Origin of the sequence: Rummeliibacillus sp. NPDC094406 (assembly GCF_044763875.1) — a bacterium.
Taxonomy (GTDB): Bacteria; Bacillota; Bacilli; order Bacillales_A; family Planococcaceae; genus Rummeliibacillus.
In genome coordinates, this window is record NZ_JBIWGZ010000003.1 from 329,205 (window position 1) to 386,875 (window position 57,671).

Annotated in this window: 55 protein-coding genes, 1 pseudogene and 3 other annotated features (2 of these 59 cut by a window edge); of the genes and pseudogenes, 6 read left to right on the forward strand and 50 right to left on the reverse strand. The window is 36.8% G+C overall.

From position 1 onward, the window contains the following. Positions 1-1,138, reverse strand: the 5' portion of a protein-coding gene (gene aspS, locus ACIQ4I_RS10010; protein WP_403095833.1) for an aspartate--tRNA ligase. It extends 641 nt beyond the left edge of the window; only the first 1,138 of its 1,779 coding nucleotides appear in the window; the start codon lies at positions 1,136-1,138; its stop codon lies beyond the left edge, outside the window. A 15-nt stretch (positions 1,139-1,153) separates the two neighbouring features. After that, positions 1,154-2,428, reverse strand: a complete 1,275-nt coding sequence (hisS, locus tag ACIQ4I_RS10015; RefSeq protein WP_403095835.1) for a histidine--tRNA ligase — start codon at positions 2,426-2,428, stop codon at positions 1,154-1,156. A gap of 84 nt (positions 2,429-2,512) precedes the next feature. Beyond that, positions 2,513-2,751: a binding site (T-box leader), on the reverse strand. A gap of 115 nt (positions 2,752-2,866) precedes the next feature. On the opposite strand from hisS, the gene ACIQ4I_RS10020 reads away from it, so the two are divergent. Further along, a complete protein-coding gene (locus ACIQ4I_RS10020; RefSeq protein ID WP_403095837.1) occupies positions 2,867-4,696 on the forward strand; it encodes an SH3 domain-containing protein in 1,830 nt (609 codons plus the stop codon). A 223-nt stretch (positions 4,697-4,919) separates the two neighbouring features. Here the strand turns inward: ACIQ4I_RS10020 and dtd are convergent, their stop codons facing one another. From dtd to ACIQ4I_RS10055, 7 genes are all read right to left on the reverse strand, one after another. Further along, positions 4,920-5,360, reverse strand: a complete 441-nt coding sequence (gene dtd, locus ACIQ4I_RS10025; protein WP_403095839.1) for a D-aminoacyl-tRNA deacylase — start codon at positions 5,358-5,360, stop codon at positions 4,920-4,922. A gap of 15 nt (positions 5,361-5,375) precedes the next feature. Further along, a complete protein-coding gene (locus ACIQ4I_RS10030) occupies positions 5,376-7,571 on the reverse strand; it encodes a RelA/SpoT family protein (protein WP_403095841.1) in 2,196 nt (731 codons plus the stop codon). 294 nt (positions 7,572-7,865) lie between these two features. After that, entirely contained in the window at positions 7,866-8,378 is a 513-nt protein-coding gene (locus ACIQ4I_RS10035) for an adenine phosphoribosyltransferase (protein WP_403095843.1), read from the reverse strand. 2 nt (positions 8,379-8,380) lie between these two features. Continuing rightward, the gene (gene recJ, locus ACIQ4I_RS10040; protein WP_403095845.1) at positions 8,381-10,726 is read right to left on the reverse strand and encodes a single-stranded-DNA-specific exonuclease RecJ; all 2,346 of its coding nucleotides are present in this window, start codon (positions 10,724-10,726) and stop codon (positions 8,381-8,383) included. Between the two features lie 179 nt (positions 10,727-10,905). After that, entirely contained in the window at positions 10,906-12,831 is a 1,926-nt protein-coding gene (locus ACIQ4I_RS10045; protein ID WP_403095847.1) for a S8 family peptidase, read from the reverse strand. Between the two features lie 302 nt (positions 12,832-13,133). Then, complete coding sequence (secDF, locus tag ACIQ4I_RS10050) at positions 13,134-15,404, reverse strand: protein translocase subunit SecDF (RefSeq protein ID WP_403095849.1); 2,271 nt, start codon at positions 15,402-15,404, stop codon at positions 13,134-13,136. Positions 15,405-15,696: 292 nt separating this feature from the next. Further along, positions 15,697-16,020, reverse strand: coding sequence for a post-transcriptional regulator (locus tag ACIQ4I_RS10055; RefSeq protein ID WP_403095850.1), 324 nt, complete (start codon positions 16,018-16,020; stop codon positions 15,697-15,699). Between the two features lie 84 nt (positions 16,021-16,104). Here ACIQ4I_RS10055 and ACIQ4I_RS10060 point away from each other — a divergent pair, with 84 nt between their 5' ends. Beyond that, positions 16,105-17,622: a putative polysaccharide biosynthesis protein gene (locus ACIQ4I_RS10060; protein WP_403095851.1), complete on the forward strand. Its 1,518-nt coding sequence runs from the start codon at positions 16,105-16,107 to the stop codon at positions 17,620-17,622. Here the strand turns inward: ACIQ4I_RS10060 and ACIQ4I_RS10065 are convergent. The 9 genes from ACIQ4I_RS10065 to ACIQ4I_RS10105 all read right to left on the reverse strand — a co-directional run bounded on the left by ACIQ4I_RS10065 (position 17,617) and on the right by ACIQ4I_RS10105 (position 25,706). Beyond that, positions 17,617-18,249, reverse strand: a complete 633-nt coding sequence (locus ACIQ4I_RS10065) for a DUF421 domain-containing protein (protein WP_403095852.1) — start codon at positions 18,247-18,249, stop codon at positions 17,617-17,619. The genes ACIQ4I_RS10060 and ACIQ4I_RS10065 overlap by 6 nt on opposite strands. A 53-nt stretch (positions 18,250-18,302) precedes the next feature. Next, on the reverse strand, positions 18,303-18,536 hold the full coding sequence (locus ACIQ4I_RS10070; protein ID WP_403095853.1) for a hypothetical protein: 234 nt from the start codon (positions 18,534-18,536) through the stop codon (positions 18,303-18,305). Positions 18,537-18,822: 286 nt separating this feature from the next. Continuing rightward, positions 18,823-19,101, reverse strand: coding sequence for a preprotein translocase subunit YajC (gene yajC, locus ACIQ4I_RS10075; protein WP_403095854.1), 279 nt, complete (start codon positions 19,099-19,101; stop codon positions 18,823-18,825). Positions 19,102-19,146: 45 nt separating this feature from the next. Further along, the gene (gene tgt / locus ACIQ4I_RS10080) at positions 19,147-20,289 is read right to left on the reverse strand and encodes a tRNA guanosine(34) transglycosylase Tgt (RefSeq protein WP_397539445.1); all 1,143 of its coding nucleotides are present in this window, start codon (positions 20,287-20,289) and stop codon (positions 19,147-19,149) included. A 3-nt stretch (positions 20,290-20,292) separates the two neighbouring features. Then, positions 20,293-21,342 carry a tRNA preQ1(34) S-adenosylmethionine ribosyltransferase-isomerase QueA gene (gene queA / locus ACIQ4I_RS10085; RefSeq protein WP_403095855.1) on the reverse strand — a complete coding sequence of 350 codons (1,050 nt, stop codon included), beginning with the start codon at positions 21,340-21,342 and terminating at the stop codon, positions 20,293-20,295. Between the two features lie 76 nt (positions 21,343-21,418). Then, positions 21,419-22,423 (reverse strand): Holliday junction branch migration DNA helicase RuvB, encoded by a 1,005-nt coding sequence (gene ruvB / locus ACIQ4I_RS10090; protein WP_397539447.1) that lies wholly within the window; start codon positions 22,421-22,423, stop codon positions 21,419-21,421. 19 nt (positions 22,424-22,442) lie between these two features. After that, a complete protein-coding gene (gene ruvA, locus ACIQ4I_RS10095) occupies positions 22,443-23,063 on the reverse strand; it encodes a Holliday junction branch migration protein RuvA (protein WP_403095856.1) in 621 nt (206 codons plus the stop codon). 132 nt (positions 23,064-23,195) lie between these two features. After that, entirely contained in the window at positions 23,196-24,065 is an 870-nt protein-coding gene (locus tag ACIQ4I_RS10100) for a phosphotransferase (protein ID WP_403095857.1), read from the reverse strand. After that, positions 24,066-25,706 carry a LysM peptidoglycan-binding domain-containing protein gene (locus tag ACIQ4I_RS10105; protein ID WP_403095858.1) on the reverse strand — a complete coding sequence of 547 codons (1,641 nt, stop codon included), beginning with the start codon at positions 25,704-25,706 and terminating at the stop codon, positions 24,066-24,068. A gap of 135 nt (positions 25,707-25,841) precedes the next feature. On the opposite strand from ACIQ4I_RS10105, the gene ACIQ4I_RS10110 reads away from it, so the two are divergent. Then, positions 25,842-26,375, forward strand: a complete 534-nt coding sequence (locus ACIQ4I_RS10110) for a transcription repressor NadR (protein WP_403095859.1) — start codon at positions 25,842-25,844, stop codon at positions 26,373-26,375. 26 nt (positions 26,376-26,401) lie between these two features. Here the strand turns inward: ACIQ4I_RS10110 and pheA are convergent, their stop codons facing one another. The 21 genes and pseudogenes from pheA to ACIQ4I_RS10215 form a co-directional block, all read right to left on the reverse strand. Then, positions 26,402-27,301 (reverse strand): prephenate dehydratase, encoded by a 900-nt coding sequence (gene pheA / locus ACIQ4I_RS10115; protein ID WP_403095860.1) that lies wholly within the window; start codon positions 27,299-27,301, stop codon positions 26,402-26,404. Positions 27,302-27,316: 15 nt separating this feature from the next. Further along, positions 27,317-27,772 (reverse strand): ACT domain-containing protein, encoded by a 456-nt coding sequence (locus ACIQ4I_RS10120; protein WP_397539453.1) that lies wholly within the window; start codon positions 27,770-27,772, stop codon positions 27,317-27,319. Positions 27,773-27,790: 18 nt separating this feature from the next. Beyond that, complete coding sequence (obgE, locus tag ACIQ4I_RS10125; RefSeq protein WP_403095861.1) at positions 27,791-29,080, reverse strand: GTPase ObgE; 1,290 nt, start codon at positions 29,078-29,080, stop codon at positions 27,791-27,793. Continuing rightward, the gene (locus tag ACIQ4I_RS10130; protein ID WP_403095862.1) at positions 29,080-29,622 is read right to left on the reverse strand and encodes a Spo0B domain-containing protein; all 543 of its coding nucleotides are present in this window, start codon (positions 29,620-29,622) and stop codon (positions 29,080-29,082) included. The genes obgE and ACIQ4I_RS10130 overlap by 1 nt, the downstream gene beginning before the upstream one ends. 191 nt (positions 29,623-29,813) lie before the next feature. Further along, positions 29,814-30,110 (reverse strand): 50S ribosomal protein L27, encoded by a 297-nt coding sequence (gene rpmA / locus ACIQ4I_RS10135; RefSeq protein ID WP_397539456.1) that lies wholly within the window; start codon positions 30,108-30,110, stop codon positions 29,814-29,816. Between the two features lie 12 nt (positions 30,111-30,122). Then, positions 30,123-30,464: a ribosomal-processing cysteine protease Prp gene (locus ACIQ4I_RS10140; RefSeq protein ID WP_397539457.1), complete on the reverse strand. Its 342-nt coding sequence runs from the start codon at positions 30,462-30,464 to the stop codon at positions 30,123-30,125. A 15-nt stretch (positions 30,465-30,479) separates the two neighbouring features. Further along, positions 30,480-30,788 carry a 50S ribosomal protein L21 gene (gene rplU / locus ACIQ4I_RS10145; RefSeq protein WP_397539458.1) on the reverse strand — a complete coding sequence of 103 codons (309 nt, stop codon included), beginning with the start codon at positions 30,786-30,788 and terminating at the stop codon, positions 30,480-30,482. Between the two features lie 14 nt (positions 30,789-30,802). Continuing rightward, positions 30,803-30,878 (reverse strand) — a sequence feature (ribosomal protein L21 leader region). Positions 30,879-30,913: 35 nt separating this feature from the next. Continuing rightward, positions 30,914-31,531, reverse strand: a complete 618-nt coding sequence (locus tag ACIQ4I_RS10150) for a site-2 protease family protein (RefSeq protein WP_403095863.1) — start codon at positions 31,529-31,531, stop codon at positions 30,914-30,916. After that, a complete protein-coding gene (locus tag ACIQ4I_RS10155) occupies positions 31,531-32,052 on the reverse strand; it encodes a peptidoglycan DD-metalloendopeptidase family protein (RefSeq protein WP_403095864.1) in 522 nt (173 codons plus the stop codon). The genes ACIQ4I_RS10150 and ACIQ4I_RS10155 overlap by 1 nt, the downstream gene beginning before the upstream one ends. Before the next feature lie 236 nt (positions 32,053-32,288). Continuing rightward, positions 32,289-33,086, reverse strand: a complete 798-nt coding sequence (gene minD, locus ACIQ4I_RS10160; RefSeq protein WP_403095865.1) for a septum site-determining protein MinD — start codon at positions 33,084-33,086, stop codon at positions 32,289-32,291. Between the two features lies 1 nt (position 33,087). Further along, a complete protein-coding gene (minC, locus tag ACIQ4I_RS10165; RefSeq protein ID WP_403095866.1) occupies positions 33,088-33,759 on the reverse strand; it encodes a septum site-determining protein MinC in 672 nt (223 codons plus the stop codon). A gap of 23 nt (positions 33,760-33,782) precedes the next feature. Next, positions 33,783-34,310: a rod shape-determining protein MreD gene (mreD, locus tag ACIQ4I_RS10170; protein WP_403095867.1), complete on the reverse strand. Its 528-nt coding sequence runs from the start codon at positions 34,308-34,310 to the stop codon at positions 33,783-33,785. Further along, positions 34,310-35,215, reverse strand: a complete 906-nt coding sequence (gene mreC, locus ACIQ4I_RS10175; protein WP_403095868.1) for a rod shape-determining protein MreC — start codon at positions 35,213-35,215, stop codon at positions 34,310-34,312. Before mreC ends, mreD begins: the two co-directional genes overlap by 1 nt. A gap of 13 nt (positions 35,216-35,228) precedes the next feature. Continuing rightward, a complete protein-coding gene (locus ACIQ4I_RS10180) occupies positions 35,229-36,245 on the reverse strand; it encodes a rod shape-determining protein (RefSeq protein WP_403095869.1) in 1,017 nt (338 codons plus the stop codon). Positions 36,246-36,340: 95 nt separating this feature from the next. Then, positions 36,341-37,039, reverse strand: coding sequence for a RadC family protein (gene radC, locus ACIQ4I_RS10185; RefSeq protein WP_403095870.1), 699 nt, complete (start codon positions 37,037-37,039; stop codon positions 36,341-36,343). Further along, positions 37,029-37,640 carry a Maf family protein gene (locus tag ACIQ4I_RS10190; RefSeq protein ID WP_403095871.1) on the reverse strand — a complete coding sequence of 204 codons (612 nt, stop codon included), beginning with the start codon at positions 37,638-37,640 and terminating at the stop codon, positions 37,029-37,031. Before ACIQ4I_RS10190 ends, radC begins: the two co-directional genes overlap by 11 nt. Before the next feature lie 97 nt (positions 37,641-37,737). Beyond that, positions 37,738-38,367: a hypothetical protein gene (locus ACIQ4I_RS10195; protein ID WP_403095872.1), complete on the reverse strand. Its 630-nt coding sequence runs from the start codon at positions 38,365-38,367 to the stop codon at positions 37,738-37,740. Between the two features lie 84 nt (positions 38,368-38,451). After that, a pseudogene (locus ACIQ4I_RS10200) lies at positions 38,452-39,193 on the reverse strand (prepilin peptidase). A gap of 134 nt (positions 39,194-39,327) precedes the next feature. Beyond that, positions 39,328-39,474 (reverse strand): hypothetical protein, encoded by a 147-nt coding sequence (locus tag ACIQ4I_RS10205; protein WP_403095873.1) that lies wholly within the window; start codon positions 39,472-39,474, stop codon positions 39,328-39,330. A gap of 656 nt (positions 39,475-40,130) precedes the next feature. Beyond that, positions 40,131-41,837, reverse strand: coding sequence for a sensor domain-containing diguanylate cyclase (locus tag ACIQ4I_RS10210; RefSeq protein ID WP_403095874.1), 1,707 nt, complete (start codon positions 41,835-41,837; stop codon positions 40,131-40,133). Between the two features lie 79 nt (positions 41,838-41,916). Then, positions 41,917-43,173, reverse strand: coding sequence for a bifunctional folylpolyglutamate synthase/dihydrofolate synthase (locus ACIQ4I_RS10215; protein WP_403095875.1), 1,257 nt, complete (start codon positions 43,171-43,173; stop codon positions 41,917-41,919). 85 nt (positions 43,174-43,258) lie between these two features. On the opposite strand from ACIQ4I_RS10215, the gene ACIQ4I_RS10220 reads away from it, so the two are divergent. After that, on the forward strand, positions 43,259-44,125 hold the full coding sequence (locus ACIQ4I_RS10220; RefSeq protein WP_403095876.1) for an ATP-grasp domain-containing protein: 867 nt from the start codon (positions 43,259-43,261) through the stop codon (positions 44,123-44,125). Position 44,126: 1 nt separating this feature from the next. Then, a complete protein-coding gene (locus ACIQ4I_RS10225) occupies positions 44,127-44,942 on the forward strand; it encodes an ATP-grasp domain-containing protein (protein ID WP_403095877.1) in 816 nt (271 codons plus the stop codon). Between the two features lie 21 nt (positions 44,943-44,963). On the opposite strand, the gene ACIQ4I_RS10230 is transcribed toward ACIQ4I_RS10225, so the two are convergent. Together ACIQ4I_RS10230 and ACIQ4I_RS10235 are read right to left on the reverse strand one after the other, a co-directional pair. After that, positions 44,964-45,275, reverse strand: a complete 312-nt coding sequence (locus ACIQ4I_RS10230; RefSeq protein WP_403095878.1) for an excalibur calcium-binding domain-containing protein — start codon at positions 45,273-45,275, stop codon at positions 44,964-44,966. A gap of 213 nt (positions 45,276-45,488) precedes the next feature. Further along, positions 45,489-48,116 carry a valine--tRNA ligase gene (locus ACIQ4I_RS10235; protein ID WP_403096131.1) on the reverse strand — a complete coding sequence of 876 codons (2,628 nt, stop codon included), beginning with the start codon at positions 48,114-48,116 and terminating at the stop codon, positions 45,489-45,491. A 116-nt stretch (positions 48,117-48,232) separates the two neighbouring features. After that, positions 48,233-48,446, reverse strand: a binding site (T-box leader). Between the two features lie 406 nt (positions 48,447-48,852). On the opposite strand from ACIQ4I_RS10235, the gene ACIQ4I_RS10240 reads away from it, so the two are divergent. Beyond that, positions 48,853-49,008, forward strand: coding sequence for a hypothetical protein (locus ACIQ4I_RS10240; RefSeq protein WP_403095879.1), 156 nt, complete (start codon positions 48,853-48,855; stop codon positions 49,006-49,008). 247 nt (positions 49,009-49,255) lie between these two features. Here the strand turns inward: ACIQ4I_RS10240 and ACIQ4I_RS10245 are convergent, their stop codons facing one another. From ACIQ4I_RS10245 to lon, 9 genes are all read right to left on the reverse strand, one after another. Continuing rightward, positions 49,256-49,843 carry a hypothetical protein gene (locus ACIQ4I_RS10245; RefSeq protein ID WP_403095880.1) on the reverse strand — a complete coding sequence of 196 codons (588 nt, stop codon included), beginning with the start codon at positions 49,841-49,843 and terminating at the stop codon, positions 49,256-49,258. 190 nt (positions 49,844-50,033) lie between these two features. Beyond that, entirely contained in the window at positions 50,034-51,326 is a 1,293-nt protein-coding gene (gene hemL / locus ACIQ4I_RS10250; protein WP_403095881.1) for a glutamate-1-semialdehyde 2,1-aminomutase, read from the reverse strand. Between the two features lie 3 nt (positions 51,327-51,329). Continuing rightward, a complete protein-coding gene (hemB, locus tag ACIQ4I_RS10255) occupies positions 51,330-52,313 on the reverse strand; it encodes a porphobilinogen synthase (RefSeq protein WP_403095882.1) in 984 nt (327 codons plus the stop codon). Positions 52,314-52,315: 2 nt separating this feature from the next. Then, positions 52,316-53,074, reverse strand: coding sequence for a uroporphyrinogen-III synthase (locus tag ACIQ4I_RS10260; protein ID WP_403095883.1), 759 nt, complete (start codon positions 53,072-53,074; stop codon positions 52,316-52,318). After that, positions 53,064-53,996 carry a hydroxymethylbilane synthase gene (gene hemC, locus ACIQ4I_RS10265; protein ID WP_403095884.1) on the reverse strand — a complete coding sequence of 311 codons (933 nt, stop codon included), beginning with the start codon at positions 53,994-53,996 and terminating at the stop codon, positions 53,064-53,066. Before hemC ends, ACIQ4I_RS10260 begins: the two co-directional genes overlap by 11 nt. A 19-nt stretch (positions 53,997-54,015) precedes the next feature. After that, complete coding sequence (locus ACIQ4I_RS10270; RefSeq protein ID WP_403095885.1) at positions 54,016-54,846, reverse strand: cytochrome C assembly family protein; 831 nt, start codon at positions 54,844-54,846, stop codon at positions 54,016-54,018. A gap of 99 nt (positions 54,847-54,945) precedes the next feature. Then, positions 54,946-56,310 (reverse strand): glutamyl-tRNA reductase, encoded by a 1,365-nt coding sequence (hemA, locus tag ACIQ4I_RS10275; protein WP_403095886.1) that lies wholly within the window; start codon positions 56,308-56,310, stop codon positions 54,946-54,948. A gap of 283 nt (positions 56,311-56,593) precedes the next feature. Beyond that, positions 56,594-57,175: a ribosome biogenesis GTP-binding protein YihA/YsxC gene (gene yihA / locus ACIQ4I_RS10280; protein WP_403095887.1), complete on the reverse strand. Its 582-nt coding sequence runs from the start codon at positions 57,173-57,175 to the stop codon at positions 56,594-56,596. Further along, positions 57,172-57,671 carry the final stretch of an endopeptidase La gene (gene lon / locus ACIQ4I_RS10285; protein ID WP_403095888.1) on the reverse strand. 1,828 nt of this gene lie beyond the right edge of the window, so the window shows 500 of its 2,328 coding nt (coding positions 1,829-2,328); its start codon lies beyond the right edge, outside the window; it ends in the stop codon at positions 57,172-57,174. Before lon ends, yihA begins: the two co-directional genes overlap by 4 nt.

Here is a 57,671-nt window from a genome sequence, read left to right on the forward strand (position 1 = left end):
TTTGACCGAATTCATCTTGGAAGAATTTACCGATTGGTCCAGTAAGACCTTCTTCAGTAACTTTAATCCATGCAAGACCTTTTGCACCATAACGACCAACGAATTTAGTTAATTCATCTAAGTCTTTACGAGAGTATTTATCGTTTGAACCTTTGATGTTAATACCTTTTACTTGTTTACCATCTTCAACAGTTTGAGCGAAGACTTTGAAGTTACATCCAGCAACTACATCAGAAAGCTCGATTAATTCTAAACCGAAGCGAACATCTGGTTTATCTGAGCCGTAACGTGACATTGCTTCGTCATATTTCATACGTTGGAATGGACGTGGAACATCGATTCCTTTGATTTCTTTCATTACTTTTTGGATTAAACGTTCGTTAATATCAAGAATTTCCTCTTGCGTTAAGAAGCTCATTTCCATATCAATTTGAGTGAATTCTGGTTGACGGTCAGCACGTAAGTCTTCGTCACGGAAGCAACGAGCTATTTGGAAATATTTTTCAAATCCAGATACCATCAATAATTGTTTAAACAATTGTGGTGATTGTGGTAGTGCGTAGAATTCGCCTTCGTGTACACGTGATGGTACAAGATAGTCACGTGCGCCTTCTGGAGTTGATTTTGTTAAGATTGGTGTTTCAACTTCTAGGAAACCTTCATCTTGTAAAAAGTTACGAATAATTTTTGTTACGTCAGAACGTAATTTGAATGTGTTGTACATTACAGGACGACGTAAGTCTAGGTAACGGTATTTTAAACGTAAATCTTCGTTTACTTGGATACGATCCTCAATTTGGAATGGTGGTGTTTTTGCTTTGTTGATTAAAGTAACTTTATCAACGTAAACTTCGATTTCACCAGTATCTAAGTTCGGGTTGATCATTTCTGGTGTACGAGGACGTACTTCACCTTCTATTTCGATAACATATTCGCTTCGGAATGTATCTGCAAGATCTAACGCTTCTTGAGAGTTTTCTGGTGTGAACACAACTTGTGTTAAACCAGTTCTGTCACGTAAATCGATGAAGATTAATCCACCGAAGTCACGACGGTATTGTACCCAACCTTTTAATACAACGCGCTCGCCAACGTTTTCCGCGCGCAATACTCCACATTCATGTGTACGTGTTGCCATGTATAATTCCTCCAATTATTGTTCTTTCTGTTTCGTTAAATAGTTTACTAAATCATGGAATGGAACCATTTCTTGATTGCCTGTTGCCATGTGTTTAACATTTGCTTGTTGTTCAGCTAATTCTGATTCGCCAAGTACAATAACCCATGTAGCTTTTTGACGGTCAGCTGATTTCATTTGTGCTTTCATTTTACGATTTGAATAATCTATTTCAGTAGAAATGCCTTTTGCACGGAAAGAACTTGCTAATTCTACAGCTTTTAGTTTAGCTTCATCATCCATAGCAACAATGTACATATCTAATTGATTTTCGGTATCCAACTCTTTTCCTTCAGCTTCTAAAGCTAATAGTAAACGTTCGATACTCATTGCAAATCCAATACCAGGTGATTCAGGGCCACCTATTTCTTCTACAAGACCGTTATAACGACCTCCACCACATAATGTTGTGATGGCACCTAATCCCTCAGCGGTACTCATGATTTCAAAAGTAGTATGGTTATAGTAATCTAAACCACGAACAAGATTTGGATCTACTTCATAAGAAATACCAAGTACATCTAAATATTTTTTCACTTGTTCGAAATAGTTTGCAGATTCTTCATTTAAGTAATCTGTTAAGGCTGGTGCTGTCGCCATTAACGGATGATCGTGATCCACTTTACAATCTAAAATACGAAGTGGATTTTTTTCAAGGCGTGATTGACAGTCTGAGCAAAATTCGTGAATATGTGGTTCAAAATGTTTCACTAAAGCTTCACGGTGTTTTGCACGAACATCATGGTCTCCAAGTGAATTAATCACTAATTTTATATCTTTAAGACCAGCTGCCTCATAAACATTCATCGCAAGGGCAATAGTTTCTGCGTCAATTGCTGGATCTTTACTACCAATTGCTTCTACGCCAAATTGTACGAATTGACGATAGCGCCCCGCTTGTTGTCGTTCATAGCGGAACATTGGTCCAATATAAGATAATTTAACTGGTTGATCTGGTTGACCGAACATTTTATGTTCAACGTATGAACGCACAACTGCTGCTGTACCTTCTGGACGAAGAGTAAGTGAACGATCGCCACGGTCTTTAAATGTGTACATTTCCTTTTGCACGATATCTGTCGTATCGCCTACACCACGTTGAAATAGCTCAGTGGATTCAAAAATAGGTGTGCGAATTTCTTGGTAACGGTAAACTTGGCAAAGATGGCGGATGATTTCCTCAACCTTTTGCCATTTTTCTGTTTGGCCCGGTAAAATATCTTGTGTGCCTCTAGGTACTTTAAAACTCATACACAGTTCTCCTTTCTATTCATGAACAGCTTCAACGTAAGATTTTCCGCATTTAATAAAAAAAGCTCCCGCCCCTTGCTTAACGCAAGGGACGAGAGCTATATATGCTTCCGCGGTTCCACCCTAGTTGATTTAGCTTTTACTTACTAAATCCTCTCAAATCGGATAACGGCCGATTCCGTTTTCCCCTACTGGATTACTCGTTCGAAGAAAAACCTCACAAGTGTTTTTCACTAATCGGTACAATAGAAAAGATTTCAGCCACGTCTTTTCCTCTCTTAAAAGTACTGCTTGATTGTTACTTTCTTGGTCATAGGCATTTAATAATCATACAGATTACTTCATATCATATCATTTCCAAGAAATATGTCAACTATTTAAAAAAACCTATAGTTTTTTATGTCTTTTCAATTTACAATGGAAGAAAGGAGGGAAATCATGAATACAAAAAGACTATATATAGCGACTATTGTCTCAATTTGTCTAATATTAGTCGTTTCTATGTTCGCAGTAATTCCAAAAGCAGATGCAGCTACGACAAATTTGAAGGTAACAGCAAATGCACTAAATATTAGAAGTATGCCCAACACTAGTTCAAAAGTTCTGTTATCCGTTAAGAAGAATACAACTGTAACAAAGCTCTCAAAAAGTGGTAACTGGTATCAAGTGAAGTATAAGAATGTAAAAGGCTGGGCATCAGCCAAATATTTAAAAACGGTTACACCTACCGTTTCAACCGCTTCTCTAACTTCGAAAATCGTTACTTCTAAAACGGACAACTTGAATATTCGTCAAACTAACTCCGCTGCTTCTAAGTCTCTTGGAAAATTAAACAAAGGAAAGACAGCTACATATATTCAACAAAAGAATGGCTGGGTGAAAATTAAAACAGCAAGCATTACTGGTTGGGTAAATGCCACTTATGTGACGATTTCAAACAAAAATTCAACAGCATCAAAACCTAAAATTACGAATGCCAAAGAGAATTTATACTTTGTCGTCAATGCAAACTCATTATCTGTACGTTCAGAACCTTCATCAAGTTCTAAAAAATTAGATTACGTATATAAAAATGAATCTTTGCAAATCTCACGTATAGCAAGTAATGGTTGGGTAGAAGTTACATATCAAACAGGAAAAAAAGGCTGGGTATCTGGTAAATACGGTACACAAAAAGTTAAAGAGCCCACAACTAGTTCCATCACCGTAGTAGTGCCAGAAGAAACAACTTACTATTATGTAACAGAACGTACCGGTTTAACAATGCGTGACAATTATAGCGCTAGTGCTGAATCGCTTGGACAAGACGTACCGTTTGAAACAAAAGTCCAAATTTTAAAACAAGCAAGTAATGGTTGGATTTATGTAAGTTATAATGATGTTGAGGGTTGGATTAATGGTAGTACATACTATGGGTTTGCTTCAACAGCGGACATCTCATTTACAGCAAGTGTCCCTTCCAAAACACAATATTTTGTTATGAAATCTAGTACTTTAAATGTTCGATCATTACCAACAACTGCTGCGCCATCACTTGGCAAAGTATCAAAAGGTAATTTCTTTAAAGTATTACGCGTTTCAAATAACAATTGGGTAGAAGTTCAGTATAACTCAAAACAAAAAGGTTGGATTTCAGCTAATACAACTAGCAGTAAAATTACTACCAAAAAACCTACAACAACTGTATCTGACAGTGTTAAAGGCTCCTTAGCTGGCATTAAAATTGTCATTGACCCTGGTCACGGTAGACAAGATAGTGGTGCATCAGGTAATGGCGTAGTTGAAAAAACATTGAACTTAAAAGCTGCAAAAGCAATTCAAACTGCAATTGAAAATGTTGACGGCACTGTGTACATGACACGTACAACTGATAATCAATTTTTAACACTTGATGAGCGTGCTGGATATGCGAAGCAAAAAGGTGCGAACGCCTTTATCAGCGTGCATCATAATTCAGGTCCTTCTTCCGCTACTGGCTATGAAAGTTATTATTCAACTTCTGCTAGAGTAAGTAGCGCAAAGTTCGCAGAAGCAATTCATGAAGGAATAAAGGATGCTATTAAAGAAGAATATCCAAGCTATAGTGACCGTAAATTAAAGAAAGTGGATTACTATGTTGTAAGATATAATTCTGTAGTATCTGTACTATTAGAACTTGGATTCGTTTCCAATTCTTCTGATGCTAAATTAGTAAATAGTGATCATTATCGTGAAACTGTTGCTGAAGGCGTTGTAAACGGTCTTCTTGCATACTATGGTCGTGACTAATTAAAATACTCAAAATTGAGCAATCATATCATTTGATATGATTGCTTTTTTTGTGAATAAAGGAGAAGTGAATACCCCGAAGCTCCTGTACCTGACGCTATCACTTTTGGTACAAATAAGATTAGCCGGATTAATTGGGTTGGAGCCAAAACTCGTGTTTGTTTTTATATACAGCAAAAAACCCCTAATCATTCTTCAATAATGATCAGGGATTTCTTCATACTTATTTAGATTCAATTAACATAGTAACTGGTCCGTCATTGATTAATTTTACATCCATCATAGCACCGAATACTCCTGTTTCAACATGTAAGCCGAGTGCGCAGAGTGTACTGTTGAAGTATTCCCATAATGGTAAGGCGTCTTCTGGACGAGCCGCATCGGTAAAGCTTGGACGATTACCTTTTCTAGTATCAGCATACAAAGTAAATTGAGATACTGATAAAATGTCCCCTCCATGCTCTTTAATAGAGTGATTCATCTTACCCTCTTCATCTTCCCAAATACGCATTTTTGCAATCTTTTTTGCAATATAGTCTGCATCATCTTTTGTATCACCATGTGTAATTCCGACTAGTAACACATAGCCTTTGGCAATCTTCCCAGTCACCTTACCATCTACAGTGACAGATGCTTCTTTACTTCGTTGTAAGACTACTCTCATGCTAAATCTCCTATCTTAGTGCATAACACGTTGTACTGAATAGATATCAGGAATTTGTTTAACCCGATCTACCACTTTATATAAATGATGAATATGACGTATTTTTAATGTCAGATTGATCGTAGCGAATTTATCTCGATCTGTGCGAGCACTTATTCCACTAATCGATGTTTTTGTTTCCGTTACAACTTGTATTACTTCGTTTAACATACCTACACGGTCAAAGCCTGAGATTTCGATATCGACATCAAATAATTTTTGTTCCTGTTCTAAATTTTGTTCCCAATCAACATCGATCAATCGTTCATGCTCTTCTGATGTTTGGATATTTGGACAATCTGCACGATGAACAGATACACCTCGACCTTTCGTAATAAAGCCAACGATTTCATCGCCTGGTACAGGATTACAGCAACGAGATAAACGGATTAATAGATTTTCTAACCCTTTAACAACAACACCTGTTTCAGTTACTTTTTGTTTTGCAGGTGATTTCATCTCTTTCGTAATTTTTTCTATCACTTCTTCTTGAGAACGTTGTTTTCTGACACGTTCTGCAAGACGATTCACGACTTGCAATGCTGTCATACCGTTAAATCCAACAGCTGCTACTAAGTCATCCTCATTCGCATAATTTAATTTTTCACATACTCGTTTAAAGTTTTCAGGCGTTAAAATTTCTTTTGGATCATAGCCTTGTTCAATGATTTCTTTTTCAATCATTTCACGGCCTTTGTTCACATTGTCTTCACGTAATTGCTTTTTAAAGAATTGCTTAATCTTATGCTTTGCTTGTGAAGATTGTGCGATATTCAACCAATCTCGACTCGGACCAAATGATTGTTTGGATGTCATGATTTCTATAATATCGCCAGTTTTTAAAGGGGTGTCTAACGGTACCATTTTGCCATTTACTTTTGCACCTATTGTTTTGTTCCCGATTTCTGAGTGAACTCGATAAGCAAAGTCAATTGGTACAGAACCAGCTGGTAACTCGATAACATCACCTTTAGGAGAAAATACATAAACCATGTCAGAGAATAAATCGAATTTCAATGATTCCATGAATTCTTCCGCATTGGATGATTCGTTTTGGAATTCTAATATTTCGCGGAACCATGTTAATTTATTGTCAATATTTGATTTGTTATTTTCAATATTCTTGCCCTCTTTATATGCCCAGTGAGCAGCAACCCCGAACTCTGCAATTTTATGCATTTCTTTGGTACGGATCTGCACTTCTAGCGGATCCCCATAAGGTCCGATTACAGTTGTATGAAGGGATTGATAAAGATTTTGCTTTGGCATTGCAATATAGTCTTTGAAGCGACCTGGCATTGGTTTCCAAAGTGTATGCACAATACCAAGTACTGCGTAGCAATCTTTAATACTATCTACTATAACGCGAACAGCTAGCAAGTCGTAGATTTCATTAAATTGCTTGTTTTGTAAAACCATTTTGCGATAAATACTATAAATATGCTTTGGACGACCAGATAAATCCGCATTAATATGGATATCATCCAGTTGAAGGTGAACCTCTTCCATTACAGATTTTAAATAATCTTCACGTTCTACACGTTTTCGTTTCATTAAGTTCACGATACGATAATATTGCTGTGGATTTAGATATCGTAACGCAGTATCTTCTAGCTCCCATTTAATAGCTGACATTCCTAGTCGGTGTGCCAACGGAGCAAAGATTTCAAGTGTTTCTTTTGAGATACGACGTTGTTTTTCAACAGGCAAATGTTTAAGCGTTCTCATATTATGTAATCTGTCTGCTAATTTGATGAGAATGACGCGGATATCCTGTGCCATTGCTACGAACATTTTACGATGATTTTCAGCCTGTTGTTCAGCTTTCGATTTATATTTAATCTTACCAAGCTTTGTTACACCATCTACAAGCATTGCAACTTCTTCACTAAATTGTTCTACAAGGTCCTCACGTGTGACAGAAGTATCCTCTACTACATCATGTAAGAAACCTGCTGCTACTGTTTCTGGATCCATTTGTAGATCAGCTAAAATACCAGCTACTTGTACAGGATGTAAGATATATGGCTCTCCTGAACTTCTGAACTGTTCTTTATGCGATTCTTTTGCTAGCTCATATGCTTTTTTTACAAATGCGACGTGTTCGTCATTCATATATGATGTAAGAATTGCGAAAACTTCTTCTGCTGTCATCACTTGATCTTTCGCCATGTTAGCCCACCCTATTTCATAATTTTTCCGATTAGGTATAACTTTAATTGTATAAAAAAAATAGCCTATTTGTAAAGGCTATTTCATCGAAAAAATCGACAATTCGACAAATTACGTCTAACTTCGCGTGCCAGTGCCTCGATGTACAATAACCTCTACCATATGAGGGAAAAAGCACCTCTTCGTTTACATTAATTTTCTTGTCGGGGCTAAACGGACACGGTCCGATTTTAAATGAAGGAAGCCCTCAAGCTGATGCTATGAGGGCTTCCTTCATTAGTCCAATAATAATGACTAGTATTGCATTAAAGTGAAGACATCATAGCCTTCTATTTTATCACGGCCATGTAATTCTTCAAGCTCGATTAAGAAGGCACAGCCTACTACTTCTCCACCCAGTTGTTCAATTAAACGAATTGCAGCATCAACAGTTCCACCAGTAGCTAGTAAGTCATCTACGATTAAAACTTTTTGTCCTGGTTTCACTGCATCTTTGTGCATTGTTAATGTATCTTTACCATATTCAAGACCGTAGTCAGCAGAAACTACTTCACGTGGTAACTTACCTGGTTTACGTACTGGAGCAAAACCAATTTCAAGCGCATAAGCTACTGGGCATCCTGTGATGAAACCACGAGCTTCTGGTCCTACGATTAATTCAGCACCAACTTTTTTAGCGTATTCAACGATTTGGTCTGTTGCATATTTATAGGCTTTACCGTTATCCATAATTGTTGTGATATCTTTAAAAGAAATGCCTTCTTTAGGCCAATCTTCAACGATTGTCACATATTGTTTTAAATCCATTATTATTGTTCCTCCTCAGAAACTGCTTGACCATTTAAACGGAGGTCAAACCAATCTCTTAAATCCTTATATGGCGCATACAATAGGGTTTGTTCTAAATCCATTTGTTGCGAGCGTTCTTGATAGATTTTAGCGCTTGTTAAATCTTTTTTAGGCGGATCATCTACAATTTTCGCGAGTCCATTTTCTATTGTAACAAATCCAAGTTCAAAAAACACCTGTGTCATGAAAATAAGCATATCACGGCTCCAGCCTTTATGTTTTGCTAAATCAGTTAAATGCTGGCGTAATTGGAAAGTCTGTCTTTTTCTCAAAAATGAATAATACCACACAAACTGCTCTCGTGTAGGCATTCCATCGAAATAGTGAGAATCTGGTATATAAAAATGTGCATAAATTCGAGTTGGTTTTACGCATATTAATAGCGATTCTAGTATTTGAACATTTTGTGGCAAATCTAATAATACAACATATGGACGACAATTTGCATTTGAAATATTTTCCGAAAACTCGAGAATTTCTTTCGGAATTAGAGATTCATAGTAGCTAATTGTTGCTTCTCTAAAGGCTAAAAAAGTAACTTCCTCAAGAGGAATGGTTTGTAACCAACGTGCTACTTGACGAATACCTCTTAAATCAAATAGTTGCCATTCATTCGTTTTGACATCTTGTAGCATGAGTTGTGGCTTTTTACGACCATTCCATTCATTAATTTGAAGATCTCCAGCAAAAGACACCTTGATACCATATGTTAATTCATCTACTAAATAGCCTTTATGAAAGCCTACTGCATCTAATTCTTGATTATTTGAACCTATTTGTAGCTTAATATGATCCTCATTTGCACCAATTTTGCGCATTGATTGAACAGATGCGTCTTCAATAGCATACATAGGCTTTGCAAAACTTGTACCAAACGGGGCTAATGTACGAACGTCTTCGATTGCTTCGATATCAATTTCATCCATAGTAAGTGGAATATCAACTTCTAAAACAGGAATTAAATCTTCTTCTGTTAAACACTCTCTGGCTTGTATATCCAAGCGATATCGCAATTCATCGACATCTTCCATCGCAAGTGTCATCCCCGCAGCCATAGGATGTCCTCCAAATGCTGGCAAAATCTCTCTGTTTTTAGAAAGTTCCTTGTACATGTGAAAACCTTCAATACTACGAGCAGATCCTTTTGCAGTACCCTTTTCTACATCTATTGAAAGGATAATTGTTGGGCGGTAGTATTTTTCTACAAGTCTCGATGCTACAATTCCAACTACACCTGGATTCCACCCCTCTTCTGCAATGACTAATACTTGTGAATTTCCAATTTCCTCATCATTTTCAACCATTGCGATGGCTTGTTCAGTTATGTCTGTAACGATGGCTTGGCGTTCTTTATTCTGTTCGTTTAAGTAATTCGCCATTGATATTGCTTCGTTTGTATCTTGAGCCATTAAGAAGTCAACGCCTGGTGCTGCATCACCAAGTCTGCCTAGAGCATTTAGTCTTGGCGCAAAGCCAAAGCCAATTGTTTCTTCATTTATTTCTTGTTGGTTTGTTCCAGATACTTTACATAATGCTTTAACGGCAGGTCTTGTGGATAGTTGTAATGCTTCAATTCCTGCTTTTACAAGATAACGATTTTCGTCTAGTAGTGGTACTAAATCAGCAATAGTGCCTATTGCAACGATTTCTACTAGATGTTTAGGAAATTCACCATATAATGCATGTGCTACTTTAAAGGCAACTCCAACACCCGCTAATTCGCCAAATGGATAATGCCCTTCTGGGTGTCTTGGATGGATAATAACATCTGCAGGAGGTAATATTTCACCTGGTTCATGGTGATCTGTTATGATAACGTCCATTCCTAAATCTTTTGCAACCTGAACTTCATGATTACCAGCAATACCGTTATCGACTGTAATAATGAGTTTGAAGCCTTCTTCATATGCCTGTCTAAAAAGTCGTTCACTTGGACCATATCCATCTGTAAAACGATTAGGAATCATATGAGATATATCTGCACCAAGGTCTTGTAAAACTGTTTTCATGACTGTAGTGCTAGTAATACCATCGGCGTCGTAATCACCATATACTAGTATTTTTTCTTTATCTTGAATTGTTTTATTTATTAGTTCAACAGCTTCCTTCATGCCATGCAGTTCAAAGGGATCATGGATGGCATTTTCGTCAATCGTTAAAAAATCACGAGCTGCTTCAACTGTATTGAAACCGCGTGCTACTAAAATCTTAGCTGTAATTGATGAAATTTTAAGTCCATCCTGTAGTTCTTTAACAAGCTGTTCATCCGGGCGATTAATACGCCATCTTTTTTCAGTCGCTGTCATTATTTCACTTCCTCATGAGTTTCATTATACAAAATATATGCGTTACTTTGAAAGTAGAATACAATAGATTGGCACTATTCATATTTGCTTAAAACAACTCCTTTATCTTTACCAGCTGGATTCGATCCAACAAATTTAAAGACCACAGTTGATGTCAAACTAAACTGTGGCCTTCTCTTCTATTTCACTGTAAATTCAATTGCTATCGGTTTTGAAGCAGCTTTTCCTTTAGAAGTTTTTAAACCTTTATTATCTATGAAAATTACATAGTTACCCTTTGCTAAGTTTTTGCTCGTTGAAATGTTGATGGATTTACCTTTTGAATCCTTCTTCAAAGTAAATCCTGATACTTTTTTACCTGCTCTTAATACATAGACATTGCTAGTAGTTAGAGTTGAAGGCTTGATCGCCGTATCGAATGTTATAGTTGTTGATTTTTTTGTCTTTATGCTTTTTAAGTTTGTTGCCTTTACATAACTCGATGTTGATGATGCTGAAATAGCTACGAGATGTATTTTTTTGTTATATTTCGTGATCGTGGCTTTTTGTGATGCTGTTAACCCGGCAGATATCGAGTATAATGGTGCAAATTGTGTTTTAAATGTTAGTGATTTTCCCTTATCCAAAAGATTCATCCAACTTGCAATGGCAGAAGAATTATTTTCTAGATATTGTTCTTCTTCAGTAGATTGAACTGTTTTAAAGGTAATTCCCTTTCCTTGCGTCGTAACATTCTCTGCACTTACCGCTTCAACCAGTACTTTATAAGAAGTACCCTCTTTTAAATTTGATAGGGAATATTTTAAATCAGTTGTCGTGCCTATTAATTGATCATTTACATAAATATAATATTTTTCAGTTGGTATAACTGCATTTTCACTTGGTGTGTAAGATATTATTGCAGATGTTTTTGTAATATCATTTACTGCAAGTGTTTTGACGTCATCTGGCGTTCTTTGAACATAATTAACCAAGCCATATCCATAGTAGGGATCTTTTCCTTTATTGCCTAAGTCAATCGTATAATTTCTTAATATCTTTCGTAACTGTTCATTTGAGTAGTCCGGATATTGTTGTTTTAACAATGCTAGAAATCCTGTAACGTGTGGAGTTGAAAATGAAGTTCCGGAATCTTGAACAATGTTACTATGTAATCCCAATGAATAGATATTACTGCCTGGCGCAGTGAACTCTACTTTTGAACCAGTATTTGAAAAATAGGAAATCTTATTATTTTGATCTACAGAAGATACTGCAATCACTTGATCATATTTCGCAGGATATCTTACATTTTTTCCCATACCATCATTACCCGCTGCAGCGACTAATATAATTCCGGCATTGTATGCTTTTTCAACTGCATTTCTTAGGATTGGATCATCGCCAGAGGTACCTAGAGACATATTGACAATATCTATATGATGCTTAATTGACCATTCAAGAGCTTTTAAAAGTGACTCCATTGTGGCACCATCTTCTTGAAAGACCTTAAGACTGTATAGTGATACACCTGGTGCAATTCCAGCAATATTATCATAATTATTATTTGACGTAATATCTGCAGCTATTATCCCAGATACAAAAGTACCGTGTCCATCCGTATCATAAGGAGTACTTTCGTCAACCCGTGTTCGTGGATCATCATCTACAAAAGAATATCGATTGACATTTGGCAGTGCATTATTTAAAGCTACACCAGTATCAACCACTGCAACTTTTACATTCTCACCTGTGAGGCCTGTAGACCACGCATTTTGTATATTGATAGAATTCAAACTCCAATTCGGAGTAAGAGTAGTAAACTGAGGGCTAGCTGTATCTAAGGATTCTACTATACCTGGATTCTTTTCAACTACTTTTATATCAGGTAAATTTTTTAAAGCAGTTAAGCTTTCACGGGTGAAAGTTCCTTCAATCGTTTTAAGATTTTCATATGTATGTTCGATATCAACAGCTTGCTCCATGATCTGTTCTTTACCATCATTATTTTTATATACAATCATCACATTATCGTATTGATTGTTAGTGGCATGAGCAAAAAAAGGAAAAGTTATTGATGTGATAAAAGTAGTACTAAGTATAATTATCCATTTTTTATAGTTCATCATCTATTTCTCCAATTTCTATATATTTTATCACTTTCATTTCCCACCAGTTAAATACCTATGCTTTCTAATTAACTAGTACTTATAACCTTTAAATCCATCTCCTAAACGTTACTTTATTCGCTATTATTTTATCATGCTTTTTTGATAGGTTTGAAACTTTTTTAAATTTCTTTTATGAAATTTTTTAGAGTTTTTGATTTCCGCCATTTGTATGGAAGAATTTATATTCAAAAAAAATCCACTCTAATGGAATAAACCGTTAGAATGGATTTTCATTTTTTTGCTATGAACCGAATAGATTAAACTACAGGCTCATCTGAACCCCATTGTTTTTTCTTCTTACCTACATCTACATGGCCTTTTTTCTTCATTTCACGTACTTTTAATACGTACCAGATTTGGGCTGCGATGTAGATTGAAGAATACATACCTGTTATTAAACCAATTAATAATGCAATGGAGAATGTTGAAATTGAGCTTGCACCAAAGATTAATAAAGCAACAACTACTATAATAACTGTCATTACAGTATTCACGGAACGTCCTAATGTTTGACGAAGTGATTTATTTACAATATGTGCTAAATCATCAGCGTCTTTAATTTTCTCAACGCGATGTAAGTTTTCACGGATACGGTCAAATGTAACTATTGTATCATTGATTGAATATCCGACGATTGTTAATACAGCTGCGATAAATGTGATATCTACTTCTATACGGAAGAGACTGAAAATCGCCACCATGAAGAATACGTCATGTATTAATGATACGATTGCACCAACACCCATGCGCCATTCAAATCGGAAGGCAACATAGATAATAATACCAATTGAAGCGTATATTAACGCTTTAATCGCATTTCTTGCAAGTTCTTTACCAATAGTTGGTGAAACTGTGCTAATTGATGGTGTTTGACCAAATTCTTTATTAAACTCTGTTTTTATCTTCTTGATTTCATCTTTTGAAAAGTCTTCTTTATATCGGATGACTGCTCGATCGTTTTTATTTCCAGAAATAACAATATCATCAGAAGAGAAACCAATTTTATCAACATAGGTTTTTACATCTTCTTTTGTTAATGCATGATTTGATGCTACTTCTACACGAGAACCCTCTGTGAAGTCTATTCCAAGATTCAATTTGAAGATTCCCAGTACAATCATACCAGCAATAATTAGGACAGCTGATAGTGTAAAGAATTTTTTACGATTGTGTACAAAATCGAAGCGATCGAAGTGAGTTGATAAATCAAGTGTATCCACTCCTTCTTCAATTTTATGAACACGAGATTTATTCACACCGAATAATCCAAATTTCCCATCCAAGTAGCCACTATTAACTAGTAACCCTAGCAGTACACGAGTACCCCAAACAGCAGTAAAGAAGCTAACTAAGATAGAAATGATTAATGTTGTTGCAAAACCTTTTACAGAACTTTCACCAAATACAAAAAGTACACCAGCTGCAAGTAATGTTGTAATATTGGCATCGAAAATCGCAGTAAATGAAGATTTTGAACCCGACTTAAATGCGGCTTTAACAGATTTACCTACACGCAATTCTTCTTTAATACGCTCATACATAAGGATGTTGGCATCTACTGCCATCCCTATCCCAAGTACTAATGCGGCAATTCCTGGTAGGGTCATTACAGCATGAATCCAGTCAAAGATTACTAACGTAATAAATGTAAAGATTGTTAATGTAATATCTGCCACTAAACCTGGTAAACGATAAACTAACAACATGAAAATGAAAATTAACGCTACACCAATGATACTAGCAAATACTGTACTATTTAATGCTTGGTCACCGAATTGTGCACCAACAGAAGTTGAGTACATTTCAGTTAATTTTGCTGGAAGTGCACCAGCATTTAATATCCCTGCTAAATCTTTTGTTTCTTGAACTGTAAAGTTACCTGTGATTTGGACGTCTTTAGAATTAATGGTTTGAGTAACTTGTGGGTTAGATACAAATTTAGGTTTTGTTTCCAAAACTTCTTTTTTGTAAGAGTCTTTTCCTTCGTTAAAGTCTAACCAAATAACTAATAGATTATTTGGCGCTCCCATTGCAGCAACTTTACTTGTTACATTTGCAAATTTATTTGGGTCCTTTAGTTTAAGTGTAACCATTGGACGACCTTGTTGGTCAAAAGCTGCTTTTGCTCCACCTTGTTGTAAATCATTACCGTCTAATAACACTTTGTCATTGACATCACGGAATGTAAGGTTTGCTTGGTTTGATAGGACATCACGTGCTGATTCTTGGTCTTGAACTCCTGCTAATTGAACACGGATACGGTTACCATTTTCAATTTGAATACTTGGTTCGCTTACCCCAAGAACATTTACACGTCTACTAATGGCATCAGCCGTTGCTTTGACATCACTTTCGGTTATTTTCTGTCCTTCTTTTAAAGGTTCAACTTGATAAAGAACTTCGAAGCCACCTTGTAGATCCAGGCCTAAGTTAATGTTACTTAGTACGCCTTTTGCGGTCGTTCCCATGAGTGCGCCGATTACAAGGACAATCATTAGAAACGCGACGATTCGGCTTTTTAATTTCATTAAAACTTCCTCCTCAAACAAATGCCACTGTATTACTAAATGACAGTAGACGATTTTGATGTTCGCTGTGCTAGTTAGTTATCTTGTCACTACTTTGTATCGAAGTGTTGTCCTAGCCAGAAAACTATCTCTCAATCACGAGCATTAATCGCCTTTATGAAGCAGTAGAATTCTTTCATACCATTGTTTCATATTCTATTGATTCGATCTCGTCACTATAATTGCATAACACGTTTTATTATGAAACAGGTTTGCCTAGCTGTCAAATCAATCCCATGTACTTTTTTACTAATTAGGAAAGAATTTTAGGTGAATTTTGATTTCCTATTAAAATTTGTAACTCTTCATCGTTAATAGGAGCAAACCAATTTGCACTTTTTAGTTCTTCTACTTGTGTGAAAGTCATATACTGAGCAGCAGTTAATGAAAAAATATCGGCGATCACTTTATGTAAAGCTAATTCGGCCTCACTTAACTTTTTCCATTTTTTCACGACTAAAAAGCGCCAAATATCCTGTTCGGTAATACTTTTTAAACCTTCCATTTTAAAATCTGCTTTTTTTATTTTTAGGACAGGTAAAACTTTTGTAAATAATTGTTCATATTGTATTACCATCTTCACTCACGTCCTTTTCCATTTTTTTGAACGTACAAGATTTAGTATTTTACAGAAATTGTATTTACAGAAAGAAGGGACCTTATGACTTCATTTTTCCATGGCACCTTTTTGTTAATGGGGGCTGTTCTACTCTCTAAATTATTAGGTTTTTTATATCGAATGCAATTTATGCGTGTTGCAGGTGAAGAGGCTGTAGGCGTCTATATGACAGCTTACCCTGCATTTATCTTCTTTTTATCACTTGTTCAACTAGGTATACCAATTGCCATAGCGAAAATCGTCGCTGAATTAGAGGCAAAAGGTAAACGAGTTGAAATTAGTAAAGTAATGCGCACTTCTAGACTATTAAGCTATCTATCTATCCTACTTTTCTTTCCACTAATATTACTATTCATTCCTTATTTAGCTGAAAATCTTCTACATGATAATCAAGTTAGAATGTTGCTATATGTTTCACTATTTACTGTACCCTTATCTATGGCTTCCGCTTTATTAAAAGGATTATTCCAAGGTCTTGCACGTATTGAAGAAACAGCTTGGTCACAAACAATTGAACAAGTTATACGGATTGCCATGATTACTTGGTTATTACCTTATGGTGTTGTACAAGACTCCCCTGCTACTACCGCTACATATGCAATGGTAATCACAGGTCTTGCCGAAATAGCAGCCCTAGCCTATTTATACTGGAAATATTTACACGCAAAACGTAAAGGAATTGTTCTGTCATCAAAAGGTTATTCTTCTCCAAAGCCAATTTTAAATATTGCCTTACCTTCTACTGGTAGTCGCTTATTCGGATCTTTTACATGGTTTTTAGAACCCATTGTTTTTTTAAAAGCGTTAACATTAGCCGGTTTAACTGCTGCAGCTGCAACAAAACAATACGGAATCATATCAGGTGTTCATATTCCATTACTACTTTTCCCCTCATTTATCCCGTATGCATTAGCTGTAGTACTAATTCCCGCTGTTAGTGACGCTGTTGCGAGAGGTAAGCAATCTCTTTTAAGAGAAAGAGTCCATATTGCTCTAAGGTTATCTACAATCGTTGGTTGTTTCAGTGCCGTTTTCTTTTTTTTATACGGAGACGAATTTGCCACAAAACTCTTCCATCTGTCAGAAGATCGAGGGTACATGAAATTATTAGCTCCTATTTTCTTCTTTTACTATATACAGAGCCCCTTAAATTCGATCCTTCAGGCACTGGATGAAGCTAAGGCAGCAATGATGAACTCTGTATATGGTGGGATTGGTAAACTTCTGGTCATGCTCGCTCTCGCTTCGCAGCCTTTCATTGCTGAAACAGGTGCCGTTATTGCCATTGGCTTTGGGGTTTTGATAACTTCTTTCTTGCATATTGCTACGATTAGGAAAAAGAAATATGTTGAAACTGGCTTTAAATTATTCATCATTCCATACTGGGTTTGCATTCTAGTCGTTGTCGTACGTCAGTATATCTTACCTACTTCGCAATTTAATATATGGATTAATGGATCCATAACTCTTGCTTTGCTATTTGTGATTCTTATGATTGCTGATCAAATTCGAATAACTGATTTCCGTTATTTGACTAAGACATTAAGAAAGCGATTATGATTTCATTTGGACATGAACTTTCCCCTCTTCAAAACAACAATAGAAAATTCGGTCAGTTTCTTTATAACCAATTTTATCCAGCTCTCTTAGTAACCATTGTTCGTCTTTGTCAATTAATTGAAGGTGTCTTCTCTGAATTTCGCCATCAACCACTAATGGTAATATCGGGGGCAGGCTATCTTTCATGAAGATAGAAAGATTTCCTGATGGTTCTAAAAAAGCGTATGCCACTTTTTGAATTGACCCAATTTGTTTCTCTCTTAGTTGTTGAAACAAATCGTCTAAATTATAACGCTGTTTTCTCATTTCATCTTCAAGAAGCACGCCATCACGTATAATCGTTGTTGGATCACCATCAATTTTATCACGAATAGATTTACTTTTTAAGGAAATAAAAGAAATTGTTACTTGTATAATTAATAATATGATCATAGGTAAAATGGACTCAAATAAGTTTCGTTCTGGATCATCAACTGCAAACGATGCAACATCTGCAATCAATACAAATACGACAAGGTCCATTACACTTAATTCTCCAACCTCACGTTTTCCCATAAGCTTAAAGATAATTAAAATGACAAAGTATAGGAAGATCATACGAAAAGCGATAACTAATAAATCGTTCACATTACGACTCCTTTTTTATTTCTAGCCTTTGTCGTTGCTATACAAATTATGCATTACAAGAAAGTGTAAATTACCAAAGCAGCTATACCACACACAAGTAGAATAAAAATAATGTAGCCTAAGGAACGAATCCATTTGGGCTTTGCATGTACTTTTAAGCGATTACTTCCCGTTCGATTTTGTGCCATTCGTTGTTTAGCTGTTAAACGTGAATGGATGGTATCATCGTCATATCCTAACTGCTCTATTTTCTTTTTTGTATTCAGTTTTTTTTTAGACATCGTCATCGTTTTCCTTTCAACAAGATGAACATTGTATTATTTCTACAAAAGCGCAAAAAAGCCTTTATTTCTATTCGAAATAAAGGCTTTAATTTGTTTAGATAGTATTTTCCATAGCAAAAATTTCATTCTAAATTTACTCGTTTTATTAACAATTGGCTTTAGAACAATATTATTGATATTTCATCAGTTTCGCTACAGGAGGACACTTTCCTGTGGGATTCGCCGCCTTTCGCTCAAGTATGATGCATTAAAATCAACAATATCATATAACAATACCTAATAATTAATATTATTTTGCTGCTTCTGTTACTTCTACTACTTTACCTATAGCAGCACGTTCAAAACGTAATTTAGAACCGTCTTCAGCTTTGATTAGCACTGATGCGTCATCGATTGCTTCGATTACACCGTGTAAACCACCAATAGTAACGATTTTATTGCCTCGTGCTAAATTACTTTGCATGTTTTGAGTGTTTTTACGTTGTTTTTGCGCTGGACGAATTAACATAAAATACATCAAAGCGAAAATAACAATCATTGGTAGAATTGCTTGTAATTGTTGTGGCATATCTAGATCTCCCCCTTTCTATCTCTAGCACTCATTATACAAGAATCAGAAATTTTTTGCATTTGGTTTGTTGAATCCATATTGTTCAAAGAATTCTTCACGGAAATCACCAAGACGATCTTCGCGAATTGCTTGGCGTACTTTACGCATTAAATCTTGTAAGAAATACAGATTATGATATGAAGTTAATCGAATGCCAAATGTTTCATCCGCTTTGATTAAGTGGCGAATATAAGCACGTGAATAGTTTTTACATGTATAGCAATCACAGTTTGGATCGAGTGGTCCGAAATCGCGAGCAAATTTTGCATTCTTCACTACTAATCGTCCTTGGCTTGTCATACATGTACCATTACGCGCAATACGAGTTGGTAGTACGCAGTCAAACATATCAATACCACGGATTGCACCATCAATTAATGAGTCCGGTGAACCAACTCCCATTAAGTAACGTGGTTTGTTAGATGGTAGTAATGGTGTTGTATATTCGAGCATTCTATTCATAATATCTTTTGGCTCACCTACAGATAAACCACCAATTGCATAGCCAGGGAAGTCTAAAGATACTAAATCTTGTGCAGATTGTTTACGAAGAGCTTCGAATTCCCCACCTTGTACAATCCCGAATAACCCTTGATCTTGTGGACGAGCATGTGCTTCTAAACAACGTTCAGCCCAGCGTGAAGTACGTTCTACAGAATTTTTCATATAGTCATACGTAGCTGGAAATGGCGGACATTCATCAAATGCCATCATAATGTCTGATCCAAGTGCGTTTTGAATTTCCATTGCCTTTTCCGGGCTTAAGAAAAGCTTGTCCCCATTTAAATGGTTACGGAAGTGAACGCCTTCTTCTTCAATTCGGCGAATATCACTTAAACTAAAAACTTGGAAACCACCAGAATCAGTTAAAATAGCACGATCCCAGTTCATAAATTTGTGTAATCCGCCTGCTTCACGAATAAGTTCGTGACCTGGACGAAGCCATAAATGATAGGTATTACTTAAAATAATACCGGCACCCATTTCTTTTACCTCTTCTGGGGCCATCGTTTTAACTGATGCTTGTGTGCCAACTGGCATAAAAGCCGGTGTTTCGAAAGAGCCGTGCGGTGTATGCACGATTCCTAGTCTTGCGCCTGTTTGCTTATCTGTCTTGATAAGCTCATATCGAATTGCTTGAGACATATATTAGTTTCCTTTCTTTGCTTTTGGTCGGATGAACATTGCATCGCCGAAACTGAAGAAACGATATTTGTTTTCTACAGCAACTTTATATGCATTCAAAACATTTTCACGACCTGCAAGTGCACTGATCATCATAACTAGTGTTGATTTTGGTAAATGGAAGTTTGTTACCATACCTTCAACTGCTTGGTATTCAAAACCTGGATAGATAAAGATAGTAGTCCAACCAGATTCTGCAACAATTTCACCGTTATTGCGATGTGCAATTGTTTCAAGAGTACGTGTAGAAGTTGTACCTACCGCAATTACACGACCACCATTTGCTTTCGTATCATTTATAATCTGTGCAGTTTCTTTCGATAAATTATAGAATTCAGCATGCATATCATGTTTTTCGATATTTTCTACACTTACTGGGCGGAATGTTCCGATGCCTACGTGTAAAGTTAAGAATGCTACTTTTACGCCTTTTGCACGGATTTGATCTAATAATTCCTCTGTGAAGTGAAGACCAGCTGTTGGTGCTGCAGCTGAACCAAGTTCTTTTGAATACACTGTTTGGTAGCGTTCTTGGTCTTCTAGTTTTTCATGAATATACGGTGGTAATGGCATTGTACCCAGTTTTTCTAGAATCTCAATGAAGATTCCTTCGTAATTAAATTTGAACATCCGGCCACCATGTTCTAATTCACCAGTACAAGTTGCTTTTAGTAGTCCGTCACCGAATGTAATTTCAGTGCCGACTTTCACGCGTTTTGCTGGTTTTACAAGTGTTTCCCATTCATCATCACTTGTTTGTTTTAATAATAATACTTCAACATGAGCGCCAGTTTCTTCTTTAACACCAATTAAACGCGCTGGTAATACACGTGTGTTGTTAAGAATTAAACAGTCACCTTCTTGTATTTCACCTAAAATGTCACGGAAATGATGATGTGACAATTCACCAGTTTCGCGATCTAATACCATAAGTCGACTAGATGCACGATCTTCAAGCGGTACTTGTGCAATTAATTCTTCTGGTAAATAGTAATCAAAGTCTTCTAATTTCATTGTAAACTTCCTTTTTATTATTTGGCTATGTTAATGGATAGCTCCATTTCAATCCAAATGTAACTTAGCCTATTATTTATGATTCTGATGGATATGCATAACCAAAATGTTCATACGCAAGTGCTGTTACAATACGACCTCTTGGAGTTCTTTGGATAAAGCCTATTTGCATTAAGTATGGCTCATAAACATCTTCAATCGTCATTGATTCTTCTCCAATACTAGCAGCAATCGTATCTAATCCTACAGGACCTCCACGGAACCGTTCAATCATATTCTCAATCAATTTATGATCGATATGATCTAAACCCAGTGGATCAACTTGAAGTAGTTGTAACGCATCTTGGGCTAATTTTAGCGTGATATCGCCATCTCCAATTACTTGTGCATAATCACGCACCCGTTTTAACAGACGATTGGCGATTCGAGGTGTTCCACGAGAGCGTCTAGCTACTTCACCTGCAGCAATTTTATCAGTACTGACATCAAATAATTCTGCACTTCTACAAACAATTTCAGTCAATGAATATTCATCATAGTAGTCTAAACGTAATAATACACCAAATCGGTCTCTTAGTGGAGCAGATAGCGCTCCAGCTCTTGTTGTTGCACCAACTAATGTAAAAGGAGGTAAATCCAGTCTGACTGAACGAGCTTGTGGCCCTTTCCCTACTACAATATCTAAACAGAAATCTTCCATTGCAGGATATAGAACTTCTTCAATAGCTCTAGGTAATCGATGTATTTCATCGATAAATAAGACGTCTCCAGGCTCTAGTGAACTAACAATCGCAGCTAAATCACCTGGGCGCTCGATTGCAGGACCACTTGTCATACGTATATTGACGCCCATTTCATTAGCGATAACAGCTGCAAGCGTCGTTTTCCCAAGACCTGGGGGACCATAAAGTAAAACATGATCAAGGCTTTCCTCGCGCATTTTAGCTGCTTCGATGAAGATTTTTAAATTATCTTTAACCTTTTGTTGCCCTATATATTGTATAAGGGTTTGAGGTCTTAATGATAGCTCAAACTGATCATCGTCCTTTGTTGCCTCGCCTGATACGACACGATCATCCACAGCTACTACCTCCTTTCTACTATTGTTGTTTTAATAAAAGCTTTAACGCTTGCTTCATATAATCCTCAGTCGTTATTAAACGGTCGTTTTCATCCAATTGAGGACGGATCTTTGTCAATTCACGTTCAGAATAGCCAAGTGCTGCAAGTGCCAAAAGGGCTTCTTCAAGTTCATGCTTGTTCGGATTTACACCAAATAGTGGTAATTCATCTTCTGCACTTGGTAATTCAATATTTTCAAGTAAGCTGTCCAATTTTCCTTTTAAATCTAGAATCATTTGGCGCGCTGTTTTTTTGCCGACACCAGGGAATTTCACTAAGAATTTTTCATCCTCTTGCTCAATTGCAGAGATTACTTGACTTGGATCACCGCTCGCTAAAATGGCTAGTGCTCCCTTTGGTCCAATCCCTGATACTTGAATTAGCTTACGAAATAATTCTCGTTGTTCTAATGTTTTAAAGGCAAATAATAGATTTGCATCTTCACGCACATGTAAATGTGTAAAGACTTTTACTTGTTCCTTACTTACTTGAAAAGCAAATGGATTTGGAGTATATAATTGCCACCCAATCCCTTGTTGCTCTAACACAATATATTCTGGTGTTACACGCGTAACAGTTCCCATTATGTAGTCGTACATGACCATTGCTCCTTTTGTTCAACGCTATCGATTATAGCATAATTTTAAATAAGTGATGATATGCGAACCTGCTATTACAGTGAAAAAAGATAGGCCATAATCGAGGCCTATCTCAAAAGGCAAACATGTATTCTATTTCCACCTACCACAATCATACCATAATTTTGACCAAGAAGAGAGTGCCACTTCCGTAAAGCGTATTAATTCCTCCACAAACGCTTGCTGTTTTTCATTAGTAACCGTTTTTACATACATCCATTCACGCAATATTTCATTTGGAAAACGCAGTGTTTGTAAATAAGTAAGTGGTATTCGTTTTAGTAAAGGTTGCTCATTCAGCAATGTACTCAAGTTATAATTCACATGTGGCAATACACGATGCATCCACATAATAAACTCTTCCTCTGGGTGTCCATAAGCAGCAAGATCAAAGTCAATCAAAATATTCTTCCCTTTAGAGTCTTTCAAAAAATTATGATGCACTACATCTCCATGAAGTAATGTCTTTGTACTCTGTAAAGGTTCTATTTGATTAAAGCCTTTTAATGCTTCCTGCGCATATAAAATGAGCTGATTACAGTTGTCTGCACCAAGATATACAGATACTTGTGCATAATGCATGATGAATTTTTGCAATCTTTCTTGCCATTTTAGACGCAAATCATACGGTGGTAAAAGATATTCATCTTTTGACCAGTCTACTTTTTTTCCAGTTTGATGTAGCTGATGTAAAAGTTCTAGGGAGTTTGTACGGTCAATTCTTGATTGATAACTAAACGACCTAGCATTTTTTATCCATGGTTGTATAAGTATATTTTGATCTTCTAACGTAACTTTTGATAACGTATGTGGGAATTGCATGTCAGCAAGTTTTTCATGTATTGCTTTAACCTTTTTGGCAACCAATGGATTATCATATTTTTTCACTACAAATTCTTCTTTTTTTAACTGACAATGCCAGACATTCGATTTAATCTTCCTTTTTAAATCGAAATTGATCACCTAACAAGACTCACATCCTGCTTGCGGGAAGTTTGGCATAGGGTATGGTTGTGGTTGTGGCCAATGGTGAGCTGGTGGGAATTGTGAGCAACAACAATGTTCTTGCCCCATCATTTGGTGATGCATCATTGGATGAAACGGCATTTGTGGTCCATAATTCCATTGTGGTTCATTAAACTGTGGATGCTGCATTGCTGGCATATGATACCAAGGTTCTACATTTTGGTGAGGTCCTTGTTGTTCGTATAAAGATGATGATTCACATTCTCTTGTAGATTCTGGCATTTGCCAATGTGGCGGTGTCATTGATTCCATCATCGGTCCCGTCATCGGTCCCATCATCGGTCCCATCATCGGTCCCGTCATTGGTCCCATCATCGGTCCCATCATCGGTCCCGTCATTGGTCCCATCATCGGTCCCGTCATTGGTCCCGTCATTGGTCCCGTCATTGGTCCCGTCATTGGCCCTGTCATTGGTCCCGTCCACGACTCTTGCATTGGCCCACCCATTTGTCCCATCCATGGCTCTTGCATTGGCCCACCCATTTGTCCCATCCACGACTCTTGCATCGGCGCCATTTGTCCTGACCACGGTGATACCATATGATGGCCTCCGCATCCGCAATGATGTTGTGGTGCCATTTGTCCTGACCACGGTGATACCATATGATGATGCCCCCCGCATCCGCAATGGTGTTGCGGTGTCATGTGATGGCCTCCGCATCCACAATGGTGTTTTGGTTTCATATGATGGCTCCCACATCCGCAATGGTGTTTTGGTTCCATATGATGGCACCCGCATTCGCAATGGTGTTTTGGTGAAACAACCTGTGGACATGGCATTGGCATTGGCATCGGTATTGGCATCGGTATCGGCACTGGCTGTGGACATGGTGCGCAAGCAGGTTGTTGATATTCTTTTTGCGGTTGAATAATGAATTCCTCCTCATGTTGTTCGATCATTTCAATTCTCGCTCTGACGGGGCGGGCTTCTTCAAATGGATGTACATGTGGTATTGGCGTTGGTTCCACAATTGGGATAGGGACAGGGATAGGTACCGGCGGTGCTACTGGTGGCTGCACCGGCTGTGCAATTGGATATTCCTTCGGTATTATCCTCGGCTGTTCTTTTGGATGTGCAATTGGATGCTCCTTCGGTATTACCCTCGGTTGCTCTTTGGGATGTGCGATTGGGTGCTCTTTTGGGTGATGTTCTCTTGGATGCTCTTTTAGGTGATGTTCTTTTGGATGCGTCATTGAATGCTCCTTTTGATGATGTTCTTTTGGATGCGTCATTGAATGCTCCTTTGAATGATGTTCTTTTGAATGCGTGTTTGAATGCTCCTTTGGTGCCATCCTCGGTTGTTCTTGTGGTTGCACATGGTGTACTGGTTGTTCCTTAGGATGTACTTGATGAACTGGTGGTTGCTGTGCTTTTGGATGCGCTGGTTGATGCTCTATTGGTGTTTTCTTAGGCTGTTCTTTTTTTGGCGCATCAGGCAAAAATAATTCCATCCCTGGAACGATGTAATCAGGATTTGCTAAATGGACGTTTAATCTTTTCATATCCTCGAAAGAAATACCGTATTGTCTTGCAATTTTCCAGAGTGTTTCGCCCTTTTTGACAGTATGAACGCGCACGCTTTTCCTCCTTCCGTCTCTATACAATATGAAAAGCATCGTTATTTGGACACTCGAATCTTATTTGTTTACGCCTTTCATGTTACACTATGTATGTAGAAGTACTATTTATGCTTGGATTTTGGGGTGTTATTTATGAAAAAATTACTTGGTGAAGAACGTAGAGCGTTTTTATTAGATTTATTAAAAACAGAAGGTAAGGCCATTACAGGTACTGAATTTGCACAAAGAACGAATGTTTCTAGACAAGTAATCGTCAATGATATCGCCTTACTAAAAGCGCGAAATGAACCGATTGTTGCAACGAGTCAAGGTTATATATTTTTTAATCAAAAAGCTAGCGTACAAATTTTCGAACGACAAATCGCTGCTTACCATACATCAGATCAAACAGAAGAGGAATTAAATACATTGGTGGATGCAGGAATTACGGTAAAAGACGTCACCGTCGAACACCCTGTTTATGGCGAAATAACAGCCAATATTATGGTAAAAAATCGATATGACGTTCAACAATTTATGAAAAAGTTGCAAGAAACAAACGCAAGTCCATTGATGGCTTTAACAGATGGTGCACATCTGCATACCATTTCAGCTCCAACTGAAGCTCAACTCGATTTAGCCGAAAAATTATTAATAGAAAAAGGGTATCTCCTTAAAAAAGATTAATTTTTACGCAAAAAAAAGTGTCCAACTCATTTGGACACTTTTTTTATTTCTTCCTTGGAATGTTGCTTGTATGTAAAATAGCTTCCCAATGATTTCACAGAGCAACCTAATGCAGCAAGTTCCTCCATTGCACCTTTCATCATTGGCGTATTTTCATCCTCTAACAAATCCAATATAAAGAAATAATCACCTAAACCTGTTTTTAAAGGCCGAGATTCAATTTTACTTAAATTAATTTGACGCCAAGCGAAAACAGATAATATTTGATGTAATGCACCTGAGCGATCATTTGGCAATTTTACCATCAGCGTTGTTTTGATTTGTTCTTCACGTTCTACAAGATCAATACGTTGGTTGCTTCTAGAAAGAACAAAGAAACGCGTATGGTTAAAATGGAAATCGTGAATTTGGGGTTGGACAATTTCTAAGTCATAGGTTTTAGCTGCTGCCGTGTTACCGATTGCCGCAATACACTCATCAGGATGCTCGAAAACAAACTGTGCAGCTGCAGCAGTAGATGTTGTTTGATGTAATGGAATACCTCTAAAACGGTAATACAAGTATTTATGACATTGTGCTAAAGCATGCGGATGCGAATAGACTCCTTGGATGTTCTCCCAATTCTCTACTTGCTTTTTATGTACCATCAAATGTTGCTCAATTGGTGATAGTACTTCTCCTATGACATATAAATCGACCTCATGAAATAAATAGTCAATAGTTAGTGGAACAGTGCCCTCTAAAGCGTTTTCTAATGGAACAATGGCTAAATCTACTTGACCTTCAGCCACAGCTTCAATACATTCTGGAATTGTTTTATACGGAATGATCCATTCGTCCCGAAATAATTCTTGTGCTGCTACATGTGTAAATGTACCTTCTGGGCCTAAAAAAGCCACTCGATTTTCCAATTCTTTGGATGCCAATTTGATAAAGCCCCCTTATAATGCGCCTGAACTAATTACCTCTGCTGATTCTACGAAGTCTAATTTTTTGAGACTTTGAATTAACTCGTCCAACTCCACATCCATAGCTGTAACATCTAATGAAAGCGTAACATTAGCACGGCCTTGAATCGGAATCGTTTGATGGATTGTCAAGACATTACAATGTGTATCTGTAACTGTGGATAGAAGTCGAGCTAGTGTTCCTTTGCGGTCCTCCAGCTGTAGAAAAACTGTTAAAATACGTTCTTGTACAATAGAGTGAAAGGGGAAAACAGCATCTCGATACTTATAAAACGCACTTCTTGATAAATCGACCTGTTTAACAGCATCCCAAATTGAAGTGACAGCACCTGTTTGCAACAAGTGCTTCGCTTCTAATGTTTTTTGCATGGCATCTGTTAAGACATCTTCGCGTACTAAATAATAGCGTTGATCTGCTACATTTTTCATCTTTTTCCCCCCTGAATACTACTCTACAAAATCAAACTCAAATTCTAATAAACGAACGGTATCACCATTTTCGGCGCCTCGTTCTCGTAATGCTTCATCGACACCCATGCCACGTAATTGACGTGCGAAACGTCGAACTGATTCTTCACGGCTAAAGTCCGTCATTTTGAATAGACGTTCGATTGTATATCCTGTTAATACATAGGCACCATCATCGGCACGACTAATAACAAAATCTTCGCCTTTTGCTTCATGTTTATATAGAACAGTTGCATCTGTTTCTTCATCTTCAATTTCATGAAGTGGGAATTCTGGTGTTTCTTCCAATAAGTCTGCAGCTGCAAATAGCATTTCTTTTAAACCTTGACGTGAAATTGCTGAGATTGGGAAGATTTGAGCATCTTCACCGATTTGGTCTCTAAATACGTTTAAGTTCTCTTCAGCATCAGGCATGTCCATTTTATTGGCTACAATTATTTGTGGACGTTCTGTAAGTCGCATATTATATTGTTCTAATTCTTTATTGATTGTTAAATAATCTTCGTATGGATCGCGACCTTCCATACCAGACATATCAATCACATGAACAATTACGCGTGTACGTTCGATATGACGTAGGAATTGATGTCCTAGGCCAACACCTTCAGATGCGCCTTCAATAAGCCCTGGAAGGTCAGCCATAGCAAAGCTTCGGCCATCATCAATACGAACCATCCCTAAATTGGGTACGATTGTTGTAAAGTGATAGGCACCAATCTTAGGCTTTGCAGATGTAACAACAGATAGTAATGTGGATTTCCCTACACTCGGGAATCCGACTAGACCTACATCTGCTAATACTTTTAATTCTAATATAACATTAAGTTCTTGTCCTGGCTCCCCTTTTTCTGAAAGTTCTGGCGCAGGATTTGCAGGTGTAGCAAAACGCGAATTACCACGACCTCCACGACCGCCTTTTGCGATGACCGCTTTTTGACCATGTTCTACTAAATCTGCAATGACACGGTCAGTTCCTTCTTCGGTCACAACCGTACCAGGTGGCACAGAAACATAAAAAGGTTCTGCTTTTTTACCATGTTGGTTTTTACTCATACCATGTTCACCGCGATCAGCTTTGAAATGGCGTTTATAACGGAAATCCATCAGTGTACGTAAGCCTTCGTCTACTACGAATACTACATCGCCACCATGGCCACCGTCACCACCCGCTGGACCACCATTTGGTACAAATTTTTCACGACGGAAGGCTACCATACCATTGCCGCCATCTCCACCTTTAACATAAACTTTTACGTGGTCGACAAACATTAAAAACCCTCCTTCTTACTTACAATGGCGTAGTGCCATTCTTGTTCTGAATATTGATCCTCATCAATCGTTAAAAATGGATGTTCCATTGATTGATTGAAAATTTCTTTTTGGTTCCACTGACCTTTTGCTTGAAACGAAATCTCAAATTGCTTTTCTGTTGAATAGATTTGCAATGAAAGTTGCTGCTCAACAAACGGATCTAATGATGGATAGATGTGCGAAACAGATTGATCTAAATATTCATAAATCACTTCATCTACTCCCTCATCTACTTCATGTTCAATCATACTCTGAATCGTAACATTGAAGTTTGGGCAACGCCACCCTAATGTATGGATCCATTCAATTGTTTTAGGTAAACCTAATTTATTGATATTGAAAAAGGTTTTACATTGATCAGCAATTTCTTCAATAGATGCTTTTGCTGCTTCAGTTCTACCTAGATCAAGATTGATTTTAATTAGTTGAAGTTGATTTAAAAAATCATGGTTTGCAAAACGTAGCACTTCATTTACGGTGAGTGTTTTATCGTTCATCATGGTTCACTCTCCTTCGATGAGATGTTCATCTTACAGTATACCAACTTTCAAAAAATTTTTCTTCTATTAGAAAAAATTCGGCTTCCGCAAAATGTAGCGAAAGCCGATTTTGAACTAAGCTTACTAAATGATTTTAGGAATTCTTTAGAAAGAAAAAGGACTGCAATGAATGCAGTCCTTTTGACTTTTCATTATGCTTCTTGAGCAACAGGGTACACGCTGACTTTACGTTTATCGCGGCCGTAGCGTTCGAATTTAACAACGCCATCAACTTTTGCGAATAAAGTATCGTCACCACCGCGACCTACGTTTTCTCCTGGGTAAATTTTAGTACCGCGTTGACGGTATAAAATTGAGCCACCAGTTACGAATTGACCATCAGCACGTTTAGCACCTAAACGTTTTGCTTGAGAATCACGACCGTTCTTAGTAGAACCTACACCTTTTTTAGAAGAGAAGAATTGTAAATCTAAAGATACTAGTAACATATGTTCCACCTCCTAGATCATTTTATATTTTAATTCGATAAAATCTCCATAACTAGCAACCATCGTATAATACTGGGTTACCATTGTTTGAAGAATAATTTGCAGTTTTGCATCAGTTTCAATGTCAAGATCGGCTTGGTCGATCACACAGGATAAAAATCCTCCGTTCTCGCCCTGCTCGATACCTGGTTGTAATTGTAGAATTTGTCCAATCGCATTGACAGTACCAAAGGCAATAGCAGATGCGCCTGCACATACTAAATCGTAACCAGGGTCTCCTGAATAGGCATGACCTGAAATTTCAAATCCATAAGATTTGCGGTTTTCATCGCTTTGAATTTCAACAGTGATCATCGTATCACCCCACTATTAAGCGTTGATAGCTTCAATAACTACTTTAGTGTATGGTTGACGGTGACCTTGTTTACGACGGTAGTTCTTTTTAGCTTTTAATTTGAAAACAACAACTTTTTTCGCACGGCCTTGTTTTTCAACTTTAGCTGTAACTGTTGCGCCTTCAACGAAAGGAGCTCCAACTTTAACATCTTCGCCACCAACGAAAAGAACTTTGTCAAAAGTAACTGTTTCACCAGCTTCAGCGTTGATTTTTTCAACGTAGATTGCTTGGCCAGCTTCTACTTTAACTTGTTTACCACCAGTTTCAATAATTGCGTACATAACTGCACCTCCTCAATTAGACTCAGACTCGCCCTCAATAGGTGATCACATAGATGCTTAATAACCTTTTCAGTGCGGTTGTAGCACGGGTGCTACATAACATTAGAAATAGTACCATACTAAAACTATGACGTCAACCTATTTAACACAACGTTTTCAAAAGCTTGTTCGTATTTTCGGTAGCGGAAAGCCTTGATATTCTGATAAAAAAGTAAAATGAGAATTAACATAAAAAACATTGAACGCGGTATATACCATATGGCCAAAATAAAACAGGTTAGACAGCATGACATAGATAATAGTAAAAAAGAAGTCTTAGTAGCTTGTAGTGACTTTTTCTCACTCCACACTATTTCTAAGATCCTTCCTCCGTCTAAAGGCCAGATTGGTAATAAGTTGATCAATAGCAATAAAACCTGAATAGTTTGTAACGGGCCACTTAAATTTCCCGGAAAAAAAAACGCTATACCGAATAACAATAATGTCGCGATTGGTCCAGCAATAGCGATCTTGAATTGTTGACTTTTGGTGATCTGCCATTTCGTTTCATATAAAATTTCACCACCATATGGCATAATGATGCATGATTTCACTTTTACACCAAGGATATAGGCTGCAACTAAATGCCCACATTCATGCCAGCATAAAGAAATGAATAGTAGCGCATAATTAGAAAACTGCCCTGTGATGATTAACCATACAATCAATGGTAAAAGTGTGGGATGAAGCTTCAACTTCCCCATCACTTAAGCCAGTCCTTTAATGATCCGGAATCTAAAATGGTACCTCTTCGCTCTACTTGTAAATAGAATGTACCTGACTTCATCGAAGCCAAAGGTTCTCCTTCCTTAATAGACGTATATGGCAAATAGTCTAGAGATTTTAGAAAACCATATGTTACACGTTCTCCTGTATCATATGTAATCGTCATTGTTTTACCAAGTGATTTTGTATGCCCTGTAAAAATAACAAAACCATCATGCTTCGCATAAATCGTTAGTGGCTCATCGTAAGATAATAACACACCGTCCGAAAATGTTTGCATGGTATTATATTCTCCGATATGAGAGTCAGCAACAGGTGCCATTACCGCCACCTTTTCTTCTTCGTGAAATACTTGCTTTGTCCAATTTGTAAGAACAAGTAAATCATCATTGGATAGCACATAGTCAGTGACATCAGTTTTTAGTATTTGCTTTTTTTCTAATGCTATTACGGTAAATAACATTACTGCAATTACGACAGTAAATTTCCATTTATTCATTATCTACCCACCTCAAAATCCCATTTTCTATTAGTTTATGAGGCAAGGAGAATAATCAGTACAATAATCTAGACAGCTTCACTCTCAAATCAAGAACGCGGATATGACCCCAAAAATCGCGGGTAAATCTATGAAAATCACGGATAAATGGTTCAAATTCATGGATAAACGAAAGAACATACTAAAAAAAGAGCCCCTAAATTCTCTAGAGACTCTTTTGCTATGTAGCCAAACATTTATTTAGCAAACAAGGATTTAATTTTTGCGAAAACACCTTTATGTTCATTTTCCAATGACATAAGTGGTACAGATTCACCTAATATACGACGAACGATATTACGATATGCAATAGCAGCTTGTGTAGATGGCTCCATTACAATCGGTTCTCCTTTGTTAGAAGAGCGAATTACTTGTTCATCGTCTGGAATAATACCCAATAAATCAATCGATAAATGTGTCGTAATTTCATTTACATCTAGTGCATCCCCACTTTTCATCAATTGAGGACGAATACGATTGATAATTAATTTAGGTGGTTCGATTTCTTCCAGTTCTAATAGTCCAATAATGCGATCAGCATCACGTACTGCTGAAATTTCAGGCGTCGTAACAACAATCGCTCTGTCAGCACCAGCAACAGCGTTTTTATAGCCTTGCTCAATTCCTGCAGGGCAATCAATTAAAACATAGTCAAAATCAAGTTTTAATTCTTCAACTAACGTCGCCATTTGCTGTGGAGTCACAGCATTCTTATCCGACGTTTGAGCAGCAGGCAATAAGAACAGTAGATCATCAAATCGTTTATCTTTTACTAAAGCCTGTTGGACTTTACAACGCCCTTCAACAGTGTCTACTAAGTCATAGATAATACGGTTTTCTAAACCTAAAATTACATCTAGGTTACGCAAACCGATATCTGTATCGATTAAGCATACCTTTTTGTTTTGAAGGGCCAATGCAGTACCTAAATTAGCAGTAGTAGTTGTTTTCCCTACTCCACCTTTACCAGAAGTAATTACTATAGCTTCACCCACATTAGCTTCCTCCCTTAAATGTCGATAAATTTGGTCTTAAATTACGTAAATCCTGTAAACGGTCTATGGCAATATGACCGTTTGAGTGGATATAAGCACATTCCATTTCAGGTCTTTCCGCTAGAATTGTCACCTCATTGGTCATCAATTCCATTAAATCAGCAATCATAAGATGTGTAGCTTCTAACCATGAAGCAGCAATTACACATTCACGATTTCCATCTACACCGGCATGTGCAATCCCCTTCAAACGACCCATAACATAAATACTGCCTCCAGCAATCACCTTGCCATTGGGATTTACATCACCAATAACAATGAGATCGCCTTCAGCTTTTAATTCTTGTCCAGAACGTACAATACCTATGTAAGTTGCAGATTGGTTTTTCAAAAGCTTTTGGTTGCATTCTTCTATTGTAATAACATCACTTTTAATCTTTGAAACTTTTAGATGTTTGGAATGTTGTACGATATGAAGAATTTCCTTTAACTGCTCTTGACTACAATAGCGGTTACCTACGTGTATTGTTACTTCTGCTTGTCCTTCTAGACCATCTTCAGTGACTTTACGCTTTAATTCATCCAATAAATCAGAGTAAGCGCATTGATCATCTAGCTGTAGCACAAGTCCATCTTTTGTACCCTTAATTAAGACTAGTTGCTTAGTTGTCAAATGCTTCACCTCACGCTTCTCTGCTATAACGTTGATTGATTCGCTTTCTTTAAGAGACGAGCTTCTATCAAATACTTAAACGTCCACCCTAGCATGATTAAATAGATAGAGTTTGCAATCATAGTTGGTATGAGTCGTTGATTTAAAAACTCGGTAAATGGAACTGAAGTAAAAGAAATCAATAAGAAAAATTGATGTAAAACTATCTCTAATAGCGCTACAAGCACCAACGAAAGAATTGTTGTTATAGCTAGATGTTGATGGATATATTTTACTGTAGAACCTGCAATAAAACAAATAAATGGGTACAAGAATGTATATAATCCAATAATATCAATATAGAAAATATCATACAATACCCCAAATATTAATCCATACAACATCGCACGTTTGCGATCATAATAAATAGACAAGAAGATTAAGTACAAGATTAGGAATCTAGGTACTAAGTAATATAGATGACCATGCCACTCAATTGGCGAATAAAGGGAAAACTCTGTTTCTACAAAAAACAGTATAACAGCAACAAAAGGAATTAAAAATCTCGCCATTAGTTCCCCGCTCCTGTGCCTGTAGTAATTGTATTATTGGTATTATTACCATCAGAACCATCAACCGAGATGGATTGACGTTTAGCAATAACAACATGATCTAACATAGAGAAATCAGCTGCAGGTTTTACATATGCTAGTTTTGTTAAACCATAGTCATCTGTAGAAACTTCCGTAATTTCACCGATTAGTATACCTTTAGGGAATATGCCACCTAAGCCAGAAGTAGTAACTTTATCGCCTTTTTTAACGGGTAAACTTGAGTCGATTCGTTTTAGAAGCAACTCGCCACGTTTTGCATCAAAACCTTCGATCAAGCCAAATGCTTCTGATTTTTTTGTCGCAACTGCCGCAGATACTCTGTAATTTGTATTATTAGTTGATAATAATTCAACTTGAGAAGTATAAGGCGTCGTTTGCACAATTTTACCAACTAAACCTTTAGAAGTTAGAACAGCCATATTGACTTTCACACCGCTTATAGAACCCTGATTCAAAATGAGTTTTTCTTCCCATTGGTCAGGGTTACGTGCGATAACATTTGCTTGAATTGGATCAAAGTTACGTAAATCATCTTTTTTACCAACTAAATCTTTTAACTTGTCATTTTCAACTTTCAATTCATTGACTTTAGCTTGTAGAGTTCCAAATTCTTCCAAGCGCGATTTTAAACGTTTGTTTTCATCATAGGTGTTAATTAGTGAATCTATATTACTGATGAATCCTGTAAAATAGCTTGCCGGTTTAGCAACGATTGATTGTCCAAAGCCGACAGTGTCTTTGATTATTTGTTCAGGAAGTGATGCGTTTTGACGATCGCGTAAGGAAAAGCTAATCAATGCCACTAAGAAGATTACGCCGACAAGCAGCAATATCAATCGCTTATTCGAGAAAAACTGTGGCATTGTCTAATCCCCCTTATTTTGTTTGATGACGACGTATTAAATCGATGTGGTCTAGAGCCATACCAGTACCAATAGCAACACAATCTAATGGGTTTTCTGCGATAAATACAGGCATATTTGTTTCGTCACTAATTACTTTGTCCAAGTTTTTAAGTAAAGCACCACCGCCAGTTAATACAATACCGCGTTCCATTACGTCAGCAGATAATTCTGGAGGAGTTTGTTCTAATGTTTTTTTCACGCCATCGATAATCGCTGAAATTGATTCTTTCAATGCATCTACGATTTCAACAGATGAAATTTCAATTGTTTTTGGAAGTCCTGTCACTAAATCACGACCGCGGATTTCCATTCTTTCCACTTCACCCTCAGTGCTTGCTGAACCAATTTCGATTTTAATTGTTTCAGATGTACGTTCACCGATTGTTAAGTTGTAAGTTTTACGAATATAAGCAATAATTGCTGAATCCATTGCATCTCCACCGACACGTACAGATTCACTTGTTACAATACCACCTAAAGAAATAACAGCAACCTCAGATGTACCGCCACCTATATCAACTACCATACTACCTGTTGGTTCCCAAACTGGTAGATTTGCACCGATAGCCGCTGCAAATGGTTCTTCAATTGTATATGCTTCTTTTGCACCTGCTTGACGAGAAGCATCAATTACGGCACGTTGTTCTACTGATGTAATACCATAAGGTACACAAATCATTACATTTGGCTTTTTCCAGTTACCACCAGAAGCCTTCATAGCTTCTTCCATATAATATTTAATCATTGCAGTTGTAATATCGAAATCTGCAATAACACCATCTTTCATCGGGCGGATCGCCACGATTGAGCCTGGTGTACGACCAATCATTTTTTTAGCATCGTTACCTACTGCAACGATATCACCAGATTGTGTATTTTTCGCAACTACAGAAGGTTCTCTGAGTACGATTCCTTTACCTTTCAAAAATACCAATGTATTTGCTGTGCCGAGGTCAATCCCGACATCTTTTCCACCTAATCCAAACACTATTTTGTTCTTCCTTTCTCTTTTAGCCATAACTTTCGTAGCTGTCATAAAATCATAAGTTTCATTATAACGGAAAAGAGTAAAAAATTACAGTACTACATATACCCTTTCTCTTTTAAACTTATAAATTGATGATCTCCGATAATGACATGGTCTAATAGCTCTATTCCAATGATTAAACCTGCTTCTTGAAGACGCTTAGTCACGTCGATATCTTCAGGACTTGGAGAAGGATTACCAGATGGATGATTATGGGCACAAATAATCGAGGCGGCTGATCGTTTTACAGCTTCACGAAAAATTTCACGGGGATGTACAATTGAAGCATTTAAACTCCCAATAAAAATCGTTTGCTGATGGATAATTTGGTTTTTGACATTTAAGAAAAGCGTCACAAAGTTTTCTTGCAATAAAGAAGACATATCTGGCATTAAAAACGTCGCGGCATCTTGTGGTGAACGAATTGTGAAACGTTCATCAGCCCTTTTTTTGTGTAAACGTCTTCCTAATTCAATAGACGCCAACAGCTGGATGGCCTTTGCTTCACCAATACCTTTAATATCCATAATTTCTTCGATTGTTGCATTCTTTAATTCGTGAAGCTGTTCAAAATGGGTTAATACACGATTTGCTACATGAAGAACAGATTCTTGCTTCGTGCCTGTCCGGAGTAATATCGCGATCAACTCTTGATTTGATAAACTATCTGCGCCTTGTCGCTTCAGTCTTTCTCTAGGTCTATCATCTTGATGTACATCACGAATCATGAGTGATGCTTCAACATTAGTTACCATGTACTTGTTCCCCCTTTTCAACAGCAATAATTTTCTTATCCGTCAAAAAAGTTCTAAGTACATCTAAAGGAAGTCCTGCGACATTATATTTGCTTCCATCAATCTTCTTCACTAAATTTTGTCCAACTCCCATTATATTATAACCAACATCTTGCTCAAAAGGTTCCCCTGTTTCGACATATTGAGCAATTATTTTTTCTGATAAACGATGCATCGTCACATCAGACTGAACAACAAAAGATGAAAGCTGGTCCTCATAGCGAATTCCTACTGCTGTTGTCACTTTATGTTTGTTATTTGATAATCTCTTAAAATAAGATATTGCTTCATTTCTAGTACGAGGTAAACGTATTATCTCCCCTTTTAAACTTACAACACGTTTAACATTCATATAGCATAATGATGCATGTGGTTTTTGCATACGTAATAGCTTTACAACTACGGAACTATTAGCAAATTCAAAGGGATTAGTAGGCAGTGCATAATCCATTGGTACATTTTGGTAGATGACTGAAAAAGGTAGTTGTAGTTTTCCAAATAACTCTTCACAATTCCCCTGTGGATTAAGTAAAATAATGTCTTTGTTTGATCGTATTGACATTCCATCATACCTCCTTTTTAGCCATCATAATAGAAAAGTAAAATTTAGGGAAATAACCAAAAATAAACAAAATTCTTTTTTACATCTATTTTAACGATCAAAATTTAATTTCTAAGCAATCATTTTGCGAGACATAACGCGCTAAAAGTTGTAATTTTACCACCTCTAAATTATTGGAAGCCTTTGTCATAGCAGTAACATTCGCCTTCCAATCAGCTGGAGTGGCTTGTTCTTTAGTAGATTTGCTAAAATTTAATTTTGCAACTTTGCTAACTTCCAGTAATTGTGGTATATTTTTAAGTCCTTTTTCTTCACAAGTTGCTCCAGATAGCGTAAATGGCTTTACAAAGGCATCTTTGGTTACGATGGATTTGATCTTCTTTTCACTATTCCCTACAGCACTCCATAAATAGAATTGCTTTCCTGCTTGTACAATCGCAACATTTTCATATTCAGGATGACCTGCTAGAAAATCCGACGCTGCTTGTGATGAAGAATAAACACCGTATTGAACTGCATAGAATTTTACTGGTTTACTAGTTTCTTTTGTACTTTGTGACGTACTGGAAGATAATGTTTGTTCATCAGGTTGCGCTGATCTCTTTTCAACTGTCTGCAAGATAAAGAAAAATAGTAGTACCCCTGCAGCACCTATCAATACGCCATGAAAAACGGCCGCTAACATAAAATGTGTTTGTTCTTGTTTTTTTCTACTATTAAATTTCATGACATCACCCCTATTCAATACCCTAGCAGAATAGACATAAAAAAAGACAAGACTGATGTCGCCTTGCCTTAAAAAGTTTTCTATTTAAAATAACAAATTAGTATACCATTCGAGTATCTCTTGCCCATAAAAATACGTCACCACGCTTCCTACAGCAATCCATGGTCCAAATGGGATTGGTTGCTTACTCCCCTTTTTTTGCCACATAAGTTGTACTACACCTGCTACGAGTCCGATTACTGCAGACATAAACAAAGCCACAATTGTCAACTTAAAACCCAGTACAAGACCAATGACGAAAAATAGCTTAATATCGCCACCACCCATACCACCTTTCGACACAAAGGCAATAACAAACAAAATACCAAATCCAACAGTTGCTCCAACAAGCGCATCCCACCAAGGATCTAGTGGAGATAAAACACGACATACAATAAGCATAACCGCAAATGGCAATAGCACTTTATCTGGTATAAGCATATATGCAATATCCGAAACAGTAATAATCACCAGTAGTGAGATAAATAGTAATGCAACTGCTAATTCTGGAGTAAATCCGAAATGAGTATATGCTAAAGTAAATAAAATTCCTGTTAATAGTTCCATTAATGGATGGAAGAATCCTATTTTCGCACCGCATGTACGACATTTCCCTCCTAAGAAAATATAGGAAAGGACCGGCACTAAATCGATTGCCGTTAATCTTCTTTTACATCCATCACAATGTGAAGGTGGCACCTTTTGGCACACGTAACCCTACTACATTAAAAAAAGAGCCAAATACTAAACCAAATATCATAAAAAACACTGCATAGACAATTTCCATCTTTTATCCCTCTTTACCCCGCTATAACGGGCAGTATACCCCACCTTAAGTCTAATCTTGGGTTAACTGCCCATAAAAGCCCGATTGGTTAAACTAACAATCAGTGGAAAAGCACCACTAATTGAAGTTCCACTTTACTTATTGTTTTGATCATCCAATTGACCGACATAATAGAAGGTTGTAAGTTGAATTGTCGCTTGCAATTGATCTTCTTTGGTATCTGTAGATGAACCTGTTACTTCTGTATTTGGGGTTGCATAAGAAACAGAGTCAATACGCATAATTCGGGGTAAAGTCTCAATTTCCTTTAAAATTCTATGATTTCTTTTTTATCTATTGCAGAAACAGACATACGATAGATGCTGATAATAACGAAAAAAACCCTATTGATTGATATAAATCTAAAAAAGCCAACATAATAACTATAGGAAAAGGTACATTGAGAATTTATGTAGGAAGTAAAATTAATATTGATTCAAATAGTTCAATAAAAAATCTTCAGAAAGAAATGTATCCTAATTATTTGATTATTATAAGAACAACAACTACAGTGATGCAAAAGGTTACTTATCGATAACTAGATGCTGAAAATAATAGTTTGACTGTTGATAATATATCTAGATTTAAAGGAATATCTATCCAAGAATAGCTTTTACCTGAAGTAATGAAATTCCACAAGTTATATTCACTCCTAATGCAGATATTTTTATTAATGGTAACCATCCTATTTACGGAGTAGTTATGGCAAAATCTTTTACTGGTAATGGTACTCCATCAGAAGTGAATCGTTCAGAAAATGTGCCCATCGAAGTTGTTGAAACAGGAAATCCATTAGGAGAATGACAAGGGGAATTACTATATACTGTAATTTCAACAGATTCAATAATTGAAAAATAAAAAAGCAGGGATTTCCCCTGCTTTTTTCATCCTTATTCCGTCAAAACCCAGCAACCCGGTTTCTCCCCTGTTGCTTCGCTCCAATATACATCGCATGATCTGCGTTTCGGAGTAATGTGGTGCCTTCGTCTGTGTCTTCGAATGCGGAGGATACGCCTATACTTGCAGTTACACGAACGACTAGGTGATTGACGTTTTCCATCAAGTCTGGTGATATTTCAAATGGCTGTGCTTCGATGGTTTGGCGTAAGTGTTCTGCGATATTAAGTGCTGCGTCTTTTGAATAGTTTGGTAGGAGAATGACAAATTCTTCTCCCCCATATCTTGCAAGTGTACCTTGTCCGCCAATCTCTCTTCGTAAAGTGTCTGCGATTCCACATAAAATATCATTTCCACTTTGGTGACCATAACTATCGTTTATTCTTTTAAAATAATCAATATCCAGCATAATTAATGATAGATTTGAAATATTGTGATTTTTTAAATCCTGCATCATCTTCGTTAGATATTCATCAAAATAGCGATAATTATATAAGCCGGTTAGCCCACAGCGTTCACTGCTATGTCTAGTTTTTTCAACGTACCTTGCCTTCTCTAATGAAACTGCAAAATAAGAGCATATGAGTTCAAGCATCTTCACCTGGTATTCTTTAAAGAAATTTTTCTTCTTAGACGTTAATAATAGAACGCCTTCCATGTACTGATTTCTTGATAGAGGTAAAACTAATACACTTTGCGAATCCGGCAGCAAATAATTCCTGGATGGTAAAAGCCATTCTGAACGTTTGCTAAATATTACTTTTTCTTCTGTCAATAATGTATGTTTCAGTAAACTTTCACTTAGTTCTTTATGCGTTACATTTTTTAAAATTTCTTGTCCGTTCTCGTAAGCACGCAATACAGATAACGAACCTGTTTGTTTTCTTCGATCTATCATATAAAGTCCATCAATCTCAACCATTTTAGGAATTCGTTCCATAAACAAATCAAGTGTTTCTTCAGATTCCAACTGATCTGCTAATTGATGGCCAAAATGGGCAGCTTCTGAAAGTTCTTTGTTAATCTTACTTGATATACTATAAAGCTGTAATAATTGCGTCATCATGTAAAATGGAATTCCTAATAACACAATAGAAATGACCCCTGCATACTCTCCCAATATATATAAGCTAAGTCCCATTGGAAGTGCAAAGCAACCAATCACATAATCCCATGCATCATCAATTGTAAACAAAGGTAATTTGTTACCTAGTAAAAGTGCGCTAAGCTGTAAAAATACTTGATTCGCAATAATATTGATCACAATATAAAGCAATCCATATCCAATAATATGCAAATGATCTAATGAATGAATATTGCCTCCAAATTTTAAATAGATATAACCACTGAAGAAAGATATAAGGAAAAACATCATTGAATTCCAAGGAATCCGATACAAACTTTGGCGTGTGAGCTTTAATCGGTAAAGAAATGGTATTATAGAAATTTGGAAAACGATAATTTCTATATATAACCCAAACTTTAAAAAAACCGCAAGACTTACCCATTGAAGAAGGAAAAATGGCGTACCATTTATGACTACTGGATAAGTAGATGTTAAAAGCCCTAAAACAGTGAATCCTATTAACAGTGACCAATCGATATCCGTTGGAGGTGGAAATGCACGATAAACTGTATATATGCTTATTGGCATAAATACAATCCACGCGATAAAGATCATCATTTGAAACGCAAATGACTTTTTCATCCTAATTTCCCCCTCCCCTTTAGATTTTATAATGTAAATTATACCAGACCACTTTTCCATTTCAATACAAATATTTAGGTTATTTGAACCTTGCCAATAGTGTTTTCCTCCATTTAGCCAAAAGATAGAGTGAACCTGTCATAACCACAATGCTTGTCCCGTCTAGTTTTTCACTGATTATATTAACAATATTCCCTTTGGAAATCTGTTTATCTTCGCCATGACTTAAGTCACGCATTTCCCCTGCAGACATTGCTCTCTCATTATCAACATCAACAAATGTGAAACTTGTACTTACTTCTTCTAATAGCCTTAAAACTCCTGCTACATCCTTATCTTTTAACATTCCAATTACAAAGTGAATCTTTTGTCCTGTAAATTCTTCTTTAATCGTTTCTACAAGTGCTTTTGCGCTAGCAGGATTATGTGCTCCATCAACATATAGATTTGGTGCAAGTTTTTCAAATCGGCCAGCAAGATGTGCAGCATGAACACCATTTTGAAGAAGCTCATTTTCTATTTGGATTCCTTGGTACTTGGCAAATAAGGTAAAGACAGTAATCGCAAGGGCCATATTACTTCTTTGATGAATACCTGGCATGATGCGTTGTAAATGAGTAAACTCGAAATCTTTGCTAATGTATTTTTCATACTCCCCTTCAGTTTCAACCGAAAAGTCTTTTCCAAAAACATAAAGTGGTGCATGCTGTTTTGCTGCTTCTTCTTCGAAAACAACCAAAGCTTCATTTGGAAGAGCACCAATTACGATTGGTCGTTCTTTTTTGACAATACCTGCTTTATGGTAAGCAATTTCCACTAATGTATCACCTAAAAAGTTTGTATGTTCTAATGAAATACTCGGTACTACAGAGACAATCGGTGTCATTACATTTGTACAATCGAAGCGCCCTCCCATGCCACATTCAATAATGGCGATATCTGGGGCAAATCGACTAAAAGCAATGTATGCAGCAACTGTTAGTAATTCGAAGTCTGTTAGTTTACCATCAAGACCTGCATCACTCATAATTTTGAAGATTGTATCCAATTCTTTTGGTTCGATGGGCTTTTCATTCAGTTGTATTTGGTCATGGACATCCTCAATGCATGGAGACATAAAAGTGGCTGTTTTTAATCCATGAGATTTAGCAATATGTTGGATAAAGCTACTTGTTGAGCCTTTCCCATTCGTTCCTGCTAAATGGATGACAGGTAAATTATTTTGTGGATTTCCAACCAATTCTAATGCTATGTGCATCGCATCTAATCCTGGTTTGATTGCTGGATCACTTGTAATATGCCAACGTTCTTTATATTCATCTAGTTTAGGGATCATTTCAACACTCCATCCTATATATTCCCTCGTTTTCGTGCTAAACTTTTATATATTATTATAGCACTAGTGTTAAGGGGATTTTGCAATGAAAACTTGTTGGATCATATATAACGGCAGTCTCGTAAATGATAAGTTTCTAGATCAAGCGAGACTAATGGCCGAAGCAGCACAACAACTGAATGTTCAACCGATTATTTATAAAAACTATGAAATCATGATGAAGTTCGATGGAGAACTTCAAAACAAACCGGATTTCGTCATCTTTTTAGACAAAGATATCCTACTAGCTACTTATTTAAAAAATAGTGGTATTCCTGTTTTCAATGATCCAGAAGTCATTGAAACGTGTGACAATAAGGCAAAACAATACATACAGCTTGCAAAGGCTCGCATACCAATGCCTATGACTATTATTGCACCAAAGGTTTATCCAAACTTCACAATTCGTGATAGTGGCTATTTTGAAAGTGTCTTACAAACATTAGGTCTTCCGATGATTATTAAAGAGGGACATGGATCTTTTGGAATGAAGGTCTATTTGATTAATACAGAAGAAGAATTCTTTGAAAAAGTGGATGAATTAAGAGGTGTCGATTTTGTCTTCCAACAATTTATCGATTCTAGTCGTGGTCGCGATATTCGTGTAAATATTATTGGCGATGATGTCGTAGCATCTATGTATCGTCATTCCGAAACCGATTTTCGTGCAAATATTACAAATGGCGGTAAAGCAGAAAAAATCGTTCTAACAGATCACCAGAAAGAAGTTGCCATTCGAGCAGCAAAAGCTGTCGGTGCAGAATTCGCTGGTGTAGATTTATTATTCGGGCCAGATGAGGAACCCATCGTATGTGAAGTCAATGCTGCAGCACATATCAGAAATCTCTACAATATAACTGGGGTTAATGTAGGTGTTCAATTTATCGAATATATATTGAAGAAAATCGGGTGAAATGATGAAACACGCCTATCTTTTATACGAACAGCAAGATGCAGAGAAAAATGGTATTTTTATTGAACAAATGGTAGAAGCCGCGAAAAAGCATGGTATCGAACTCTCATTAGTTATCACAGATGAAATAGACCTAAACTTTTTGGATACAACTATTGGCAAGCCACTATTTGTCTGGAATCGTACGCGTAATGCCAAAATTGCTAAAAAGTTAGAAATTACAGGTATTAAAGTGTTTAATAGTTCATTTGTGAATGAACTTGCGAATGATAAAAAAAGCACCTTGCAATTTGCACAACTTCAAGGAATTCCTACTGTTCCAATTCTATTGGATCCCCAGATTCAGCAATACCCTGTTATTATTAAAACAATCGATGGTCACGGGGGTAGTGAAGTTGCACTATGCAAAAATGCAGAGGAACTGAAAGAACTTCAAGAGAAATGGCATAATCGTAGAACAATTATCCAGCCATATATCGAATCAAATGCAACAGATGTCAGAGTTTGGGTTCTAGGTTCAGAGATCATTGGCACTGTCAAACGAATAGGCGGACAAGATTTCCGCTCCAACTACACTTTAGGTGGAACAATTGAAAAATACGAATTAGATGCTGAGAAACGAGAACAGGTTATGAGGCTGCAGAAAGCTTTAAAAAGCGATTATATTGGTATCGACTTTTTAATGTTACCCAGTGGTGATTGGATATTAAATGAAATTGAAGATCCGGTTGGGGCTAGATCCTATTACGAGTTATATGATCAGTTTTTACCATCACTGATCATCGAATACTTTAATCAACAAAAAGAAAGGGCGTAATAAATCATTACGCCCTTTCTTTTATTTTTCACAAGCAATATTGTCGTTATCACGATCTAAGTCATAGTTTTTTTGTATTGCCTTTTTGTAAATACTTGCTGATACCTTTGCAGAAGAATTTCGATATATAATTCCACCATGACGTTGATGTACGGCGTTTTTAGTTTTAGCTGTTTTCTTTACTCCATGTGGATATACATGGTTAAAAGCCTTACAGCTTGAATAAATCCCTGTACCACGAGCATTTGCATCATGACTATCTACAAATGTCGTACCTAAAAATGTAGTTGCGGCAAGGGCTGTTGCGACGCATAATTTCAGTGTTCGTTTCAAATCAATTCCTCCTAAAAATACTCCAGTATAATAATAGATTAAAATAAATAAATTAATAGCAAAAACATCAAAACTCAGTGAATCTAGTAAAATTATATTAATATATTTACATTAATATGCGTGCTTTTAGGCTATTTATTTAGCATAGTTTATAAATGACAACAATTAAAGTATGAAAAAACGCTCAGAACAAGTCTGAGCGTTTTTGCTTTATTACATATTCTTCAATTCAGCAATTCGTTTTTCAACGGTAGAGAATTTTTCAAGGTAGTCTGCTTCTTTTTCACGTTCAGCTGCAACTACTTCATCTGGTGCTTTTGATACGAAGCGCTCGTTGTTTAGTTTACCTTGAACACGTTTTACTTCTTTATCCCATTTTTCAAGTTCGTGGTTAAGACGTTCGATTTCAGCTGCTACATCGATTAAACCTTCAAGTGGTAAGAATAACTCAGCGCCAGATACAACTGCTGACATTGTTTTCATTTCAGGTTGTAAGTTTTCACCTAGAGTTAGTGTTTCTGGGTTACAGAATTTTTCGATGTACGCTTTGTTGTCTTCAAGTACTGATAATGTCGCTGCATCTTTTGCAGAAATGTACATTGGTACTTTTTTGCTCATTGGTGTATTTACTTCTGCACGGATATTACGTACTGCACGGATAATATCCATTAACAATTTCATATCTTGAGATTGTTGATCAAAAGTAAATTCTGGGTTCACTACTGGCCATGAAGCGTGAGTGATAGATACTCCTTCATGAGGAAGGTTTTGCCAGATTTCTTCAGTGATAAATGGCATTAATGGATGTAATAGACGCATTGTGTTGTCTAGTACATAAGCAAGTACGGAACGAGTCATTTTCTTCGCCGCTTCATCTTCACCGTATAATGGTAATTTCGCCATTTCAATGTACCAGTCACAGAAATCATCCCAGATAAAGTTGTGTAATTGACGGCCAACTTCACCAAATTCGTATTTATCAGCAAGTTTTGTTACTTCTTCGATTGTTTCGTTTAGGCGAGTTAAAATCCATTTATCTGCAACAGATTTTTCGCCAGAAAGATCGATTTCATCATAAGTCATACCATCCATATTCATCAATGCGAAACGAGATGCATTCCAGATTTTGTTTGCGAAGTTCCAAACAGCTTCAACTTTTTCAGTTGTGTAACGTAAATCTTGACCTGGTGATGAGCCAGTTGCTAAGAAGTAACGTAGTGAGTCTGCACCGTATTTTTCGATTACATCCATTGGGTCAACACCATTACCAAGTGATTTTGACATTTTGCGTCCTTCACCGTCACGTACTAAACCATGGATTAATACGTCTTTGAATGGACGTTCCCCAGTGAATTCAAGACCTTGGAAAATCATACGAGATACCCAGAAGAAGATGATATCATAACCTGTTACTAATGTACTTGTTGGATAGTAGCGTTTGTATTCTACGCTTGCTTCATCAGGCCAGCCCATTGTAGAAAATGGCCATAATGCAGATGAGAACCATGTATCTAGAACGTCTTCATCACGAGTCCAGTTTTCTTCGTCAGTTGGAGCTTCCTTACCTACGTAAACTTCACCAGTTTCTTTGTGGTACCATGCTGGGATTTGGTGTCCCCACCATAATTGACGAGAAATACACCAATCATGAACATTTTCCATCCAGCGAGAGTATGTGTTTTCGAAACGGTTTGGCACAAAGTTAACCTTTTCCATTTCTTTTTCTTGAAGTTCAAGAGCAGTTTTTGCTAGTGGTTCCATTTTAACGAACCATTGAGCTGAAAGGTAAGGTTCTACAACAACACCAGTACGTTCTGAGTGACCTACTGAGTGCATATGGTCTACGATTTTAATAAGTACACCTTGTTCTTGTAAGTCTTTTACGATCTGTTTACGGCATTCGAAACGATCCATACCTTGATATTTACCAGCATTTTCGTTCATTGTACCGTCTTCGTTCATCACGATAATGCGTGATAAACTATGGCGGTTACCTACTTCAAAGTCATTAGGATCATGAGCTGGAGTCATTTTAACAACACCAGTACCGAATTCCAAGTCAACATAGTCATCTGCAACGATTGGAAGTTCGCGACCTATGATTGGAAGAATCGCAGTTTTACCTACTAAATGAGCGTAGCGTTCATCCTTAGGATTTACAGCAATACCAGTATCACCAAGCATTGTTTCTGGACGAGTTGTTGCGATTTCAAGCTTACCAGAACCATCAGCTAATGGGTATTCCATGTGATAGAAAGCACCTTGAACATCTTTGTAGATTACTTCGATATCAGATAATGCAGTTTTCGCTTGTGGATCCCAGTTGATAATGCGTTCACCGCGGTAGATTAAGTCTTTTTCGTAAAGTTTTACGAATACTTCTTTAACAGCGTCTGATAGGCCTTCATCTAATGTGAAGCGTTCACGAGAATAATCTAATGCAAGCCCCATTTTAGCCCATTGTTGGCGGATTGCGCCTGCATATTCTTCTTTCCATTCCCACGTTTTTTCGAGGAACTTTTCGCGACCTAAGTCGTAACGAGAAATATTTTGTTCACGTAATTTTGCTTCTACTTTTGCTTGTGTTGCAATACCTGCATGATCCATACCTGGTAACCATAGAGCATCGTAACCTTGCATGCGTTTCATACGGATTAGAATATCTTGAAGCGTTGTATCCCAAGCATGACCTAAGTGTAATTTACCTGTTACGTTTGGTGGTGGAATCACGATCGAATATGGTTGTTTTTCACTTTCAGGTTGTGCTTTGAAGAATTCGCCTTCAAGCCACCATTCATAACGACCTTGTTCAATGGACTGTGGATCGTACTTTGTTGGCATAGATGTGTTTTGTTCTGTCAATACAATGACCTCCTTTAATGTCTCATCATAGTATGAAGTATAGGGGCTTTTGAACGAGCTACCTCCGCTTTAAAATAAAAAAAACCTTCGCCCTAGAAAAGGGCGAAGGAATATTCGCGGTACCACCTTAATTTCAGCACAAAACGGCTGACACTTCATCTCATAACGGCTACTAACCGGTTACTGCTACTTAATCGTTCACAGAAACTGCTCCAGGGCTACCTTCAAACGACTACTTGAGGAACTTGCACCAACCGTTCCCTCTCTTACAAGTAGGAGCGTTCTACTCCTCCCCTTCTCAGCATATATATATAGCTGTATCCATTGTAACGAATACGTCATTGTTTTTCAAGTTTTTCAGAATACTTAAAACAAATTTCCACTTTCTTCACATGAATCACTGTACATTTTGTATAGAGGGCTATAATCCTGAAGAAGAAGATAATAATCATTTTTCCTATTTCTTAGTAAATGATCCCCTTTTACTAGAGGAAGGGAGCGCATGTAATCAAAATCATTTCCCAAAAGCAACAGAAAAGAAATTTAACTTTATTAATAAAATCCGTATGATTTTGCAGCAAGTTACTATCATTTCTTTTTAAACGGCGAAGGTTCACTTATATTATCTAAATATAATATTAATATATATCAAATCACTTAAATAGCTTCTTCACCGATAGAATAGATTACAAATAATAGATATTCGGTATTTGCAGTGATTGATAATGTTTATACAAATTTAATGGTAGCAGTACTGACGAAAATCGATGACCGATCCCCAGCTACTTTAGAAATCGAAAATAATTCTTTAACCTATACAATATTTGATTTAATAACTGAAGAAACCAAAACAATTACTTACCCACTTTAACTACAAAAATCCATCCCTAGCAACATATATTACTAGGTATGGATTTTTTAATTAACAGAAAGGAGATGGAATTTTGAAAAAAAATCGTTACAACCCTTATTTACTTCCCCCTTGGTTGAGAAAGACTAGATTTTATTGCAGAAATATCATTATTCCCATTTCATGCTTTCAATTTGTTCGTGTCATAATTTTCCCTACAACATGGGATATAATCATACTTTTATTCTTATTACTTCTTTGTTTTTTATTAATAACGGATTTTATTTAATGGTATCTGAACTCTCGTATAATGTTCTTCTAAATCCCACAAAAATTCACTCAATATGGATTCCTCTGAATCTGCATTTGCAACCATATCTGTAGCTGTTTCCGAATGAAGAATCACTGAATTGCTTTCAAAAGGATGTGCTACTTCTGGTGATTCTTCTGGCATCTCATCATAGAGGCAATCTACATGGCATTTAATATTGCAAACACCATCTTCTCGCAATTGTACATCAACATCTCTTGTATTTAATTGAATGGATGAATGTACTATACCCTCTTTTGGCAGACTAACGTCCAAAGGAATTGCGTATTCAAAATATCCTTGCTTCTCTTGCCATTCCACCTCATCTATTAGGGTACATTCATTTGATAATTGTTTTTCTCTTTCCTTGCCTGCGTCAAATTCCAGAAAAGCTGATAAATGATAAATCCCTGAAAGCGATACTGATAAATCATCAACTTGTTGTTCCCAACGTGGTTTAACATGAATATCGTTCGCTTTTACTGGGCAGCCATAAGTTTCTGGAAAAATAAATGCCTCATTTATTTCCCAGGTAATTTTTTGCACTTTGCTATCCCTCCTCTATCTTCATGTATATGCAGATATAATTGAAGATAGAACATATGTCAGGGATAAATTGTCCTTCTAGTTATATCATTCAATAAATTATATTAGCATAATTATATGAATACAAAAAATCCAGGGAAGGTTTATTCCCTGGATTTTCTTGATCAGCTCTATGAGCCTGCTTCTATATTTAACGAGCTAATTTCTTGAATACTTTTTGGAATGCTTCTACTGTTTTTGCGATATGTTCTTCTGTATGCGCTGTTGAGAAGAATACGCATTCGAATTGAGATGGTGGAAGGAAAATACCTTCTTCAGCCATTAATGCATAGTAGTCTGCAAATAATTGTAAATCGGCAGTTTTTGCTGTATCAAAGTTGATAACTTTTTCATTTGTTAAGAAGTAGCCAATCATAGATCCTACACGGTTTACAGTGTGTGGAATATTATAAGTTTCAGCTGCTTCACGGAAGCCAACTTCTAATTGATCTCCTAATTTTTTGAAGTAATCATATGATTCTGGCGTAACATGGTTTAATGTTTCAAGACCAGCAGCCATAGCTAAAGGGTTACCTGAAAGTGTGCCCGCTTGATAAATTGGACCTGCTGGAGCAACACGTTCCATAATGTCACGACGACCACCAAAAGCACCTACTGGAAGTCCACCACCGATTACTTTACCTAAGCAAGTAAGATCAGGAGTAACACCTAGATATCCTTGAGCACAGTTAAATCCTACACGGAAACCTGTCATCACTTCATCAAAGATTAATAATGATCCAGATTTCGTTGTAATATCGCGTAAGCCTTCTAAAAAGCCAGGAAGCGGAGGAACGCAACCCATATTACCCGCAACTGGTTCTACAATGATTGCTGCAATCTCTTCACCGTATTTTTCAAATACTTGTTTAACAGATTCTAAGTCGTTATATGCAACTGTCAAAGTATTTTGAGCGATTCCCATTGGAACCCCAGGGCTATCTGGTAAACCAAGTGTTGCAACACCTGAACCAGCTTTAATCAATAATGAATCACCATGTCCGTGATAAGAACCTTCGAATTTTAAGATTTTATCACGTCCTGTGAAGCCACGAGCAACACGAATAGCACTCATAGTTGCTTCTGTACCTGAAGAAACCATACGTACCATTTCAACTGATGGAACACGTTTAATTACTTCTTTAGCTAACTCATTTTCGATGACTGAAGATGCACCGAAGCTTGTACCTGTTTCAGCAACACGTTGAATCGTTGCTACAACATCAGGATGAGTATGGCCGATGATTAGTGGACCCCATGATAATACATAGTCAATATAATCATTACCATCTACGTCGGTAATGATTGCACCGTGACCTTTTTCCATCACGATTGGGTCCATGTTTACTGCATTAAATGCACGAACTGGGCTGTTAACGCCACCTGGCATTAGGTTGATAGCTTCAGCAAATGCTGCTTTTGATTTTTCATGTGAACGAGTCATTGATTATTTCTCCTCCATCCAGCGAACTGCATCTTTCGCATGGTAAGTAATGATTAAGTCTGCTCCAGCGCGTTTCATACCTGTCAAAGTTTCTAAAACGATTTGTTTTTCATCTACCCAGCCATTAAGTGCTGCTGCTTTAACCATTGCATATTCACCACTTACATTGTATGCAACAACTGGTAAGTCATAATTGTTACGAACATCTCGAACAATATCTAAGTATGATAATGCTGGTTTTACGATTAAGAAATCTGCACCTTCTTCAACATCACTAGTAGCTTCACGCATTGCTTCATAACGATTTGATGGGTCCATTTGATATGTTTTACGGTCACCGAATTTTGGTGCACCATCAGCAGCATCACGGAATGGGCCATAGTATGCAGATGCATATTTTACAGCATATGACATGATTGGAACATCTTCAAATCCAGCTTCATCTAGGCCTTTGCGAATTGCAGCAACAAATCCATCCATCATATTAGAAGGTGCTATAATATCTGCACCTGCTTGTGCTTGTGAAACAGCTGTTTTTGCAAGAAGATCTAGAGAAGGATCATTTAAGATTTTTTCGTCTTCTGATACAACGCCACAGTGACCATGTGAAGTGAATTCACATAAGCAAGTATCTGCGACTACGACGATATCTGGGTAATTCTTTTTGACGAAACGTGTAGCTTCTTGTACGATACCGTGATCATGGAAAGCTTGTGTACCAACTTCATCTTTTTCAGCTGGAAGACCAAAAAGAATAACAGATGGAATACCTAGAGATACGACTTCATCCATTTCTTCGCCTAAACGATCTAAAGAAAATTGATATACACCTGGCATTGAATTCACTGGATTCTTAATATTTTCGCCATCGATTACGAAAATTGGATAGATGAAATCTTCTTTGTGTAAGTATGTTTCTTTTACCATTGCACGCATAGTTGCAGATTGGCGTAGACGTCTATGTCTTTTAAAGTTTAAGTCTGCCATGATTAAAGTTCCTCTCCTTTAGCTAATTCGTCAATAATGGCCATCATTGTATACTTTTCCGGTTTTATATCTACCGCTGCCCCAACATTTTGCAATGCCGTCTCTGTCACATGACCGATTGCTGCAATCTTAAAACCATTCCAACCGATTTCAGGAGCTATATGCTTTGCAAAAACTTCTACTGCAGAAGGACTTGCAAAGATCACAGTTACGACTGGTGATTGCTCAATCAAATCTTTCAAAGCAGAGGCATGCTCTGTTGTTTGAATTGTTTCATAAACAGTCCATTCTTCTACTGGAAACGGTAATCCCTCTTTTATAGTAGCCTTTGCTAAACTTCCTTTCAAGAATAGACAACTTTTTAATTGTCCAACATGCATTGGGAACTCTTTAACGAAGGTATCTGCACTATATGTAGAAGGCATAAAATCAATCTTAAAACCTAACTTTTCGAGCGCTTGTGCTGTTTTCTCACCTACTACTGCAATTTTCGCCAAGCAATTCTCTTTAGTTTGTTTTAAACGTGCTAGTTTATTTGAAAAAGCTTGTACAGCATTTTGACTAGTAAATAGTAGCCATTCGCAATTCATCGCATGTTCAAGCATTTTGGAATCCTCTGACGTTTCGATTTCATGTACAGTAATAAGCGGCAAATGATATACTTTGCCGCCTAAAGCTTTTATTTTAGAAGATATAGAATACGTAATATTGGTGCCTGTCAGAACAATTTGTTGTTCTTGTAAAGGCAAATTATTGAGCATCTTGCTCAGCCTTTACTTTTTGAATCAAATCAAAGGCACCTTGTTTTGTTAACTTAGCAGCAACTTCTTTACCGGCTGCAATAGCGTCTTTTGAAACTAAAGTTTCTTTATAGAAAACAGAAGCATCAGGAGCTGCTACTAAACCTTTAAAATCCACTTGTCCATCATTGTAGCGTGCAAACCCTGCGATCGGCACTTGGCAGCCACCATCCATAGCAGCTAAGAACGCACGTTCAGCTTGTGCTTCTTCCCAAGTTGCTTGGTCTGTCAATTTAGCAAGTTCTGCAAGTAATTCTTCATCTTCACTACGGCATTCAATACCAAGTGAACCTTGTCCGACAGCTGGCATACAAACATCCGTGGATAAATATTCAGTAACAACTTCATCATTCCAGCCTAATCGTTTTAAACCTGCAGCTGCTAAAATAATGGCGTCATATTCATCTGTTTCAAGTTTTGCTAAACGGGTATCAACGTTACCGCGAATCCATTTGATTTCTAAATCAGGGCGTGCAAGTAATAATTGTGCACTACGACGTAAACTACTAGTACCCACAACTGCACCTTTTGGAAGGTCTGCAAATTTCACATGACCTTTTGAAATAAATGCATCACGAGGATCTTCACGTTTCGGAATACAACCGATTACCAGTCCTTCAGGAAGTACAGCAGGCATATCCTTCATGCTGTGAACAGCAAAATCGATTTCTTTATCGAATAATTCTTGTTCGATTTCTTTTACAAATAAGCCTTTACCGCCTACTTTTGACAATTGAACGTCAAGGATTTTATCACCTTTCGTTACAATTTCCTTCACTTCAAATTCAAATGGAGCACCTGTCTTTTTTAATTGGTCGATGAACCAGTTAGTTTGTGTCAAAGCAAGTTTACTTCTTCTAGAACCTACAATAATTTTACGCACTTACAATCCAACCTTTCTATTAATACCAAAAGTGAAAACTTGATAAACGACTTCCTAAGAAGAAGTTAATAATAATGATCAAGAACGCATAGACATGTGTCCAAGCATACGTTGTTGTTTGTAGTTTTCCTTTTCGATTTCCATATAAAATTACACAATAGATTAATAATGATATAAATGAACCAACAATCTTCACATCGAAAATTGTAAAATTAGCTAATGAAACATAGGCCCATTGTAATCCCAATATTAAACTAATCAATAAAAATGGAATACCTGTTAATAATGCACCCGACATACCTTTTTGAGCTTGCTCTAAAGAGGGTAATCTCGTCCATTGTTTTGTCCATTTCTTTTTCTTAAGTACATTATAAAGGATTAAATACAATGTGGAGAAAACAAATGACAAAGAAAAAGCAACATATGACAATATAGCGAACGTTACATGGATAAAGAGCAATTCAGAAACAAGTGAATGTCCTACTGGTGACTGCGCAATTTGATTTGGTGCAAATGTATGAATCGACATAAAGATAAAACCGATGACATTTAAGAAGAACACCGGCAAATCGACACGATATAAACAATGCAATAATATCGAAATCGTCACTAAAAGCCAAGCATAGAAATAGATCCCTTCAAACAACGATAATATCGGGAATCGATGTGTATCAATAATATAAAGCCCTAAGAAAACGGACTGCATAATCCATACTATTGATACAAGCCAAAACGCAATTCGGTGTGCTTTGGCGTCTTTATTGAGATAATCTATAAAATAAAAGACAAGACTGATCGCATATAAGACGACCATTGCTTCATGTAGCCTTGTCATCGTCAAATCAGTCATAACAAACTCCTTTGTGTCATGTTATACATTAGATGAAAAAAGCGCCTTCGCACCTATTAGTTTACCACATAGATACGAAAACGCATTCAAAAAAGTGCTTTAATATGACAATTTAGCATCAGTTATTTGTGCTTCTAATGCTTGTTTTTGCATGCGTTCTTTTGGGTGAAGTTGTTGTTTTCGAGCTTCTTCTTCTACCTCTTCTTCAATTCCAAAAATTTGTTGGAATAACGCTAATTGCTCTTTTGGATTTTGAGAGCTCGCCATTTCCTTTGCTTGCAAAATAGGTTCTTTTAACAATTGGTTAATAATCGATTTCGTATGCTTATTCAATACCTTTTTTTCACGCTCAGTTAGGTCAGGCATTTTATTTTCAATACTTTGCATTGTTTCTGATTGGATTCGAGCAGCTTTTTGGCGAAGTGCTGCAATAACAGGAACAACACCTAAAGTAGTCATCCAATCTTTAAATTCATCGATTTCTGAACCAATCATAGATGTGATTTTTTCAGCTGCACGTTGACGTTCAGCAAGATTCGCTTCGACAATACCGTGTAAATCATCGATATCATATAAGAAAACATTTTGAAGTTCGCCAATACGTGGATCAAGGTCACGAGGAACAGCAATATCAACCATAAATATCGGTTTTCCCTTACGTAAATGATCGATATGTTGCATTAAATCATAATCAATTACATAATCTGTCGCACCAGTTGAACTAATTAAAATATCTGCTTCTAATAATACACATTGCAGTTCTTCCATAGATTTTGCAGTACCATTAAATTTCTCAGCTAATGTTTCTGCTTTAGAAAATGTACGGTTAATAACAGTTACTTTACCAACACCGCTACCGTATAGATTTTCAACTGCAAGTTCACCCATTTTACCTGCACCTAAAATAGCTACATGTTTATTTGATAATGATCCGAAAATTTTCTTTGCAAGTTCCACCGCTGCGTAAGAAACAGAAACGGCATTTTCGCCAATAGCTGTTTCACCATGCGCGCGTTTTGCAAATGTTATGGCTTGTTTGAATAATTTATTATAAACAGTACCTGTAACTCCAATTTCTTGAGCTTTTAAAAAGCTACCTTTAACTTGTCCTAAAATTTGAGTTTCACCTAATACCATTGAGTCTATTCCTGAAGAAACATTGAATAGATGCATCATTGAACTATCTTCTTCACGAATATAAAGATGAGATTCAAAAAACTCAACTGGAACTTTAAACCAAGTTGATAGGAATTGTTTAATATAATAACGTCCTGTATGCAGTTGATCTACTACTGCATAAATTTCAGTACGGTTACAAGTTGAGACAATTACATCCTCTAATATACTTTTTTGACTTTGTAATGCTCTCATCGCATTCGGAAGTTCTTCTTCAGTAAATGAGAATTTCTCACGAATTTCGACGGGCGCTGTTTTATAATTCAAGCCTACTACTATGGTATGCATGAAATTATACACCTCTTCACGTTCTAATTAACGATTTATATTATATCACAAAATATGAATAATCCTGCTTTTAATTTGTGAACAGGATATGACATAAAAATCGATATTTATTCTTTAGAATTATTATAATCTATATTTTATCAAATCATACATCGAAGCACAACATAGTTGCACTTTGATTGAATTTCCGGAAATTTAATTAAAAGAGAAGGGTGCTTATTTTGCTAAATTTTGTAAAAAAACCTGTAGAATTTTTCAACTCTACAGGTTTTATGTAAAACTACTACATTCTTTTTTCTATTTCTGCCCATGCTTTTTCCATACCCATCGCTTTCTCAGATGAGAATAAAATAAGTGGGTCATTGGGATCCATATCTAAAACATCTTCGACCATTTTAATATGTTTGGCATAGTTTCCTTTTTTAATCTTATCTGCTTTTGTAGCAATTACGATTGTTGGAATATTGTAGTGTTTTAAAAAATCATACATCATGCAGTCATCATCAGTTGGTTCGTGACGAATATCAATGATTTGTACAACTGCCTTTAACATACCACGACCAGTTAAATACTGCTCGATCATTTTGCCCCAAGCTTCACGTTCAGTTTTAGAAACTTTTGCATAACCATAACCGGGTACGTCTACAAAAAACAATTGTTCTTCAATTTTATAGAAGTTTAGTGTTTGAGTCTTCCCTGGTTTTGATGATATACGAGCCATACTTTTTCGACCAATCATTCGATTGATAAAAGAAGATTTACCAACATTAGAACGACCTGCAAGAGCGAACTCTGGCAGACCGTCCTCTGGATATTGAGCTGGTCGAACAGCACTAATGACCATCTCTACATTATTGACTTTCATGAAATCCCTCCGTCTAACGCTAATTTCAATACTTCATCTGCGTTTGACACGGGCTTAAATGTGAGCCCTTTACGAACACTTTCTGGAATATCATCAATATCACGTTCATTATCTTTCGGTATAATAATTGTTGTTAATCCTGCACGGTGAGCACCTAGTGATTTTTCCTTCAAGCCACCAATCGGTAATACTCGACCACGCAAAGTAACTTCACCTGTCATGCCAACTTCACGGCGAATTGGTCGTTTGGTAATAGCCGAAGTAATCGCCGTAACCATCGTAATACCTGCTGAAGGACCGTCTTTCGGCACAGCTCCTTCTGGTACATGGATATGAATGTCATGCTTATCAAAGAAATCTTCATCAATTCCTAATTGATCTGCTTTTGAACGCACATAGGATAATGCTGTTTGTGCAGATTCCTTCATGACATCACCCAATTTACCAGTTAATTGGATCTTTCCTTTACCTGGAGTAAGTGAAACTTCAATTTGAA

Excerpts from the sequence above, each read along its gene's own strand:
- hisS (WP_403095835.1), bottom strand. The coding sequence starts at position 2,428 with ATGAGTTTTAAAGTACCTAGAGGCACACAAGATATTTTACCGGGCCAA.
- ACIQ4I_RS10020 (WP_403095837.1), top strand. The coding sequence starts at position 2,867 with ATGAATACAAAAAGACTATATATAGCGACTATTGTCTCAATTTGTCTA.
- dtd (WP_403095839.1), bottom strand. The coding sequence starts at position 5,360 with ATGAGAGTAGTCTTACAACGAAGTAAAGAAGCATCTGTCACTGTAGAT.
- ACIQ4I_RS10030 (WP_403095841.1), bottom strand. The coding sequence starts at position 7,571 with ATGGCGAAAGATCAAGTGATGACAGCAGAAGAAGTTTTCGCAATTCTT.
- ACIQ4I_RS10035 (WP_403095843.1), bottom strand. The coding sequence starts at position 8,378 with ATGGATTTAAAACAATATGTGACAATCGTTGAAGATTGGCCTAAAGAA.
- recJ (WP_403095845.1), bottom strand. The coding sequence starts at position 10,726 with ATGACAGCGACTGAAAAAAGATGGCGTATTAATCGCCCGGATGAACAG.
- ACIQ4I_RS10045 (WP_403095847.1), bottom strand. The coding sequence starts at position 12,831 with ATGAACTATAAAAAATGGATAATTATACTTAGTACTACTTTTATCACA.
- secDF (WP_403095849.1), bottom strand. The coding sequence starts at position 15,404 with ATGAAATTAAAAAGCCGAATCGTCGCGTTTCTAATGATTGTCCTTGTA.
- ACIQ4I_RS10055 (WP_403095850.1), bottom strand. The coding sequence starts at position 16,020 with ATGGTAATACAATATGAACAATTATTTACAAAAGTTTTACCTGTCCTA.
- ACIQ4I_RS10060 (WP_403095851.1), top strand. The coding sequence starts at position 16,105 with ATGACTTCATTTTTCCATGGCACCTTTTTGTTAATGGGGGCTGTTCTA.
- ACIQ4I_RS10070 (WP_403095853.1), bottom strand. The coding sequence starts at position 18,536 with ATGACGATGTCTAAAAAAAAACTGAATACAAAAAAGAAAATAGAGCAG.
- yajC (WP_403095854.1), bottom strand. The coding sequence starts at position 19,101 with ATGCCACAACAATTACAAGCAATTCTACCAATGATTGTTATTTTCGCT.
- tgt (WP_397539445.1), bottom strand. The coding sequence starts at position 20,289 with ATGTCTCAAGCAATTCGATATGAGCTTATCAAGACAGATAAGCAAACA.
- queA (WP_403095855.1), bottom strand. The coding sequence starts at position 21,342 with ATGAAATTAGAAGACTTTGATTACTATTTACCAGAAGAATTAATTGCA.
- ruvA (WP_403095856.1), bottom strand. The coding sequence starts at position 23,063 with ATGTACGACTACATAATGGGAACTGTTACGCGTGTAACACCAGAATAT.
- ACIQ4I_RS10110 (WP_403095859.1), top strand. The coding sequence starts at position 25,842 with ATGAAAAAATTACTTGGTGAAGAACGTAGAGCGTTTTTATTAGATTTA.
- ACIQ4I_RS10120 (WP_397539453.1), bottom strand. The coding sequence starts at position 27,772 with ATGAAAAATGTAGCAGATCAACGCTATTATTTAGTACGCGAAGATGTC.
- obgE (WP_403095861.1), bottom strand. The coding sequence starts at position 29,080 with ATGTTTGTCGACCACGTAAAAGTTTATGTTAAAGGTGGAGATGGCGGC.
- ACIQ4I_RS10130 (WP_403095862.1), bottom strand. The coding sequence starts at position 29,622 with ATGATGAACGATAAAACACTCACCGTAAATGAAGTGCTACGTTTTGCA.
- rpmA (WP_397539456.1), bottom strand. The coding sequence starts at position 30,110 with ATGTTACTAGTATCTTTAGATTTACAATTCTTCTCTTCTAAAAAAGGT.
- ACIQ4I_RS10140 (WP_397539457.1), bottom strand. The coding sequence starts at position 30,464 with ATGATCACTGTTGAAATTCAAAGCGATGAAAACCGCAAATCTTATGGA.
- rplU (WP_397539458.1), bottom strand. The coding sequence starts at position 30,788 with ATGTACGCAATTATTGAAACTGGTGGTAAACAAGTTAAAGTAGAAGCT.
- ACIQ4I_RS10150 (WP_403095863.1), bottom strand. The coding sequence starts at position 31,531 with ATGGGGAAGTTGAAGCTTCATCCCACACTTTTACCATTGATTGTATGG.
- ACIQ4I_RS10155 (WP_403095864.1), bottom strand. The coding sequence starts at position 32,052 with ATGAATAAATGGAAATTTACTGTCGTAATTGCAGTAATGTTATTTACC.
- mreD (WP_403095867.1), bottom strand. The coding sequence starts at position 34,310 with ATGGCGAGATTTTTAATTCCTTTTGTTGCTGTTATACTGTTTTTTGTA.
- mreC (WP_403095868.1), bottom strand. The coding sequence starts at position 35,215 with ATGCCACAGTTTTTCTCGAATAAGCGATTGATATTGCTGCTTGTCGGC.
- radC (WP_403095870.1), bottom strand. The coding sequence starts at position 37,039 with ATGGTAACTAATGTTGAAGCATCACTCATGATTCGTGATGTACATCAA.
- ACIQ4I_RS10190 (WP_403095871.1), bottom strand. The coding sequence starts at position 37,640 with ATGTCAATACGATCAAACAAAGACATTATTTTACTTAATCCACAGGGG.
- ACIQ4I_RS10195 (WP_403095872.1), bottom strand. The coding sequence starts at position 38,367 with ATGAAATTTAATAGTAGAAAAAAACAAGAACAAACACATTTTATGTTA.
- ACIQ4I_RS10205 (WP_403095873.1), bottom strand. The coding sequence starts at position 39,474 with ATGCGTATTGACTCTGTTTCTTATGCAACCCCAAATACAGAAGTAACA.
- ACIQ4I_RS10210 (WP_403095874.1), bottom strand. The coding sequence starts at position 41,837 with ATGAAAAAGTCATTTGCGTTTCAAATGATGATCTTTATCGCGTGGATT.
- ACIQ4I_RS10215 (WP_403095875.1), bottom strand. The coding sequence starts at position 43,173 with ATGATCCCTAAACTAGATGAATATAAAGAACGTTGGCATATTACAAGT.
- ACIQ4I_RS10220 (WP_403095876.1), top strand. The coding sequence starts at position 43,259 with ATGAAAACTTGTTGGATCATATATAACGGCAGTCTCGTAAATGATAAG.
- ACIQ4I_RS10225 (WP_403095877.1), top strand. The coding sequence starts at position 44,127 with ATGATGAAACACGCCTATCTTTTATACGAACAGCAAGATGCAGAGAAA.
- ACIQ4I_RS10235 (WP_403096131.1), bottom strand. The coding sequence starts at position 48,116 with ATGCCAACAAAGTACGATCCACAGTCCATTGAACAAGGTCGTTATGAA.
- hemL (WP_403095881.1), bottom strand. The coding sequence starts at position 51,326 with ATGACTCGTTCACATGAAAAATCAAAAGCAGCATTTGCTGAAGCTATC.
- hemB (WP_403095882.1), bottom strand. The coding sequence starts at position 52,313 with ATGGCAGACTTAAACTTTAAAAGACATAGACGTCTACGCCAATCTGCA.
- ACIQ4I_RS10260 (WP_403095883.1), bottom strand. The coding sequence starts at position 53,074 with ATGCTCAATAATTTGCCTTTACAAGAACAACAAATTGTTCTGACAGGC.
- ACIQ4I_RS10270 (WP_403095885.1), bottom strand. The coding sequence starts at position 54,846 with ATGACTGATTTGACGATGACAAGGCTACATGAAGCAATGGTCGTCTTA.
- hemA (WP_403095886.1), bottom strand. The coding sequence starts at position 56,310 with ATGCATACCATAGTAGTAGGCTTGAATTATAAAACAGCGCCCGTCGAA.
- yihA (WP_403095887.1), bottom strand. The coding sequence starts at position 57,175 with ATGAAAGTCAATAATGTAGAGATGGTCATTAGTGCTGTTCGACCAGCT.